Genomic DNA, 57,671 nt, shown 5'->3' with positions numbered 1-57,671 from the left:
AGCATGATTAGACGATCTAAACCGAAGGCAATACCACCATGTGGAGGTGTACCATATTCGAACGCATCCATCAGGTAACCGAACTTCTCGTAAGCAACCTCTTCTGTGAAGCCGAGAGCTTGGAACATTTTTTCCTGTACTTCACGTTTGTAAATCCGCATGGAGCCACCGCCTACTTCATAACCGTTCAGAACGATATCGTAGGCTTGTGCACGAATTGCACCTGGATCTGTGTCGAACAGATGCAGATCCTCTTCACGTGGACGAGTGAACGGATGGTGTTCTGCTACATAACGTTTCTGATCTTCATCATAACCAAGCAATGGGAAGTCAGTCACCCAAGCGAACTTGAACACGTTATCGTCGATCAGACCCAGCTGACGTCCGATTTTGACACGAAGGGCACCTAGAACGTCCGCTACAACCTTTTTGGTATCAGCGGAGAACAACAGTAGGTCGCCTTCTTCAGCGCCTGTACGCTCCTTCACAGCGGCAATTTCTTCTTCAGTGAAGAATTTGACAATCGGCCCTTTGAACTCGCCGTCTTTCACTTGAATCCAAGCCAAACCTTTCGCTCCATAACGCGCAGCATAAGGTCCGAGATCATCGATTTCTTTACGAGTCCAAGTCCCGCAGCCTTTAGCATTTAGACATTTCACTTCTCCGCCCTTTTCGATCACAGAAGCAAATACCTTTACGCCACTTGTTGCAACAATATCGTTCATTTCTACAAGCTCTAATCCAAAACGCAGGTCAGGTTTGTCTGAACCGTATTTGCCCATTGCCTCAGCATAAGTCAAACGTTGGAATGGAAGCTGAATATCCGCTCCTACAGTTTCTTTGAACAAACGCTGCATTAGGTTCTCCATCATGCCAAGCAACTCATCTTGAGACAGGAATGAAGTCTCGATGTCCACTTGTGTAAATTCCGGCTGGCGGTCAGCACGCAAATCTTCATCACGGAAACAACGAGCAATTTGATAATAGCGTTCAACGCCACCCACCATCAAAAGCTGCTTGTAGATTTGTGGAGATTGAGGCAATGCGAAAAACTCGCCTTCATGCACACGGCTTGGCACCAAATAATCACGCGCACCTTCCGGTGAGCTCTTAGTTAGGATTGGTGTCTCTACGTCAATAAATCCTTCACTGTCAAGGAAATCGCGGAAAATCTTAGAAGCTTTCGAGCGTAGCAACAGTGTTTTTTGCATTTCCGGACGACGCAGATCCAGGTAACGATATTTCAGACGAAGAGATTCGTCTACTTCCACTCCATCTTCGATGAAGAATGGAGGAGTCTTAGCAGCGTTCAGCACTTCGATATCTGTAATTTGAACTTCAATCTCACCTGTTGGCAGATTGCGGTTAATAGTTTCTTCATCACGTTTAACCACTTTTCCTTTGACAGCCAAAACATACTCACTGCGAACCTTATCCGCAATTTGCAGTGCTTCGCCGGAGTAGTCCGGGTTGAATACAACTTGCACAATACCGCTTCTGTCACGCAGGTCAATAAAAAGTACGCCCCCAAGGTCGCGGCGGGTCTGGACCCATCCGTTTAAGGTTACCGTTTGTCCAATATGTTCTGGTGTTAATTGCCCACAGTTATGACTTCTTTGCATAATTCACCATTCCCCTTTTTATTTAAAAATACATTTCTACTTAAAAAGTCTTCTTCTATACCAACGCCTGAGCCAGCTCTTCGAGCTTCACAGTCTGCTGTTCCCCTGTGCTCATCGACTTCAGCGCAATTACACCATTCTTCAGCTCGTCTTCGCCAAGAATCGCAGTATAACGTGCCGACATACGGTCAGCTGACTTCATCTGCGCCTTCATCTTCCGGCCGAGGTAGTCGCGTTCTGCCGAGAACCCTTGGCTACGCAGAAAGTATAGCTGCTTGGAGATTTCAATGTCAGCCTCTTCGCCAAGAGCTACAAAATACACATCCAGTGGCTTCGCAGTCTCCAGCTCTACCTTCTGATCCTCCAGAATAAGAAGAATACGCTCCAGCCCGATCCCAAAACCAATACCCGGTTGATCCGGTCCACCGATTTCTTCAACCAAACCGTTGTACCGGCCTCCGCCGCCTACGGTATCAATAGAGCCAATGCCAGCTGCTTTATATTCAAACGCAGTATGCGTGTAATAATCCAAACCACGTACAAGACGAGAATTAATCGTGAACTCTACACCCATAATGTCGAGATGCATCTTAACCTTCTCAAAATGAGTTATGCATTCATCATCCAAACTGTCCAAAATAGAAGGGGCATCTGTAAATTTATCCTGATCCACCTTGCAATCCAGCACACGAAGCGGATTACGCTCGATTCGACGCTGACAGTCACTACAGAGGTTATCCTTCATCGGTCTAAGGAATCCCAGCAGCTTCTCCCGGTAAGCCGCACGGCTTGGTGCATTACCCACGGAATTAAGCTCCACTCTTACATCCTTAAGACCTAGATCCTTATAGAACTGATAGCCCATAGAGATTACTTCTGCATCAATAGCCGGATCCACGGCCCCAAACGCCTCAATCCCAAACTGATGGAACTGGCGATATCTTCCGGCCTGCGGACGCTCATAACGGAACATAGGTCCGATATAATACAGCTTGCTTACATCAGGTTCACCGTATAGCTTGTTCTGAACGTAAGCCCGCACGACACCAGCCGTTCCTTCTGGACGAAGAGCCAAATCACGGTCGCCTTTGTCCTTGAACGTATACATTTCGCCTTCCACAATATCCGTTGTTTCGCCTACTCCACGTTCGAATAACCCTGTGTGCTCAAACATAGGTGTGCGAATTTCCCGGTAGTTAAAACGGCGGCATAAATCTCTGGCCTTCCCCTCAATATACTGCCATTTCTCCACAGCACCCGGAAGCACGTCCTGCGTTCCTGTTGGTTTCTCGAATCTTTCTTTAGCCACAGTCTATCCCTCCTAAAAAATAACCCCTCTAAAGCTGTTCTCTTCATCTGTTTCTATTGCAGAAAAAGCAAAAAATCCCTCGCCCTGTTTTATAAAAAAACAGGGACGAGGGATTATCATAACCAATAATACACCACGTGGTACCACCCACATTCCGGATCAGTAAAAATATACTGAAGCCGCTCAAAGCGGTTAACGCCCGCCTACGCGTAAACGGCTACTGATCGCGGCAATCAACACTGCCCACTTTCGCCGTACGTTCTCGGGGAGGTCATTCATTCGCTCATCAACAGAATCCTTGCAGCCAAGCGATACCGGTTCATCATCCACTTAAGTAGATGTCATCCGAATCGACAAGGGATTCTTCTCTGGAGTTGTGGGTTCTCGAATTACTTGGTCCCGTCATCAAAACCATATGATAAAATCGTATATTGTTAATATTCTACTGAACTACTGCATTAAAGTCAAGGTAGTAAAAAGGATGCCTAGTATAAATTTTGACAGCTTCCGAGTTTTTTATTCAGCAATTATATTGTAACAAAAAAATGACCTGCAGCCGAATGCTGCAGGTCCATCATCATATATTATTAAAAAGGGGGTCATGCCTTTATTATAAACACGCTATATTAAGGAATCATGTACGTAATATTACGATTATATTACATTCCATGAAAGCGGTTTATTTTTAATAGAATACTATTCGAATTGTTCAACATAAGCCCCTTTGCCCCGGAGGATTTCCACAACTTCATTATAATTCTCTTCTGCTATACTTAGCTCCATCACATAACGAAGTTCACTTAAATCCCCATCTTCGAGATCTCCTTCTGCCACGTTCGCACTAACCTGATCTTCATTCACACTATAATGCGTTTCAGGGTCAGCCCGAGTGTCGGAGGCGGCAATGCCAGGAACCAGCATAGCTCCAGCTGCAGGTGTGCTAGCCGTTCCAAGCGTTCCAGTTGTGCCTGCGACTACAGATGCACTATCCAGTGGAATGATTGGAAACAGAATATTACGATCATTGCCGATAGGGTCCGTGAGTGGCCAAACCTCCAAGCCATCCACCTTATAGCTAATCAATGCTGTTTTTGCGCCTTCTGCTTCATTTTCAGTTCTGAAATACGCTTGGATTTTTCTGCTCATTGCCATTACCTCCTTGGATTATAAGACTCTAATTTAAATATTGCTTATTTATTTCAGGACCTTCAATATTTCACGAACAAATGCAGGCTCATCTTTTGGTGTACGCGAAGTAATGTAATTGCGATCAACCACTACTTCCTCATCCTTAAACTCCGCGCCGGCATTCACAACATCATCCTTCAGCGGAGGATAAGAGGTAATGGTGCGTCCCTTAAGCAAGTCTGCACTGATCAGAATTTGCGGTCCGTGGCAAATAGAGGCGATAGGCTTGCCTGCTTCATTTGCTTCTTTTACAAACTTCAAAATATCGGCATTTTGCCGTAAATTCTCGGGGGAAGAACCACCCGGGATGACAATCGCGTCATAATCACTTGCTCGAACATCGGCGATCGCCTTGTCTGCTGCGTAGGAGACTTCTTTCTTTTTACCTAGCAAGGTCTCCCCTTTTTTCAAACCAATAATGTCAGCTTGATGTCCTGCCTTTATAATTTCATCATAAGGAACCTTCATTTCAGAATCTTCAAAATCATTAGCCAGTAAGAAAGCAACGTTACTCATGTAATAGTTTCTCCTCTCTGTCTTTAGCAATTAATGATGTTCTAATTATTCTTTCTTGTGGTCTATTACCCTTATGAGGATGCTTTCTAACCTTTAATCGGAAAAAAGGCTTCATTCACAACACCGAAAAAGCCGCCTTTTCCACCCGCTTCAGGTACGCGGCAAGAGATTGCGGCTTCTTCCTTTGATTACTAATGGTTCGGTCTCGCCTTCTAGCTTTTTGGCTAATGCACAGGCTTCCATAGGACTCCCAGCCGGTAGTGCCGGGATACTTCTCCATACCCATGCCTTCTGTGATTGTCTCATTCTTAAACTCCCTGCCTTATGCGTGATATCTGCCTGCATTTAGTTTATCCAGCCCGAAGAAGCTCTATCCGCATAAAAAAAAGATGTCGAAAGTTAGCTCCGGCCAGAAGCAATCTTCGACATCCTCTATTTCGTTAGCTGCGGCTATCCAGAATGAGAGTAACTGGGCCCCAATTGGTCAGCGACACATCCATCATCGCTCCAAATATGCCCGTCTCCACCTGAAGACCTCCAGCTCTAAGCTCTTGATTAAAATAATCATAAAGACGCTCGGCCTCCGCAGGAGCTGCAGCTCCCATGAAATTCGGCCGTCTTCCCTTACGGCAATCTCCGTATAAAGTAAACTGGGACACTGAAAGAATAGCTCCGTTAGTATCCGTGACACTATAATTCATTTTGCCAGCATCATCTTCAAAAATACGCAGTCCAGCTATTTTATCCGCCAAATATTTGGCATCCTTCTCCGTATCTTCATGGGTAACGCCGACAAGCAGCATCAGGCCATTGCCAATCGCTCCGGTCACTGTCTCATCCACGGTTACTTTGGCGTCCTTGCAACGCTGTACTACAACTCTCATCGCACTACTTCGCTCCTTGCCTTATTGCATGATCCGATTCACTGTATATACATCTTTGACTCGTTTCACTTTATCTACAACGGATTGCAGATGCTCCGTATTACGAATAAGGATGGTCATATGAATCATTGCCATCTTATTCTTGTCAGAGCGCCCAGTGACCGCTGAAATGTTCGTTTTGCTCTCGGACACTGCCTGCAGTACTTCATTGAGCAGTCCATTGCGATCATGGCCTGTAATCTCAATATCCACACTGTAGTTTGCTTCCATCGTGCCTTCCCATTCCACTTCAATCACTCTAGCTGCTTCTTCTCCGTCACCTTCACCCGGAATGTTAGGACAATCCTGGCGGTGTACAGATACGCCCCGGCCCCGTGTAACATAACCTACAATGTCGTCACCCGGAACCGGGTTGCAACATCGTGCAAAACGAACAAGTAAGTTTTCAATTCCTTTTACACTAACACCATTGGTAGGTTGATTACGTCTCTCGCCGGAAGACTTGATCTCCTTCATCTCTGAAGTAAGCTCCAAGTGATTAGCAGCTTCTTCCTGCTCCTTGCGCAGCTTCTCCGTCAAGCGGGAGGCAATTTGCGAAGCGGTAATCCCACCAAAACCAACGGCAGACAACATATCCTCTACATCATTAAAGGCAAATTTTTTCGCAGCTTCCAATAGTTTTTCATCAGAAATCCACTCGGAAACTTCGACATTCAGGCGCTTCAGCTCACGTTCAATCGCTTCGCGACCTTTTTCGACATTTTCCTCACGTTTTTCTTTTTTGAACCATTGCTTAATTTTGCTTCTTGCGTGAGAGGATTGTGCAATTTTGAGCCAGTCACGGCTAGGTCCGTAAGAATGCTTAGACGTCAAAATCTCAACAATATCGCCCGTCTTCAGCTTGTGATCAAGCGGCACGATCCGCCCGTTCACCTTGGAACCAATTGTACGATTGCCCACTTCTGTATGAATACGGAACGCGAAGTCAAGAGGCACAGAACCGGCAGGAAGCTCGATAACCTCACCTTTAGGAGTAAATACAAACACGAGGTCTGAGAAAAAATCCATTTTCAGTGATTTTACGAACTCTTCGGCATCCTTAGCTTCATGCTGCAGCTCCAATATTTCGCGAAAGAAAGGCATCCGATTCTCCGGATTAGCATTATTACTGCTGCCTTCTTTGTATGCCCAGTGTGCGGCTATCCCGTATTCTGCCGTGCGGTGCATTTCCCAGGTGCGAATTTGCACCTCAGTAGGCTCTCCGCCTGGTCCTACCACAGTAGTATGCAGAGATTGATACATATTGGCTTTTGGCATAGCTATATAATCTTTAAAACGCCCCGGCATTGGCTTCCATAAGGTATGAATAATTCCAAGGGTTGCATAACAGTCCTTGATATTATCCACAATGATACGAATGGCCAGCAGGTCATAAATTTCATTAAACTGCTTGTTTTTTGTGCTCATTTTGTTATAAACACTGTAAATATGCTTCGGGCGGCCGGAAAGATCACCTTCAATGCCCATTTCATCCAGCTTGGCACGAATACGGCCAATTACGCTGTCGATAAATTGCTCACGTTCAGCCCGCTTCTTATGCACCAGATTAGCAATCCGGTAATACTGCTGCGGGTTCAAGTAACGAAGCGCAATATCCTCCATCTCCCACTTAATCGCGGAAATCCCCAGCCGGTCAGCTACAGGACAGAAAATCTCCAACGTCTCATAAGAAATACGGCGCTGGCTCTCTTCAGATTGGTATTTTAACGTTCGCATATTATGCAGACGGTCCGCCAGTTTAATGACAATGACCCGGATATCCTGAGCCATAGCAATAAACATTTTGCGGTAATTCTCGTTCTGCTGCTCTTCCTTTGAGCGAAAGCGAATGCGTTCCAGCTTCGTTAAGCCGTCAACAAGCATTGCGCAGGTATCGCCAAATTTAGCGCGGATTTGTTCCAGTGAGACCGTCGTATCTTCCACCACATCATGCAAAAGCGCTGCAACAATAGATATAACATCCATTTGCATATTGACGACAATATCTGCCACCGCCAGCGGATGCAGAATGTATGGCTCCCCCGACTTGCGGATCTGCCCGTGATGAGCCTGATCGGCAAATTCATAAGCTTCCCGGATGCGGAGAAGATCTTTATCTTTTATATAGGCGCCAGCCTTATCAATTAATCGCTCAATGCCCATTCTCGTCGTATCCGATTCCTTTCTATAATAAAATGAACCCGCAACTGTTCAAAAATCTGCAGGTTCCAATCATTTCATTTGTCCAAGCTTACTTACGCCCTTATTCAAAGTTGTCTATAATTATGAGGCTTAAGGAGGATTACGTCAACACTTGCCATCTCATGGGATTCCAGAAGTAAAAGTAATTAAATTCGGACAAATTAATAACACTTGTGAAAATGTTGTTGTAAAAAAGCCAAGTTCTATTTAATCTAGTAAAGGCGGATTTTCGCCGGACAACATAATATCAGATAAGAAAGAGGAGTGAACTCCATTGCAACGCGAAATTCAAGTTAACGAAAAACTTCCATGGGGCCCAGGCTTTCTATTAAGTCTCCAGCATTTGTTTGCCATGTTTGGCAGTACAGTGCTAGTGCCTAACTTGTTCGGGGTCGACCCTGGAATGATTTTGCTTATGAATGGTATCGGTACATTGCTGTACATTTGGATCTGTCGCGGTAAAATCCCTGCGTACCTTGGTTCCAGCTTTGCCTTTATTGCACCGGTATTATCAGTACTCAGTCGTTACCCAAATGATCACATGAAAGGATACTCGCTTGCTTTGGGTGCTTTTATCGTCACTGGTATTATATTCGTGCTCGTGGCATTGATCATTCGTTATGCAGGAACCAAATGGATTGATGTTGTTTTCCCTCCAGCAGTAATGGGAGCTATCGTAGCTACGATCGGACTTGAACTTGTACCTGTTGCCGCACGAATGGCAGGACTTATTGCTCCTGAAGGCGTTGCAGTTGCAGACTGGACGCCAGATGGCAAAACAATCGCACTTTCTATGGTGACGCTTGGTGTAACTGTAATTGGAGCTGTACTCTTCCGCGGTTTTCCAAAAATCATTCACATCCTTATTGGTATCGTCACTGGTTATGGTTTAGCATATATTTTGAAAATGGTGGATACCGCTGCTATCTCTAATGCAAAATTTTTAGCGCATCCTTCCATTGTTACTCCTTCATTTGATTGGAATGTAATATTCACTATTATCCCGGTATCATTAGTTGTTATCGTTGAGCATATTGGACATTTACTTGTAACAAGCAATATTGTTGGCAGAGACTTGGCTAAAGATCCTGGACTTGACCGCTCCCTGATGGGGAACGGGATATCTACAATTATCTCCGGTTTTATCGGTTCTACTCCAAATACAACCTACGGTGAAAATATCGGGGTTATGGCGTTGACTAAAGTATATTCGGTATATGTAATCGGCGGCGCAGCGGTGATCGCTATTCTGCTTTCATTCTCTGGTACTTTCTCCTCTGTTATCGCTAATATTCCAACCCCTGTAATGGGCGGTGTATCCCTGCTGCTGTTCGGTGTAATTGCGGCTTCCGGATTACGTATTTTCGTTGAGCAAAAAGTTGATTTTTCCAAAGCTACTAACATGATCATGGCTACGTTGGTACTCGTTGTCGGAATCAGTGGTACAACCCTTACCATGGGCAACGTTAAACTAAGTGGTATGGCGCTGGCTACAATTGTTGGTATCGTTCTGGCTCTGTTCTTCAAACTCATTGAAGTGCTCGGATTGTCTAATGAAGGCGGAGAAAGTGATAAAACTGCCCATTAATCGGTTATAAAAAATAGAATTTTAAAAAAGCTGCTCCAACGTCCATTTATGGACTTGGGCAGCTTTTTTTATTGACTCAGATACAAAACAGCAACTCTCCGCCAAAAGGCAGACAGCTGCTGTTATTATCTTACATTTTCCAATTAATGTTTAACTTCCACACTTTGCGTCTTTGCACTTTTCAGCATAATTCGAGAGCCGAATCCCCGTTTATTTCCCGGGAAAAGACAAACTTTACAAGATTAATCCTCGTAATTCACCAAGGAAAGAACTTCAACTCCAGAAAGCTTATTACGTCCAGCAAGCTCAACCAGCTCAATCAGAAAAGCAGCGCCTACCACTTTACCGCCAAGCTGTTCTACAAGGTTAACCGAAGTAGCAATGGTTCCACCAGTAGCCAATAAATCATCAGCGATCAATACTTTTTGACCAGGCTTGATAGCATCCGTGTGAACAGCAAGTGTGTCCTTGCCATACTCAAGATCATAACCTACCTCTATAGTCTCATATGGAAGCTTGCCGCTTTTACGAATCGGCACAAAACCTACTCCCATCGCATAAGCAAGAGGTGCTCCAACTACGAAGCCACGTGCTTCTGGTCCAGCGATAACGTCGATTTCCAAGTGCGCTACGAGAGCTTTCAACGCGTCAATCGCTTGGCGGTAAGCCTCCCCGTCTTTAAGCAATGTGGTGATATCTTTAAAACTAATACCTTCTTTAGGGAAATCAGGAATCACACGAATACTATCTTTAAAATCCAAATTTATCATCTCCTATAAGTTTTGTTAGCATAGCTGCTTTGATTCAGATCGGCAAAACTTGCTTCGTAAGCATACGTTTTGTTATATTGAGCGTTGCATTTTTATACACCGTTGGGTACGCTCAGCAGCTCATATTTGCATGGATTATGATACGCCTAAACGACGCGATAACATCCAGTCCTGTAACTCTGACAGGCTGCCCTCCATGAAGTATTGCTCCATTTCCGCCATCTGTCCCAGTCGGACAAAATGACTCGATGCTGTCAGACTTTTAGCTACTGGCTGAGTAATAAACGCTACACTTCCCTGACTTCTTTTAATAAAATCAAGCTCCTCAAACACATCAAGCATGTTGTTAAGCATGCGGATACTTAACGAGGACTGGCGGCTTAACCGCAGCAAAACTTCGTTCTCAGGTGTTGCAACTGAGGTGATCGAAGCCAACAGTTTATATAGTATTTTGAAATGATCCCGTGTCGGAGTAATAAGTCGTTCTCGGCCATCCTTGATAGAATGCAATAACGCAATATTATCAGCATTAGGGAAGGTTTCGAGCAGCGCATCCAGTTGTTCAGGAGTCTCCGGCATATCCAGTAAGCATAACAGGGAGACATGCCCTGATTCCTGAAGGGGCTCATCCTTAACAGCAGCGCTAATGCCAGCTTCTTTATCATATACCCATAAAGACATTCCTATCAATTCACTTGCAGGCGTACTACGTCCGTTCTGAAACACTGCAGCAGCTCGATACGGACCCGCACCACTATAAGGAAGAAGTAGTTCTCTAATATGTGCGGCTTGCCGTACGGCGTCAGCAGCACCACGAAGATCGAATAACTGAGCATCCTGCACAGATAAATCCTGCAGCATCAGCTGTGATTTGCGTGAGCCATTCCATTCATTGATCGACAGCTCAGCTAACACGTTGATCGTAGTACCCGCCGGTAGCAGCCTGGATAAAGCGCCTTTACCAAACGCCAAGGCTTCAATGCTGTTTTTCCCCTGCTGCAAAACAATCTTCAGGTGTTTTCCATCTTGGCCCATTGTACGTGTCTCTTTCACGGTAGCCCCACGAATAATAAACTTCGGCAACGGATTAGACATTCCGAATGGTGCAAGCCTTTCCAATTCTAACGCGGTCTGCAGTGATAAATCTGAGATTGACACCTCTGCATCAGCGGAAGCAACAGGAACGAAATGCTCTGGCGTTAACACCCCGGACGCATATTCGTTTAATGCTGCAGCAAAGGCTTCTAATCCATCCCGATGCAGGCTCATTCCCGCAGCGGCTGGATGACCTCCAAAATGATCCATTAAATCAGAACAAGAAGAAAGTGCAGCGTAGATGTCAAGTCCAGGAATGGAGCGAGCAGAACCTTTGCACATTCCGGTCTCTGGATGTATATCCAGAATGATCACAGGCCGATAATAACGCTCCAGCAGTTTGGAAGCCACTATACCTACCACACCTACATTCCAGCCATGATCAGCAAGAACAATGATGTCTGGGATTTCGCCACCCTGTGTCATCTGCTCCAGCTTGGCAGTAGCCTCAACAACAATTCTTTCTACCACCAATTGGCGTTCTTTGTTAAGCAGGTCCAGCTCTCCAGCTAGCTGCTCTGCCTCAGCCGCATGCTCGGTAGTGAGGAGGGACACAGCCCGTCCAGCATGGTCCAGGCGACCACTGGCATTGATGCGCGGCGCCATGCCAAAAGCGATATTGACCGCACTCACAGTGCTCATGTTCACACCGCTGACAGCGAGTAAGGCACGAATCCCCGGGAAACTTGAATGCCGCATACTTTCCAAGCCATTTCTAACAATCTCACGGTTTTCGCCAAGCAGCGGCATTAAATCCGCAACCGTTCCTATCGCTGCAATCTCTGCCCATTCTGTGGGAGTTTCTTCCCCTAGAATAGCCTGAGCAAGCTTATAAGCCACACCTACACCCGCTAATCCTTTGAACGGATAAGGGCAGTCTGGCAGCTTGGGATTAATAAGCGTATAGGCCTCTGGCAAAAGCTCAGGGGGTTCATGGTGATCCGTAACGATCACATCGATCCCCAGTTCATTAGCGTAAGCAACCTGATGATAAGCGCTAATGCCAGTATCTACTGTAATGATTAAGGAGACACCTTGCTGTAAAGCCCAATCCAGGGCATGATTATGCAGCCCATAACCCTCATTAGAGCGGTGTGGGATATAAATATCAAAGGAAGCGCCTAAATAGCGCAGCAGATGAATCATAAGTGCTGTGCTGGACACCCCGTCGGCATCATAATCGCCATAAATAAGAATATGTTCTTCATCTTTTAAAGCCTTTCTAATTCTAGGAACCGCTTCAGCCATTCCTTTGAGTAGGAACGGATCATGCTGTTCTTCCTCACTGCCATCCATGAAGCTTAGAGCTTCATGAGGCGTGTTCATTCCTCTATTTACTAATAGTGAGGATAAGAGTGGAGAAATAGAAAGGCTCCGGGCCATATCCCTAACTGTGTCGGGATTGGCTGCCGGAGATTGCCATCTTGTTTTTGAATAAAGCAATAGAACTCACCTTTCTCTCACCTTGCAAACTACTGAAGCAACGTAGGAATATCATTATCCGGCAATTCATAATTGCTTTTGTACGGATAGCCGGGATCATAAGGAACAACGTCCATATGCACCTCACCGACATGAACAAACCGGTGCTGCAGCAGCTTCCTAGCGCATTCCGAAATATCCTGTGCTTCCATCACCGTAATCCGCGGATTCACACTGATCTTCACTTGAAGATTCACATAATTCCCTTGCTCAAGTGCCTTCAGATGTTCTACGCGAATGACGCCATGAACACGTTGCACCGTTTCAATAAAATTAGCGGCTTCCTCCGAAGGAAGCTCCTGCGCATTTTTAGTGTTAATAGAGCTAGCAATGAGTGAATAACCTTTACGAAGAATTAAAACTCCGGTTAAGAGTGCGGCAATAGGATCCATATAAGATAGAGGATGCCAATAGGTGCCACCCATGGATAACGAAATTCCGACTAATACTGTGATAGATGTATATAAGCTGAAACGATGACTATTAACATATGCAGCGTGACTGCCATCACCTATTTTTTTAAAGTAGCGATATTGATATTGAAATACAGCTTCTTTAAAAACAATAGATACTAAGACGGTTACAAACGCCAGCTGTCCGTGTGTAGATGATTTTCCATCCGTTAAGTCGCGGATTGCAGAGAATGCGATCTGCAGTCCCCCCATAAGAATAAATACCGAAAAAAGTATAGCCAACAGCGGCTCCTTAGTGCCCCGCCGTTCTTCGATCCGTTGCTTACTCTTTCTCCCTTGCTCAGAGCGCCACGGAAGAATATCCGCCAGTTTGGCTGCTGCGTCTGCTCCGGAATACAAAGCATCCCCCATTAATGCCTTGCTCCCTGAAATATAGCCAAAACTCCCCTTAGCTACTGCCAAAGTAACATCGCTAATGATCCCTGTCCAAGCAACCGTCTCGCTTTGCGGTGATCGTTCTTTATTCATACGAGGCCCTCCTTACCAATAGCAAGTAATCTCATGATGATTCAATACACATGACATGACCCTAAAGATTTCGAAAGCCGCGTCGCATTTGACGCGGCTTTCTTAAACGTATAAGAAAAGTAGAACTTCGATGCTAATTTCTTCTAACCTTTATTCGGGCTGCTCTTCACTTTAACCTTCTCACGCTTTTTAAGCACTAACCAGAGTGGACTGGCAATAAAGATGGAAGAGTAAGCTCCGAAGAGCAAGCCGATTACCATCGCAAGCGAGAACATCTTAATCGACTCGCCTCCGAATAATAACAGGAAGAACGCCGCAATAAATACGGTAAATGCGGTATAGAGAGAACGCATAAGCGTTTGAGCCACACTTTTATTCACAAGGTGTTTCAAGTCTTCATAAGTTTTCTGTTTACCAAAACGTAAATTCTCACGGATACGGTCAAAAATAACGATCGTATCATTAATGGAATAACCGATAATCGTAAGCACCGCTACAATGAAAGTCAAATCCACTTCCAAACGGAAGATAGAGAAGAGCGCGACTACGATAAAGGCATCATGGAGCAAGGCCACAATCGATGCCACGGCGAAACGCCATTCAAAACGAATACTTACATAAATAATAATCCCCAGACAAGAAATCAGAACTGCATAAATAGCATTACGTGCCAATTCTTTAGCCATTTCAGTGTCCACGGTGTTAATCTCAAACGATGCTTTGTCATCCAGCTTAAGGATTTCAGCTTTTAGAGCCTCATCTTGAGCCTCATCAAGAACTTCGTCATAGCGAATATTCACACGCTGATCACCAAACGAAATCGTTGGTTCATGATCGACATCGATTGCACTAGTTGCAGTCTTAACCTGATCCAAGTTCAAATTCTTGGATAGGGAGATGTCCACATTAGATCCAGCTTTGAAGTCAACGCTGTAATTCAGGCCAAATGTCGCCAGGAATATCAATCCTGCTACTGTCAATGCGATAGAGAAAATATAGAAATATTTACTCAAATGTACGAAATCAAGCTCTTTCTTAAAGCGCACGGATTTCACTCTCCTTAACACCGAAGCTCTTCGGTTTGTTCAGCTTACCCGCTTTGACAAGCTGGCTAAGCAACCAGTGGGAGAAATAAAGATTCGTGGCGATACTCAGCACGATTTCTACAATCAGCACCAATGCAAAGCCTTTGACCGCACCTGTACCGAAGGCAAACATAACTGCTGCCACAATAATAGTAGTCACATTGGAGTCCATTACTGTCCGGAAAGAGGATTTATTCCCTGCTTTAACGGAGGACAGTATACTTTTTCCACTGCGCATTTCTTCCCGTATCCGTTCGTTGGTAATGATATTGGCATCGACCGCCATACCTATACCCAGAATAAATGCGGCTATACCAGGCAGTGTCAAGGTAAAGTCTGCGAAGACGAAGACCGCAATTAGCGCCCATGTATGCAAGAGCAATGCAAAACTAGCCAAAAGACCTGGCAAACGATACATTCCGATCATAAAAATAAGGATAATCACAGAAGCCAGCAGACCTGCTCGAATCGTTTGATCAAGCGATTGCTTACCCAGGGTAGCACCCACACTTTGGGAATATTTCTCCGTCAGCTTCAGTGGCAATGCACCTAGGTTAATAGTGTCTGCAAGTTCACGTGCTTCCTTAATTGTATAGTTACCCGAAATAGAAGCACTGCCATCGGTAAGTACTGCTTGTACCGTAGGGTCAGATAGTTTGTTCTCATCCAAGTAAATCGCGAGATTCTTTCCTAAGAGACGTTTAGTAATCTCTGCAAATTTGTCCTTGTCCTTAATCTTGATGCTGATGATTGGCTGATTCAGGTTATCCCGTCCAACTTCTGCAGCACCTTCAACAAAATCACTACCTACCAGTTCGATTTTGCTGTAAGTTCCCTCAGCGTCACCTTCAGCAGCACTACGGAAAGTCAGAACTGCAGGTTCCTTCATTTTTTTACGAACCTCGGCTTCATCCGTTACGCCCGCAATTTTCAAACGGATACGGTCCGTACCTTCAGTAGTTACCTCTGGTTCACTTGTTCCGAGCGCATTCGCCCGTTTTTCTAAGCTTTCCGCTGTCTTCAGCAGAGAAGCTCGGGACAATGCTGCTCCCGCTTCCATAGGCTCAGCATGATACAAAATCTCAAATCCGCCTTTCAGGTCAAGACCAAGTCTAACCTTGTCCAGCAGTCCAGGAGTAGTAAATGCCATTACGCCTGTCAAAACGAGCACGGTAATAAAAAAGCCCATTAGTCTCTTCATGCTCTAGCTAGTTCCCCTTTCATTAACTCAATATTCCTATTATAGCTACACGCGAAATGACCGTCAATTCACAGCATTGATAGAGCTATACTCACACAAAGAAACGGCCGCCCCTGCATAAATCAGCAAGACATCCGTTTTAATAGGAGATGTGGAGTTATTATTCTCTTACTTTACTGCTTTATCAGGCAGTTCGCAAAAAGAAATATGTGGTTTATTGTTCAGTTCAACCCCCGATAGGCCGCAATAGTCAAATAATTCATGTAACTATTGGCTTTCAAGGAATAAATGTCGTTTACCAGCTTATGTAGGGGAGGCAAGCCTTCCTTATCATAATTACGGCTGATGCAATCCCAGATATCCTTGCTGGTTACATACTCATAGCCGAGGAGCCGGAATTCTTCAGCTTTGCTGCGGCACATGGCTTCGATTTCTTCACTATGTTGATCATGATTCCACTGTTCCGATTCCACGTGTTGACACCTCCAAAGATCGCTCATGTTCGTATGCTCACCATAGATATTCGACTCTTGTTCTTCGCTTTCCTTCTTCCGTCACAAAAAGTTAAAGCTACTAAAACAAGGCATGCCGAGATAGGGGTATAGCATATCCATAAGAATAGACAAGTTCGCCAGCGTTTTATTTCATTTTGGGAAGAAGGCGTGACCTTTGAAGAAACAGAGCTTTATACAAGGAACTTTAATCTTGCTAGCCGCCGGCATCATTAATCGGATGCTTGGATTTATTCCCCGGATTGCTTTACCACGTATTATCGGAGCAGAAGGTGTGGGACTGTATCAGCTCGCATATCCTTTTTTTCTCGTGCTGGTTACTGTGATAACAGGCGGGATTCCACTGGCGATAGCCAAGATGGTAGCGGAAGCAGAAGGAGAGAATCGGCCAGAAAAATCACGGCTGATTTTACGTACTGGACTTGCCCTTAGTGTTGGACTTGCAATCTTCTTTACATTGGTTGCTATGATAAGCGCCTCATGGGTCTCTAATGTTATCTTAACAGACCATAGAGTTTATTATACGTTTATTGCCATGATCCCAATGATTGGGATCGTCGCCGTATCTGCAATCTACCGTGGTTATTTCCAAGGAAAGCAAAACATGATTCCATCGGCGCTCTCCTCCATCTTCGAATCTTTAGTTCGAATATTCTTTATGCTCTGGTTCTCCTGGTTGTTGCTTCCCAAGGGTATTGCTATGGCGGCGGCTGGAGCGATGTTAGGTGTGACGGTAGGAGAAATTGGCGGAATGTTAGCGATTCTGTGGCAATATTATGTCATTACTAAAAAAGATAAAAAGCAGACAAATCCGACTCCAGAGCAACCCGTTCTTGAGTCAGAGGTTATCCCTTCTGATCCAGATGGTGTGAAAGCCAACATCCCCATATTACGGCGCTTATTAGGCATATCCATTCCCGTTACAGCAAGTCGGCTTGTGGGCTCTTTTTCATATCTGCTGGAATCTATTATTACAGTGCGCAGTCTCGCCTTGGCAGGTATAGCCACTGCTGCCGCTACAGCCCAGTACGGGTCTTTACAAGGGATGGTTATTCCCTTATTGCTGCTGCCCGGGGCACTGACCTCGTCACTTGCTGTATCTCTGGTTCCTTCCATATCAGAAGCTGCCGCAAGAAAGGACTTGCCTACCATTCACAAGCGTATGCATCAAGCGTTGCGGCTTGCGCTGGTAACAGGTGCCCCATTTGCTGTTCTTATGTATATCCTGGCGGTCCCGCTTTGCAATTTGTTATATGGCAACGCGGATACAGCCCCTATGCTGAAGCTTATGGCTCCGTTCGCCTTGTTCATCTATGTTCAAGCTCCCTTACAAGCTGCGCTGCAAGCTATGGATCGACCGGGCAGGGCCCTCATCAACACCTTGATTGGAGCAGTAGTCAAAATCATTCTGATTGTAATACTGGCATCCCAACCTGAATATGGAATTTACGGCGCTATCATAGCCATTATTGTGAACAGCATTTTGGTTACGTTACTACACGGATACAGTGTAGTCAGTCTCATATCATTATCTTTAAGAGTAACCGAAACCATAAAAACCTTATGTGCAATGCTCATTATGGGAGCGGGCGTGCATTATATATACACTTCCATTCCCATTGCAGATGTACAATGGATTCAATTTTTATTTGCCTCTGCGATAGGAATGGTCCTGTATTTTGGAATCAGTCTGTTAGCTGGCCTTATCTCACTGCGTGATTTGGACCGTCTGCCGTTTATCAAACGCAGGCTCTAAAAGGTTATCTGTTGTCCAAACGGTCGACATAAATTCTGCCCTTATGATCTATGGAGCATAGAAATACATCTTTGAAATCAGATACTCCCTTTTGGCGAATTTGAGTTCTTAGCCAAAATCTGGTTTTTCCAATCATCTCTAAATTCTGATCCTGCACCTTTCCATCCATAATCAGAGGGATTGGAAGTCCTTCATACCTGATCTTATTCTTCGGCAGTTCTATCTTACGGTTCTTGTTCCCTTTATTATCGTCACTCTTTTTATGCTCAGCAGCTGCACTGCTATTGCCTGATTGGTTAGAGGATGAACTCCCCTTCTCTTTCTCGAATACGGTTAGCTGTCCACTAGGCTCCAGGATCGCAAATTCCACGTCAGCAGGACTGGCGATGTTCTGTCCACGCAATTGCTGCAGAAGATCATCAATATTATATCTCTGCCTACGCATTTCGCCCCGGTGCAGCTTGCCTCCAGAAATGAGTATGCTCGGTTTGCCGTCCATTAAAAGTCTGAGCTTTCTGCTCTTAAGACTGAGTTGAGCCACAATTACCTGTATCAACACCAATGTTGCCATCGGAACGACTCCTTCATAGATCGGCCGATTGATATCCTCAAGCACAAATACAGCAATCTCGGCAATCATGATGGAGATCGTTAAATCAAATACAGACAGCTTACCTATTTCCCTCTTCCCCATGATGCGCATACACAGGAATATGAAGAAATACATCAGCACGGTCAAGAAAATATGGGTAGAGATATGCTGGAACATATAGCTTCGCTCCCCTCCATTCTCACCCGCAGACTTGTTTCCTCGGGTGGATTAATGTAACCCTATTCTGACCGCTCTGTGCAGGGAACATTCGGAAGCCGGCATATTAATTAATGGTAAAAAGGCTGCAATGCCCTTTCTTGTACTATTGGGGCAAGCCATCCCATACAATGAATAATAACTATGTTGATTCTTTTTTCTCAAAAAAACTTTAGGAGGTTGTACCATGTATTTAATCCGGCGCATGTTCTCGTGGAGAATAGCCAATCCTGTGTTATCTGGCCTATGTCGATCATTCCTTTGGATGCTGATGGGTGCGTTTGTCCTCTCTCTTTTGTTATGGGGCAGCAGTCTGAAGGAGCAGGATCTCTCAATGTACACATACATTGTACACGGCATAGCTGCAGCATTCGGAGGACTAACCGCCGGTCGCAGAGCCACGAGCAAAGGCTGGTATCAAGGAAGTCTTACAGGAGCATTTTATGGGATTATCGTTCTGTTAATCGGTTTTTTGGCACTGGATAGCGCACCATCTGGCGTAGATCTGCTATGGGTTCTCGCAGCTGCAGCAATTGGCGCTCTCGGCGGAATGTTTGGCGTTAATTTACAAAAAAGCTAAAATTATAATTCCATTAAATTCGAAACATTCCTTGAAAATATGTTAAACTGTGATCATCTGACTTCATTAAGAGATCAAGGAGGCTTCGATTGCTTTGTTTTACCAATCAATGAACCATATTGTTTTGTACACAGTTGCATTAGTAGTGATATTAGTATGGATTGGCTCTAAACGTAATCCAATCATGGCATTGGTTGAAATTGGGAAAGAGATGCTGCGATCTTATAAGTTTTTGTTGCTGATTGCAGGAATGTTTGGCGTATTAGCCATAAATAAATATGAACTGCAAATTGAACAAAAAATGCATCTTACCTCTGATTATACGCCGTTTATATTTGGCCTAGAGGGTCATTTTGTCCAAGCCGTTCAGGATATATTCTACAGTCCATGGTTAACACCGATCATCGTCTTTTTCTACATTTTCATGCTTCAATCCGTTCTAGCAGCTTCATTAGGGGTATATCTGTTAGATAAAAACCGGGTGATGTTATACGCAACCTGTTATGCTATTATTATCAACTATGCCTTGGCGATTCCATTCTATCTTTACTTCCCGGTAAACGAGGTTTGGTCCTATCTGCCGGCAGGCGTCAAATTTACTATGCTGGATGTATTTCCGAAATTTGAACAGGAATATAGACCGCTATCCGGTCTAAATAACTGCTTCCCGAGTCTACATACGTCCATATCTGTTACAATGGCACTTCTGGCCTTCCGTTCAGGGAACCGGCGCTGGATGGTCATCACTAGTATTTCCGCAGTTGTAATCGTCTTTGGAATCTTCTATCTGGGCATTCATTGGCTTACAGATATGATTGGTGGAACCTTGCTAGCTGTACTAGCCTCTACAGTTGGCGTTCAACTCGCCAAATTAACTTTGCGGGGACGTGAAGAATCGCTTACCGTTCCGAGCCGCGTAACAAATGTACGTTAAAGTTAAAGCTGCTAAATCTCAATAACCTTGAAGATCAAAAAAGCGGTGTCCTCTCCAATGAGAAGACACCGCTTTTTATGTACTTAAATAACAAGTCTATACTTTCTCTTCGACATCCGTAGCCACAGCGTGGCTGATGGAACCGCGATCAAAAGTCAGCTTAGTTACATCGTTGACCCGCAGAACCACGATATCATCGGAAATCTCCATGATCGTACCGTGAAGTCCTCCAATAGTAACGATTTTATCGCCCTTTTTCAGAGCTTTCAACATTGCGTTACGAGTTTTGGTCTTCTTTTGTTGCGGACGAATCAGCAAGAAGTAGAATACTACAAACATAAGGACAAAGGGACCTACCAGGCCTAGTATGCTACCTCCACCACCTGCGCCAGTTGCATATTGAAACGATTGAATCATATTTCTCCCCCCTTTCAAAGTACATTAAAGCATGACTCATAAATCAAACCCTAAAAGCCTTTAAGATTATCATATAATCCGTATTTGGCAAAAAACTCATCGCGAAAATCAAGCAGCCGATCTTCCTTGATGGCTTCACGCACTTTACGCATTAAATCCAACAAGAAGTGCAAATTGTGGTATGTCGTCAATCTAAGTCCGAAGGTTTCATCGGCTTTGATTAGATGGCGCAAATAAGCGCGGGAATAATTCCGGCATGTATAGCAATTGCACTCCGGATCAAGCGGCCCAAAATCACGGGCATACTTAGCGTTGCGTACAACGAGTCTTCCCTGACTGGTCATCGTTGTTCCATTACGGGCAATACGAGTAGGCAAGACACAGTCGAACATGTCCACTCCTCGGATTGATCCTTCCAGCAGCGCATCCGGTGAACCCACGCCCATCAAATAGCGAGGTTTGCCTTGTGGCAGCAGGGGAACTGTATAATCCAGCACTTCATACATTAGCTGCTTGGACTCTCCGACGCTGAGCCCCCCAATAGCATACCCCGGGAAATCCATGGAAGTCAAATCAGCCGCGCTCTGACGGCGCAGATCTTCATACATGCCCCCTTGCACAATAGCAAAAAGACCCTGATCGTTAGGACGAGCATGACTTTTCAGGCAACGTTCTGCCCAGCGCGTGGTGCGCTCCAGTGATTTTTTCACATAATCATACTCAGCCGGGAATGGAGGACATTCATCAAATGCCATCATTATATCTGAACCCAGGGAGTTCTGAACCTCCATCGCTACTTCCGGAGACAGGAATTTCTTATCCCCATTTAGATGGGAACGGAAATGAACTCCTTCTTCCGTAATCTTGCGCATGTCGCTTAACGAGAATACTTGAAACCCGCCGCTGTCTGTCAGAATCGGACGATCCCAGTTCATGAACTTGTGCAGTCCACCAGCTTCACGAACAATATCATGGCCTGGTCTTAGAAACAGATGGTAAGTATTGCTCAAAATAATATGGGCATCCATCTCTTTCAGCTCTTCAGGACTCATAGTCTTGACTGTAGCTTGTGTGCCGACTGGCATAAATGCTGGTGTCTCAATCACACCATGTGGAGTGTGGACTCTTCCAAGTCTGGCTCCGGATTGTTTGCACGTTTTGATGTGCTCATAAGTAATTGCTGCCATAAGTTAACCCATCCTCTTACCTTAATAAATAAACATTGCATCTCCAAAGCTAAAGAATCGGTACTTCTGCTCTATCGCTTCTTCATAAGCAGCTAGAATATGTTCCCGACCTGCCAAAGCGCTAACCAACATAACCAAAGTAGACTTTGGCAGGTGGAAATTGGTAATTAGCGCATTTACTACACTGAACTTATACCCTGGATAGATAAAAATATCCGTCCAGCCACTGCATTCCACAAGCGGACCACCTTCACATTGTCTTCCGACCGTTTCAAGTGTCCGACAAGACGTTGTGCCAACTGCAATAATACGGCCGCCTCGTGCCTTAGTAGCATTTATGGTATCTGCCGTCTCTTGAGACATTACGAAGTACTCAGAATGCATAACATGCTCTTCAACCTTCTCTACAGACATCGGACGAAAAGTACCGAGACCTACATGAAGGGTGATATAAGCGATATTTACACCCTTAGCCTCAATCTGTTCCAGCAATTCTCGGGTAAAATGAAGCCCTGCGGTAGGCGCAGCGGCCGATCCCTCATGCCGAGCATACACAGTCTGATATCGTTCACGATCATCCAGTGTTTCCTTAATATAAGGTGGCAACGGCATCGTTCCCAGCCTGTCCAGAATCTCCTGAAAAATACCCTGATATATGAAACGAAGCGTACGGCCGCCCATATCAGCTTCGTCCTCGATAACGGCACGAAGCTCATCGCTAAAGATGATCACCGCGCCTGTCTTGAGCTTTTTCCCTGGCTTTACAAGTGCTTCCCAGCGATCATCCCCAAGATTCTTCAGGAGGAGCACTTCCGCCTTAGCACCAGTATCTTCTTTCACTCCAAACAATCTCGCTGGAATGACTCTCGTATCATTTAGAACAAGCGTGTCTCCGGGATTAAAATAATCAATAATATCGGTAAAATGCCGGTGAGCCAGCTCTCCATCCTCCTTATTCACTAAAAGCAGTCTAGAAGCACTGCGATCAGCGAGAGGTGTCTGGGCAATCAATTCTTCCGGCAAATGAAAATCATAAGCATCTACATTCATGGTCTGTCTTCATTCCTTAACTATAGTAACGTTCTTATAATAGTGTTGCAATATTTGCTTGTAATCATACCCGCTGTCCGCCATGCCTTTCACGCCCCACTGCGACATGCCTAGACCATGGCCGTTGCCTTGTCCAATGAACAGAAAGCCCGAGCTGTTAGTGATCACTCTGGCTGCAGAATCTCCACCCATCACTACAGTTCCACTGCCATTTACATTAACCTTCCCCGATGCGGAAAGCACACCAGCACTCTGCGAGCTGCTAATTGTGGCGGTAGCGCCGTCAGCGCCTAATACAGTATAACTTCCGGGTGCCACAATATCAAACAAAGTACTAGGTAATCCATTAAACGCGGAGCGGAACATATCAGGATATTTCACATTCAGAGCCTGACCATTAGCTTTCACCTGAATCGCTCTTCCAGAAGGACCGCGCTGAGTAACTTGCAGGTTAGAGATGCTGGAAGGGAGCGTGCTTGTTGTTTTACCCTGCAAGCTTTTTAGAAGTTCAGCAGAGGTATACGGCCCTTTGATCCAGCTATAGCTGCCGGACTCATATACTTTATCCAGAGCCACAGCGTTCTCACCCGGATTCAGCTTTCCGACCGCACTAACACTGCTCTCAATAACTGGCAGAGGACGTATATTCACATCTTTGGTTGTAGCCGTAACTATATCGAGTCCGGCAGCAGTTTTGCTGCCCGTTAATTTAATATTATCTTCACGTGCATAACCAGAGGTACCATTCGCAAGCAGAACATAATACCACTTCTTAGCAGCAGCAGCAGCCGAAACATCTTCAACGCTTGGAACACTAGCAAATACATCGCCACCATTCGCCCAAACCTCTGAAGGGTCAGCTGTCACACCACCACTATTGGAAGAAAATACAGCCTCAACAACTTTACCACCGCTCATCACCACTTCACCAGCAGTAGTATCTACAGCTTTGATAATGGAGGGAGCTTCAGACCCGATTCCGTTATATACCTGACTAAGAGTAGTATCTACTACATTCGCTACATCAAAACGGTTGCCTTGCGACAGCGCATAGCTGCGGGCGGCGACAGCCTGAGCTTTTAGCGCTTCTTCCGGCCAGCTGGAGGAAACCTCTCCTCCCACTACGGCATACAAGTATTGCTCCAGCGGCACTACATTAATTACAGCCAGCGATCCGCTCAAATTGCTCAGTTCCAAATTTCCGCGATATGTACGCTTGGATCTTTCCACTAACTGAATCCCAGCCTCGCTGCCTGCCGCAAGAAATTTAGCATTGCTTCCAGAAACCAGATAATGATCGGCTTGAGTTTCACTGCTAAAATCCAGCCCGGCATCCTTACGCAGTATTAATCCGGGCGAGGTGGCCACAGAAACCGTAAATTGTGGTGCCGCCGTAGACACAGCGGCCTGAACAGCTGTTAAATCACTATCGTTGGCAGCTTCGCCTACCCATACCTCTACTTGTGCACTGCCGTCGTTTCCTGCCAGAAACACCTTCCAAGCATCTAAACCAGCTGCAGTGAGGCTATTAAGCGCCACATCTGCTTCCTGCTCCGAAGAATAGCGGCCAGCTGATAAATGTTTATTGCCTTTCACCGCTGGGGTTTGGTCAGCAGGAATGCTCAGCCCTGCTTTGACTACACGGGTAAGCCCATCCTTGGCAGCTGCTTCACTAGCATAGACGCCCGTGTACAACTGATACACAGTCGCTCCATTTCTGGAGATTGCAAAAATCTGCGGTTTATCGGAGGTGGATTGGAGCTTTTTAGCTGCATCCGCTGCTGTCTGCCAGCTTGAAGCCTCCATCACCTTAACTCTATATCCGTCCAGACTTATACGAATTTGCTTCTGTCCTGGGACAGATACCAAAGGAGCACTTCCTGCTTGATCCGACAGCAAAGTAAAGCTTTGCGTTGATTGCAGTGTTACTGCTGGCACAGTGGATTTATATTTACTTCCAATATCAGCATAAAGAGCAACTCGTATCGTGCTATTAGAATCGGCATGACTGGCACCCGCAGGGATCAGGAAACTTCCTACAGCAAGCGCAGCCGCAAGCAATCCTTTGCTTAGCGGGGCGACCCCTCTCCATTTCCTCTTCGTATGCTTCATCCAGCATCCTCCTTTATAATTGTAGTGACGAACTAGTGCTGCTCCGGAGGGAGCGGAAGCCCTAAATGATGATAAGCGGCCGGGGTTACAATTCTTCCACGCGGACTCCGCTGCAAGAAACCTATCTGCAGCAGGTACGGCTCATATACGTCCTCAATCGTCTGACTTTCCTCACCAATCGTAGCTGCAATCGTATCCAGTCCTACAGGACCGCCGCGAAAGCTTGAAATCATAGCACTTAACATCTTGTGGTCAATACTGTCCAGCCCACGCGGGTCCACCTGAAGCATCTTCAATGCTTCCCCAGAAATTTCAGGAGTTATAATTCCATCTCCGCGCACTTGAGCAAAATCACGGACCCGCTTCAATAAGCGGTTGGCAATCCGCGGCGTTCCCCGCGAACGAAGTGCAATCTCTTCTGCTGCATCGCCAACAATCTCAATGCCTAGAAGATCCGCATTTCGAGATACAATGTAACTCAGCTCATCTATGTTATAGAATTCCAGGCGACTGACCACTCCGAAACGATCACGCAATGGCGCAGACAATAGTCCTGCCCGGGTTGTGGCACCTATCAGTGTGAACGGCGGCAAATCCAATCGTACCGAACGGGCACTTGGTCCTTTGCCGATCATGATATCCAGCGCGAAATCCTCCATCGCAGGATACATAACCTCCTCGACCGTGCGGTGCAAACGGTGAATCTCATCGATGAAAAGCACGTCTCCTTCCTGCAGATTCGTCAGCAGAGCGGCAAGGTCGCCTGGACGCTCTATCGCAGGGCCGGAAGTTGTTCGCAGGTTCACACCCAGCTCATTGGCGATAATATTAGCGAGCGTTGTTTTGCCGAGACCCGGAGGTCCGTACAGCAGCACATGATCCAGCGCTTCGCTTCTCATTTTGGCCGCTTCTATATATACTTTCAGGTTTTCTTTCACCTGAGTCTGGCCGATATATTCTCCCAGATAACGAGGGCGCAAGCTTAGTTCTACCGCCTGCTCGTCCATCATCAAATTCGCGGATATAATCCGGTCATCCATTTCCTATCGCTCCCTTTCTTTAGGATGTGTACGGCTTTACTTAGCTATATATAGCAGCCCTAGTGCTTTCTTCATCAGCACATCTACAGTTCCTGTTTCTGCTCCCTCTTTCTTCAAAGCGAGCCACACGCGGTCCAATTCGCTTTCGGTATAACCCAGCCCCTTAAGCGCATCCCGCGCCTCTTGCCAGGCCAATCCGTCCGTTGCCTCTTCCGTTGGCACTGCAAACAATCCCGTTTGCATTGAAGCCATACTGAGTCCGTCCAGCTTGTCCTTCAAATCAAGGATCATACGCTGTGCTGTCTTTTTGCCAATGCCCGGCAATTTCGTTAAGAACGTTATATTCTCTTGATAAATCGCTGAAATTAACTGATCCGGTGTTCCACCTGTCAGGATTCCAAGCGCAACCCTAGGACCGATGCCTGATACCTCTATCAGCTTGCGGAACAATTTTTGTTCCTCACGAGTCGGGAACCCAAATAATAGCGTAGCGTCCTCACGTGTTTGGTAATGAATATAGATCGTTACAGGTCCTTCTACTTTGGCAAAAGCATAAGGATTCGGGCAGAACACCCGGTATCCTACTCCCTGCACATCCAGCACCACATATTCCGACTCCAAATGAACAACGGGTCCTCTTAAGAAATCTATCATTTTCGCAATACCTCATTTAATTTAGAATTAAGACTGCTCGAATGGGCATGGCATACCGCTACCGCCAGCGCATCCGCCACATCATCGGGTTTCGGAATCGCCGATAGCTTCAGCAACAGCTTCACCATTTCCTGGACCTGCCGTTTCTCAGCCTTACCATAACCCACAACAGCCTGCTTTACCATCATAGGTGTATATTCCGAGACGGGGAGACCCCGCTGTACTGCAGCTAATATAGTCACACCGCGGGCCTGCGCCACTGGCAATGCTGTAGTAACGTTGCGAGCGAAAAACAGCTTTTCTATCGCCACAGCATCGGGTTTATATTTATCAATGAGCTGACCCATGCCTTCATAGACATGCAGCAGTCGTTCTTCTTCAGGCGTATGAGCCTCAGTCTGAATACAACCATATTGGACGGGGGTCAGTTTATGTCCTTCCTTATCTACAAAGCCAAAGCCGACGATCGCCAGCCCCGGATCAATTCCCAAAATACGCAAACATGATCTCTCCTCTATAACAGGCAGATTATTCCACCGTTTTCATCCATTCCTCCGCCATGAAGCGAACATATGTATTCCTTCTAACCATTATAGCAAAAATCCCCCTTGCGGGAGAAAAAAAGTTTACCGTTTGCAGCGAAATGGCAACTTTAGGCCTACAGCTTAGACTCTTCCCCGTTTCATTTCACACAAAAAAGCTGCCCTCAGCCATTAATAATGACATTAGGACAGCTTTATCAAATCTATTGCTTGTTCTGCATGACATGCTCAGCAGCTTCGCGGGCATAATCACTGAAGGTAGACAGCACACTGTTGTACTCTTCAATATCCTGAACACGAATCCCCTCGTGAAGCTCTTTCCAAATATTTTCCGGCAATGAGGATTTCAGGGAACCCATATCCATTTGAAAAAAAGTCTTCAGTACCTTTTCCTGAACTGGCGGACCTTTAAACAAGGTCAAATTCCCAAACGCATCTACACCAATATAAGCTTCATTTTTTATCATTGTCGATAAATCATTCACTTTTTGTTCCAGCCACAAATCCCCTTCTGAACTAATCCAACCGCTCCATTCAGGGTGTTCATTGATTATAGTCTTCAGCTGAAGCGGGTTCTTTACGCCTGGCAACGTCTGAATCTCTTCTCCGGACACATAGGTTGTTTTTAAATGAACGGTTCTGCTGAGCCCACTTTGGGAGATGGTTTGCAGCAGTTGTTCGTTATTTAAAGTGCCCTTCTCTTTTGCCTCATCACTGTCCTCGCCTACTTTAAAGACAGCTGCGGCTAACTCACTATCGGCACTATCCGCCCAGCTAGAATTCGTCAGCAGTCCACTGATTTCCTCAGGTACCTGCATACTGCGCCAAGCCAGTACAGTAAAAGCTATACAAGCAGCTCCTACCCAAAGCGCCTTTTTCCAACGTCTCCATCGCCGCCAAAGTTGTTTTTTTAAGCGAAACGCGTTCACGTTAATCCCTTCATTCTGGTTTTTCCCTATTGTGACCTAAGAAGGGAGCATTTATGCGCTTTTCTGTGAATAATCGACATTTCTCCAAAAATACAAGGTTAACCTTGCAGTATGGTTCAAGGTTTATGGTGTAAGTCTGGAAGGGCGATTCTGGGGAGAGGTTTCACATACCGGCCTTAGGTGATACCTATTTCATTACGATCGACCATTTTTTCCACCAAAACTTTTGCTTTGCCAATAGACTATTTAGTTCTTAGTGTGCTATGCCATTGAATTGGGCGTTTGGGATGGTAGCGATGTAGGCGTTCTGCGTTTGCGTGATGGGGGGATGCGTTCTACGTTTGCGCGTTGTGCGGAGTGGATCTAAAACTAATTAGGGAAAAACTCCCTGAAAATAGCATATATTCGCTCTAAATGAACGAAATCAGGGAATTACTCCCTAATAAATAAGCTGTTTTCCTTAATTCCCGGGAATCAGACATATATTAGGGAGTTTTTCCCCCATTATATGTCTGACGACCAGAATCCTAAGAATTTCAGGGAGAAATTCCCTAATCGCTCTATAAGTGTTTTACTTTTCGCTTCAATTGAAGCATAAGTTCATTCTTCACTTTTTTTTACCTAGACCTCAATCGGTGCTCACTCGGTAAGCCACTTGAAGCATCATTGGTCATCAAATGCTGCCTCAGCTTCAAGTGGTAATTTCTTTTACCTTTGTTCAGCATCTTCTTCGTATTAAAGTCATATTTAAGCGTTAGGAACCACCGGCAGCTTCACATGGCTCGGATACTCACGATTATGGTAGACGGTCTGCAGCACAGTAATCGCTTCTGAATCTTCATATGGATTATTACCTGTATTTGTATTAGGGAAAGCAACGAATTTGCTGGACGAAGTAACCGAGAACCGAATTCGGTGTCCAACAGCAAATCTATGGGCTATATTCGGCATGAAAATATCATATTTCTCCACCTGCCCAGGAATCAGCAGCTCAGGTGCTTCCAATCCATGACGGTATTTAGCTCTGACAATATAATTGGATAACCGGATGGAGTCCCCTTGTTCATTCACATCACTAAGCGTAACTACCCAATCCGTATCCTTGCCAGTGCTGGCAGCGTAGATAACCGCAGACAGTTCTCCGGCCACAGTCAGCTCTTCCGTCAGAATATCACTAGTGTAGACAAGGATATCATTGCGCAGCTCGTATTTCCGCAAATTTTCAGGCTCTCGTTCACCGCTATCATTCATAGGATCATGAGGATTATAGACATAAGTATCTTCAGGAGAATGTTCCTCAGGCGCTGCGAGCAGTTGCCCATCCCCATGTCCTGAATTCGCTCGCCCACCGCTGGAAAGGTAGAAGGAAGAAACTGTGGCTTCGGCAGGTGTCCAATCCGCGGACGTTCTCCACTGATTTTCACCAACAACATAATAAGAGGCTCTAGGCTCCTGATCTATTCCATTTGGAATGCCTTTGAGGAAGCGGTCGAACCAGCGCAGCACAGAAACATCGTAATCATAGACTACGGCATCATTGCCGAAGCTCACACCTTCATAGTCTCTGGCTCTGTTCGGCCCGTGCTCCCAAGCGCCCAGACGGATTTTGCGATTAGGCACATCATGTTCTGTCAGCATTCTCCATGTTTCCGATACGCCGGCGCTGTCGCCGTCATACCAGCCTGAGATGACATACATAGGCACCTGCACCTGATCTCCGCGCTCAGTAAAAGTACAGTTTTTCCAGAAATCATCATACTCGGGATGCTGGCTCCACAAATCCCAAGGACCTGATGTTTTGCCAATCATTTGCTGAGGGATCTCTCTAATCGGTCTTGCATCAACGGCTGCTTCCGGATTCACCGTAATGCCTCCAAAGATATCAAAATCCGTCCGAGTACCCACAGATTGAGCAAGAGTCCAAGAGAGCAACGGCCAAGAACAAAGAGTTCCCCCTTTGCGAACGGTATCAACAAACGGAGAGCCTACATTCACTTCATCCACAACCGCCTTCAGATTCGGGTGCCCACTGGTGGCCGCCGCCACAACAACAAAACCTAGATAGGATGCGCCCCACATGCCGACGTTGCCATCCGACCATTCCTGAGCAATAATCCAATCAATCGTATCATAGCCGTCATCCCGTTCATTATAAAAAGGAATCAGTTCTCCTTCCGAATCCGCCCGCCCCCTAACATCCTGCGATACTACTGCATAACCTTTATTGGCCCATCTCATAAAAATCTCTTTTTTTCCGTTGCGGTCATAACATGTTCTTACGAGAATAGTCGGCAACTTAGTTCCCGGCTTAATACCCTCTGGTAAAAAAACATCTGTGGCCAGCTTCACCCCATCGCGCATCGGAATCAGATCAGTGCCCAGATCGTTTACACCATATTCTGCCTTAGATAGAAGAGGATCATCGTAGACCACTAACGGAGTCAGCTTCTCATAACCCGCTTTAACCATAAGCTCAATACCATACCGATTCGGTGTAAGAAAAGCGATAATCTCCCCATCCAAAGTCACAATGTCCAGAGCCGTCTCTTTGCGCAGCGCCCATACTTGTGAGGTCAGTTCGCGGCCTTCAATCTGCGCCTGATACTGGATATGCTTTTGATAGATATCGCCATTACTCAGCACAACCTCATAATCTACCCACTCCCCTTTAGCATAAGCGTCTAAATGTTTGTGGATTTTTTGAAGTGGAAGCACAGTTTTGAACTGTCCATCCAGCACATTGTCTTGCATTTGCGTTCTTCTGCGCGGATCGACCTTAGCGAGCATGATCTGTTGCTCTGTAAAATGAATTTTGCCTGTATAAACACCAGAAAAGTAGACGTTAAATGTAGTTGTGTGTAAGTAGGTTGTCATCTGTTTATCCCCTATCCGCAAATTTCTTCAAATACGCGCAGCCAGTTGCCGCCCATGATCTTAGCAATATCTGCATCCGCATAACCGCGGGCAACCAAACCTCTAGTAAAGTTAATAAAATAACTATATTTCTCAAGTCCAGCAACGGTTTCTGTAGAAGGTCCGTCTCCTTTGGCGAATCCAAGCTTGGGTGCGATATGTTCTTTAAAATAAACCAATGACCAGAGCACATCGCTCATCGGCCAATCCGTTCCAATTCCGACATGATCCACGCCTACAAGCCGGATTACATATTCGATATGATCCAGCACTTGGTCAATAGTTGTATGTTTAGGGTCTTCATGAACAAACCAAGGCATAGCAAAAATACCAATGACTCCACCCGTCTTGGCTATCGCGATAATCTCCTCATCACTTTTACAGCGCATATGCGGATAGATCGCCTCTACACCCGTATGTGAAGCAATCACCGGAGTTGTGGAATAAGCGCAGGCATCTAACGTAGTCTGTTTCCCGCAATGCCCCGTATCTACAATGATCCCCAGCTTGTTCAAGCGCGCAATGAATCTTTTTCCAAAATTAGTGACACCGGCGTTCGATTGTTCTGCGCAGCCCGCCCCAATCTGGTTCTGATTGTTGTAGGTCAATTGTAGAATTCTTAAACCGAAGTTATAAAGTACATCTACTTGATCGAGATTCGTGCCCAGACCATCCGTTTCTTGTGCTGTGATAATGCCCGCTTTATGACCATTACGCTTGGCAGCACGTATGTCTTCGGCAGTTAAGGCTTTGATTAACCAATCTGCGGAATCGAACTGCAGTTGCACCTCTGCCATGCTTGTAATGATGCTGTCTAAGGATTCTAAATGAAGTTCGCGGTTCCCTGCTGTAATTCCGGACTTGTACCACTCTTCCTTATACTCGGGAATCTCTCCGCTCGCAGATAGCTTTGTGATGATTTTTGCAGGCATACTGCTGTATACCATTGGCTCATCTTTATAAGGCTCACATAATTCTTTGATTCTGTCAGAGATAGAGTCTCGAATCGCGCTTGGAGATAAGGGGCCTTGAAACAGCAAATCGATAATAATGTTCTGCTCATGCAAGCGTTTAGCCCGCTCCTCCTCTTGCTCCGTCAACTTGAAATCATACAGACCTTCATAAGTGCTCATCGTGTAGTCGCTCCTTAGAATGCAATTTCAGTGCCTTTATGTAATCTAACAGCTTCATTATATATAAAATTAGCTGCTGCTAAATCCTCTATGGCCAGCCCTAATCCTTTAAAAAGAGTAATTTCAGCCGCGGACCTTCTACCCTCGATAGTGCCGCTGATCAGCTCACCAATCTCCCCGACAATATGATCTGCTGTGATTTTGCCTTCGTTCAGAGGAATTAAATAATCCCCAGATTCATTCTGAGCGGATTCCAGCCGATCCACATATAACTTAGCTAATTGGACGGTCTCCGAATCCAGCTCACGGTCATTGGGTCTACATGCGCCGACTGCATTGATATGTACACCCGGTTTCAGCCATTCTCCCTTGAGCACAGGTTCGGTGGATGCTGTCACGGTACAAATGATATCCGCTGCGCTGACTGCCGCTTGAACTGTCTCAGCAACAATGATCTGTACATTATATTTTTGGCTCATCTCCGTTTGGAAATCCTGCGCCTTTGCGAGTGTTCTGCTCCATACTTTTACCTCACGGATGGGTCGAACCCGCAACATCGCTTCCAGATGACTTTTTGCTTGTTCCCCAGTTCCAAGAAGAGCAAGGATTTCGGCATCCTCTCTGGCCAGATATCGGGTTGCTGCTGCACTGACTGCCGCCGTACGAATGGCTGTAATCTTTTGTCCATCCACTATAGCTTTCAGAACACCCGTAGATGAATCGAATAGAGTAACAAGACCTTGATGAGAAGGCAGGCCTGAACCATGATTGCTGGGAAATACACTGATGATTTTGGCACCAGCTACCTCTTCATGCTGCAAATATCCCGGCATTAAGCCGAGCAGATTGCTCTTTTGTAAAGGAAGCACTTGTCTTAAGCTTTGCACGGCTTGTCCAGCAGACAGATCCTTCAAAACAGACTCCATAACAGAGATGCAAGATTCCATAGCTAATAGTTCAGCCACTTCATTTTGATTAATGACTAGCATAAGACGGACCTCCTTCTCCTCATCATGATTGCACGAACGCGAATATAAAATTTTCTTACTATCATAACTTATCCGGTTTAAATATTCATGTATAAAGCTGGAAGGCGAAAATTTGTCCTGACCTCAGTTATTCTCTATACTTAATATAGTACGTATTATATTTTAAGGAGCTGACTATTGATTATGGCTAATAAAATAACTTTAGGAAAAACCAATCTGCAGGTTCTCCCACTGGGTCTGGGTGCCAATGCTGTTGGCGGGCATAATTTATTTCCGGGTTTAAATGATGAAACCGGCAGAAATATCGTGCGCAGCGCTCTGGATCATGGGATTAATTTTATTGATTCCGCCTTTATTTATGGACCTGGAAGATCCGAGGAACTGATTGGCGAAGTGCTGAAGGAAAGAGGCGGCCGCGACAATGTGGTCATTGCTACTAAAGGCGCTCACGTGATTACCGGTGACAAGATTACACTGGACAACTCTCCAGCTTTTCTAAGACAGTCTGTGGAAGACAGCTTGAAACGCCTCCAGACCGATTATATTGATCTTTACTATATTCATTTCCCTGATGAAAACACACCTAAGGACGAAGCTGTAGGTGAACTTAAGAAGCTGAAGGATGAAGGGAAGATTAGAGCCATCGGGGTGTCTAACTTCTCCATTGATCAGCTGAAAGAAGCCAACAAAGACGGTCATGTGGATGTTCTTCAATCCCACTACAATCTGCTGCATCGTGATGCGGAACAAGATTTGCTGCCTTATACGCAGGAGCATGGCATTTCTTTCGTGCCCTATTTCCCACTTGCGTCGGGCCTGCTGGGCGGCAAATATAAGCAAGGCGATACATTCAGCGACATTAGAAAAAATGACCCGCTATTTCAAGGGGAGACCTTTGCCAAGAATCTGGAGAAGGTGGACAAGGTCCGCCAGATTGCCAATGCTAAAGGTGTCGAAGTCGCACATGTCGTACTTGCCTGGTATTTGACCGTACCTTCCATCGATGTGCTTATTCCGGGCGCCAAACGTCCTGAGCAGATCGTTTCCAACTTAGAGACGCTGAAGGTGCAGCTGACCCCAGAAGAGATCAAAACTATAGATTCTATATTTAAGGCGTAATCTAGCCTCATTAGATTAAGGGGTTGTCCCATGGCCACGAAATGGCTGCTGGGGCAGCCCCTTTTGTGCTTTGGTTCATCCGATGATTCAGGTTAGATAGTTCGATTGCCATGATTCGTAAGATTCGTCATTCGTTCGTTTTATTTCCTTCGTACGTTCGTTCGATCGACCTATCACAGTTCCCCGCACAATGCCCTATCGGACACAGTTGACCCGTAACGCAGCATTATTGCACCTTTGGAATTCCATCGGACCTCATAGCCGCTATTGGCACAAAATACACCTAATATGAACCTTTTTCTAAGCAATAACGTCTCTGGGGTCCGAAACCCTGCTGAAAAGGCGATAAATTTGCATATAACGTCATCTGGGTCCGTAAGCGGCAGCGGATGGCAGTCGATCGTAGTGGAGAGCAGTCATTCTTCTCCAATATCCTAAATTCTTTGTATTAGTAAATATTGTTTGCTATACTTTCTCTGAAGTAACATTGGACTTTAATTATTATAAAAAGGGGAATTCCTTGATGATTATTCAACCTAAAACTCGCGGATTTATATGTACAACAGCCCATCCAGAGGGATGCGCCAAACAAATACAACAACAAATTGAATATGTAAAAGCACAAAAGAAAATTGAGGGACCCGCTAATGTACTAGTCATTGGTGCTTCTACCGGATACGGACTAGCTTCCAGAATTTCAGCCGCTTTTGGTGCTGGAGCCAACACTATTGGTGTTTTCTTTGATAAAGCTGCTGAAGGTCAACGTACAGCTTCTGCTGGCTGGTACAACTCCGCAGCTTTTGAACAACAAGCAGCGCAGCTTGGACTTAAATCTCACAGCATAGTTGGCGATGCCTTCTCCGATGCTATCAAAGAGAAGACCATTGAATTGATTAAAGCTGAATATGGCACAGTTGATTTAGTTGTCTACAGTGTCGCTTCACCACGCCGCACTCATCCGGTAACAGGAGAAACCTTCTCCTCCGTCATTAAACCGGTGGGAACCGCTTATTCGAACAAAACCTTGAACTTCCACACAGGTGAAGTTTCCATGACCACTATTGAGCCTGCCTCAGAAGAGGAAGTACGTCAGACCATCGCAGTTATGGGCGGCGAAGACTGGAGAATGTGGATCGATCAGCTTCAAGCAGCTGGCGTGCTTGCCGATGGAGCTACAACCGTTGCTTACTCCTACATCGGGCCTGAAATCACTCACCCTATCTATCGCGACGGAACGATTGGTCAAGCCAAACATGATCTGGAACAAACAGCGATCCAATTGAATGATCGCCTGTCCACTCAAGGTGGACGTGCTTTTGTTTCCGTGAACAAAGCTCTGGTAACCCAATCCAGCTCCGCAATTCCTGTAGTCCCGCTTTATATCTCTGCATTGTATGAAGTAATGAAGGAAAAAGGGCTGCACGAGAACTGTATTGAACAAATGTACCGTTTATTCTCTGAGCATCTTTACAGTGGGGGCGAAGCTACTGCTGACGGGGGCTGCTTGATCCGAATTGATGACTGGGAAATGCGTGAGGATGTTCAGACTGAGGTTATGAAACGTTGGGACGAGCTGACAACCGACAATGCAGGTGAGCTTGCTGATCTTGAAGGCTACCGCCAAGATTTCTTTAACCTGTTTGGTTTTAGAACAGAGGGTGTAGACTACGAAGCTGACATTGATCCTAATGTCGACATTCCAAATATGTATTAATAACTGACCTATAGACAAATGAGGTTGTCTCTGAAGTAGTGAATTCTACTGATGAGATAACCTCTTTCTCTTTTAGACAGACATTGGCTTACCTCCCCTCTTTATGATATGGTTTGATTGAATACTGCATGTTCTACTAACATTCAAAGGAGTGAGTCACTTTTGGTTAAAAAAAATAGTGTAGCAAACGGCGCACTTGAGGTGTCACAAATTTCGCTTGGCTGTATGCGGATTGCTGATCTATCTGCAAAAGAAGCAGATACACATGTACATAGTGCCCTAGAGCTCGGAATAGACTTTTTTGACCACGCTGACATCTACGCAGCTGGCAAAGCCGAAGAAGTATTCGCAGGCGTACTGGAGAACAATCCGGGTATGCGTGATAAAATGATGATCCAAACCAAATGCGGAATCCGCAACGGTTTTTTTGATTTCTCCAAGGAACATATCCTGCAATCCGTTGAAGGCAGCCTTAAGCGCTTGAAAACAGACTATATCGACGTCCTACTGCTTCACCGGCCTGATACGCTGTTCGAGCCAGAAGAAGTCGCTGAGGCTTTTGATATTCTGGAAAGCAAAGGTATGGTCAAACACTTTGGTGTCAGCAACCAGAACCCGTTGCAAATCGAGCTGCTGAAGAAAAATGTAAAGCAACCGCTGCTGTTCAACCAGCTGCAATTGAGCATTATGGTCACTGGCATGATTGATACAGGTTTCAATGTGAATATGACTAACTCCGGTTCAGTTGTTCATGATGGCGGGATTTTGGAGTACAGTCGCCTGCATGACATGACCATTCAGCCTTGGTCGCCTTTCCAATATGGCTTCTTTGAAGGCGTATTCTTAGATAACGATAAGTTCCCTGAATTGAACGAGGTCATTAACCGCTTAGCAGCTGAAAAAGACGTAACCAATACAGCTATTGCCATCGCATGGATTCTCAGACATCCGGCAAATATGCAGCCTGTCGTTGGCACAACTAATACACAGCGCTTGCGTGATATTGCCAAAGCTTCCGATATTACTCTCACTCGGCAAGAATGGTATGAAATCTACCGTGCTGCCGGCAATGTCCTTCCATAAACACCTAAAGCCACGGGGTACGTTGATAACGTACCCCGTGGCTTTTTTACCAGAGAGATTCAATCCTCACGTTCTAGTTAAACTAGATAGACAGCGTCAAGATATTCGTATACTCACAAAAAGAACACAAAAAATTATAACTACTACCGAAATACTTAAGATCACAGTTGTTCTTTTGTTATGCTTTTTCATAATCCATCCTTCCTCTCTATAGATGCACATCTCTCTTTTCAAAAGAAATTAAAGCAACGCTCAAGCAAACCCCTATGATTACAACAGGAATTAGGATCATACGAATACCCTCGTTTAGGGTATATATCTCATGTGAATTTACAGCAGAGAATTTAAAAATTTGCGTCGTTAGCGTATTTTCAGAAATCACTCGCAGATATACATACGAAGAGTCTTTAAGATAACCACTGAGCAGAAAATCGCCAAATACAAAAACAAAAGTGGCAATTACAGCGGTAGCCGATTTTTTCATCAATACTCCTAACAACAGTACGACAGCGGAATAAGCTGCGAGATACAAAATATTGAATCCAATAGCCCCCATAGCAACGATAAACTTCCCCTCTAAGCTTTCATTTCCGATATGGGAACCCGTAACAAACGCTGCCAGCATGTACAATACATAAAAAAGACCAAAAAATTGAATTACCCACCATACTACAACTTTTAATTCGGTTAGATATTTTCCCAGCAAATATAATGACCTGCGCTGACCCGAAGCGATAATAGTTTGGACCGACCCATACTCAAATCCCTCGGTAGCAAAAAAACAAACGTAAATCGGAATGATGAAATACAGAAAAAAAGATAACTGAATGCTAGTGATTAAAGGCTCTAAAGGACCATCTATATCAAATCCTACTTGTACCCCCATCCAAACCAGTAATAAGGCACTTCCAAACAGCAAAAGAAGACTTATCCCCTTGAACATAGGATCTTTGGTTACATAATAAGCTTCAGCCTTAAGAAAATTCCTCATTCGTTACCTCCAGCAATTAGATCCATATAATAGTTCTCAAGATTTGGAGCCGACAGGTTAATCCCTTCAATATGGATGCCCTGCGTCAGAAAAAGAGACATCAGCTCTTCCAGATTTGTACTCTCTTTAGGAATTTGAATTTCTCCAGCTTCGGTGATCGTAATGGTTTCTAGTTGGAGTTCACTTTTTAAAATCTGAAGTGTCGCTGCGGGATCAGCCGTTCGAATACAGATCTTTGTTTCCGCCGTATGTAAGAGTTCCTCCGCAGAAGCTTCTTTGATTAACCTTCCTTTATGAATAAAACCGTATTGGGTCGCTAGTAGCTGCAACTCACTTAAAATATGACTGGAGATCAGTATAGTCACTCCTTGTTCTTTGGAAAGCTTCTCCAGGATCTTTCGCACTTCTACAATGCCTGACGGATCAAGACCATTAATAGGCTCGTCCAATACCAGAAATTTGGGATCGTTAAGTAGAGCAATAGCCAGACCTAAACGTTGTTTCATCCCAAGGGAGTATTCTGAGGTTAGCTTAGAACCGGCATCTGCCAGAGAAACTGCCTGCAATACTTCCGCAATTCTGCTCTTATCCTTAATCCCAAACGCACGACAATAAAACGTAAGATTTTGCTTGGCATTTAGATTAGGATAAAGCGCTGGCCTTTCAATTAGAAATCCAACCTTTCGCCTCGCCTCGTGAACAGCTTTTTTGTCCTTTTTTTCAAAAAGAGAGATTTCACCATGTGTCGGATGTACCAATCCGCCTATAATTTTCATTAATGTAGTTTTACCTGCCCCATTTTCGCCAACAAACCCATAAATATCTCCTACCCCAATTGTCATATAGACATCCTGAAGCGCAAGAGACTCTCCGTATTGTTTGCTTAAACCTCTGGCCTCAAAGATCGTTTGCGTCAAATCAAACACTCCTCTTTTCACTTTTCCACATCCTAACATGTTGCCATGGACACTACATTCAAACTGTAACAATCAAGTTAGTTAATGTAATTATTAAGAAGGATTTGTATAATGTGACTTATATGGTCGACAAATTCCCGGATATTTTGGACAATTCTTGTCGAAAGGAATGATAAAGTGATACGTATTGCTGTCTGTGATGATGACTTTCCCACTACTGAATTAATAGAGAGACTTATTCTGGAGACTCAACCTAATTTCACAAGGAAAATAGAGGTCTCGATCTTTTATTCCGGCGAAAGCTTCACTAAGGCCATTCAAGAGGCCTGCGCGTTTGATATTATTTTTATGGACATTGAAATGGCGGATATGGATGGAATAAAAGCTGGGTATGTACTGCGGGGAAATGATGAAAATGATCTAGTGCAGCTTATCTATGTCTCTAGTCATGATGAATATCATCTGCAACTCTTCGATGTTCAGCCCTCGGGATTTATCAAGAAACCTATCGATTCAGAGATATTTAAGCACAAACTGATTTCTACGATTGAAAAAGTAATTCGCAAGCTCCAGCAAGGCAAAAAAAACTTCTTATCACTACAGCAAAAAGGAAAAGAAATTCTAATCCCCTATCGAAATATCATCTATCTGGAAAGCAACCGGCGGAGAATTATTCTTTATTCCTGCAACGATCAACATGACTACTACAGTACACTAAACGAGGAAGAGCAGAAGCTTCCTGTGAGCGATTTTGTCCGAATCCATCAATCCTACATCGTTAACTTTTACTTTATTAAAGAAATCAGTAACCAGGGAGTAATTCTCCTAAATGGCGAAGCCTTACCCATTAGTGCAAAATACAGTGCCGATTTTAAGAAAAAATATCTGAAATTCAGGGGGAGTCTTGTTGGATAATATCTTTCTGGAGGAGTTATTTTATCTAGTAACGCTTCCACTTTTACCTATCATTATTCATTACTTCTACAGGCATTGTTTCGTTAGCCGACTTACCACCAAAGCCAATCTTGTTATCGTGTACTCCCTATATTTCCTCTGTATTGTCTTTCTGCACTATAGCTCACTGCCAGGCTCAATCCTACTCACACTCAATATTGGCCTGATTGCTCTCTTATCTTTTTTTTACAATGGAAATATCAAATGGCGGATCGTTGCCGCTCTTTTTCTGGTTGCGCTTATTACGCTTAGTGAGTTATCATTACCCCTATTTTACTCGACAAAGGGATATATTCTGAACCAGTTTCTTTCCAAGCTGCTGATGTTTATATTAGCTTTTGTATCCGTGCGCGTAGCTAAAGCCTTTGGAAATGGCGGGTTATCTAAATGGTATTGGGTTCTATTATTTATTTGCCCTTCTATAAGCACACTAGGGATCTACAGCTTCGCATCCAGCCTTTATATGCAGTCCTTCCCTACCCTTGTTCCAATCCTGTCCACAGGGCTACTCATTATAAATTTATTGATATTTATCTTATGCGACCGTATGTTAGTTATCCAATCTGCGCAGAACCAAAGTTATTTACTTGAGCAACAAAATGCTTACTATGTAAATCAATATCTTTTGACAAAAGAAATACAGGAAGAATCTTTTAAGTTCCAGCATGATATTAAAAATATTCTCATAGGTTTACGCGCAAAGGTACAATCCGGTGAAGCTGCCAATCTGAATGAGTTGGACAACTTACTGGGGCAAATAGACAACCCAATAGGCGTTAGCAATAGCGGGAATACGATTATTGATTCCATTATCAACTACAAGCAGCAGGTCGCTGAAAAGCATCAGATCCCCTTCAAGTTAGACTTGAACATCCCTGCACAGCTGACGCTCGACACCACAGTTATCAGTGTGATTTTAGGAAATGCACTGGACAATGCCATTGAAGCTTGTTGCGATAAAAGAAATGAAGAGTGCTATATAACCATACATATGCATTATCTTAATGAAAGCTTGTTCATCCGGATTCAGAATCCTTATGTGAATGAAATTCATACGAATCGTTTTGGCGACATCTGCTCCACAAAAACTAATAAATCCGGTCATGGTATAGGCTTAAAAAGTATCCAGAAGGTCGTAGAGGATAGTAATGGCTTAGTAGATATTTCATATAACAATAATCTATTTCAAGTCGAAATTGTTCTTTTTATGGTCGCCTGTAAAAAAAGGAACAGCCTATCGTAAGTACAATAGGTTGTTCTTTTTTAGTTAACAGTGAGATGAATCGAACCTCCACAGTTGGACATTAGAAAGAGAACGAAATGCACTAGGAGAAAACCAACTCTCCCCTAACAAACTTAAGCGAAATTTAATAAAAATCTCAATAAAAATGCAGATCTGTTCTTCTTTTTCTAAATTAGATTTATAAATATGCTAGTTACTCCTCAAACAATGAATCTAGCACGGTTGTACCTCATATCCAACTAAAGTCAATTGCCTCTTTTATATCTACTAATTTATTCCCCCAAGAACTTGTGAACTATTTCTCATATACTATTTTAGGTTGGCGCCAATCTTTCTCATAGAGGTCTTATGAATGCAGTTTAAAGAAATCTATCTAATAATTTGAAAGAAGGAAACCACATTGGTACTGGGTTGTGATACTGCAACAAACGTTACTTCAGCAAGATTGATGACACTTCAAAATAATAACTTTACATTTGTTGGACGATACCTGAACCGTGTAGAAGGTTCTCATGACGGACTTACAGATGCTGAGATTACACGAATTTCTAATGCTGGGCTGTTCATAGTATCCCTTTATGAAAACAAAGGTGGAACAACTGTCAGTTACTTTACGAATGCACAGGGTGTTAGTGATGCGAAAGATGCTGTGGAATTGGCAAATGACTTCGGACAAACGAATGCCACTCCGATTTATTTCGCCGTGGATCGCGATATGACCACTACTCAAATTACTGGAAATGTTGTGCCTTATTTCCAAGGGATAATGTCAGTTCTAAACAGCAGCACTCAAAATCCTAACGGTTATAAAGTGGGAATCTACGGTTCAAGAGCTGTTTGTGCCTACATCCGCGGCTCCTTCTCAGCTACGACACGTTATACTTTTATCGTCGATAATAGCTGGGCAGGGACTTTCAATGATTGGAACTTACGTCAATATAATTTTAACACCACGCTTGGCTCAGGCAACGGTCAGATTAAGATTGATTACGTAGAGTCATCTTCTCATGGAGGAGGGGGTTGGAAATAGTAACCTATTTTATTCAAATTGAGAAACAAATAGAAGGGATCCTTTAGCCTCCGAATTTTCTCACTGCTGCATGTACCGCTTGATACCCTATAATATCCTATAAGAAGTTGCATCTGTAATACAACATATTAATTCATTGGATTCATGTTATTTTTTAATCAATGAACGTTGCAAAATTGGATCCCTTACAATTCGCTAATACTCTTTTCGAATATTTCTCTCATAGGCTTCTATCCTTAGGCATACTTTAGGATAGAAGCCTTTTTGACTTTAGTTCGGGAATTAGTATTCATCGTATCTATTTTTCCATTATCTGAGATCCCATTGGACAATCAAAAAGCGGCCATTCCAATGGCCGCTTTTTTTAAGGATTTAGAAGCTTATCATAAGCTTCATCATAAACCCAAGTGATTCCTTCATCTTTACTGGTAAGATATATAGTTCCTGCCACACCGGTATCTTGATCAATTAACGAGATAGGGAACAGTCCTTCCTTTCTATTAAAGATAGGAGAAAGGGGATTTTTTTTATATTTATCAAACTTTTCTGGAAGCGATACAGCAAGCCTTTCCCAAGTTTGCCCCTGATCTTTGGTCCAATAAATTACAGGACCCTCATCCATATAATATCTGTACCCTAAAAACCCGATATCCGAACTAGAAAATCCCACGCCGGTCAAATGTTCCGAATAAATATCATTTGGATTGCCTATCTCTTTCCACGTCTTACCTCCGTCAGAGGTTTGATATACATAATTCAGCGCACTCCCAACTCCTTGTGAAGCACCACTGACCAGCCAACCATCATTTTTATTCGTGAAACCGATAAATTTTGTTTCATATCCCATTGCTCCAGGAATAGGATAGTCATTCCATGTCTGTCCCTTATCATTACTGATTAAAACATGCAGCGGCAATGATTTTCCATCTGCAAAACCATAAACAATAGCTGTTTTATCCTCGGATATAAAATAACCGGTGTTCTCTTGCCCCATTCCCAGAACCCCTCCGGTCGTATCCAATTTTAATGGCACATTTGCTTTAACATCTCCATTCCGATATGAAACAGAAACATTCCCCTCTGCATCTATGGAGTACGAATTGCCAGCATCATTAACAACAACTTGCTCCCCATCAAAGCCAATGGAATAGATCGTGCCGGGTTTGATGAATTCGGTGCCTTTTATATTAGTGCACGACGCCAACACGCTGATTACCCCGATCAAAAGCAGGACGGTATAAAATAGAGTGATGCCGTTTCGTTTTTTCTTCGTATTAAGAATAGATATAAATCGCTCTTTCATAGAAATTTCCCCTCCTGAAAAGTTAGTTGATAAAGCCAAAAAGCGGGGATCCGAATTCTGTATGACAGATAAGATAGCCTCACAATATTTTTTACGGTAAGATAAGCTTCGTGTACCCACTACCGTCTCATCACAGTAAATTTCAATTTCACGTCCTGCTTGGCGTACCATGAACCACACGAAAGGATTAAACCAATGAATTGCATGTACAATTAAGAGGAGTATCTTATATATAATGTCATGTCTCTTATAATGAACTAACTCATGCTTGAAGATAAATTCAAGCTCTTCATCGTTATATTGATCATGCGGCAAGAAGAGAATCGGCTTGTAAAAACCAACTAACATTGGATTTGGAACCTTTTCACTAATTAAAACGGTGATGGATAATTTTATTTTCATTTCTTTATAAACTTGGTTTATTTTCAATACCATCTGGTCACTTAAAAGAGAATTACTCCAACGAAGAGACTGTTTTCTGAAAAAGTAGTAACTGGTAAAATGATAAAGCAAAAAAAGTACGAACCCGGAAAACCAGAGCCAAGTTAAGATGTCCATAAGAGATGGTATATGATTTAACGATGCGGCCTGCTGAACAGGATGAGAAATCCCTGACACATCAATTTGTATGCTGTTGGAGGGAATGTCTTGAAACACTGTACTTATCTTTGAGCTATCAGGAAGCGGAATCCGTACGACATTATTGGCAAACGAAATGTTAAATGGAAGTAGCAAGCGTATAGTCAAAATCATCCATATCCAATATTTCCATTTTGCCGATTTTCCCTTCACATTCCTTATAATCCGTTTCTGAGATGGCTGCACGATAACTATTGCTCCGTCCCTCCTTTTCACAATACAGAAATCCTTTATCAACGAGTCGCGAAAGTACCGTCATTAAAGTAGCCAAAGCCCAATTTCGTTTATTACGTAATTGATTCGATATGTAGGAAGAACTCACTGGATTCCCAGTTTTCCAAATGACAAGCATAATTTCTAACTCTGCATCAGGTAGCTTCTTAATTTCATTAATCATGAATCAACCTCCATATTATACAGTTGTATAACTGCTTCTATTATACAACTGTATAAATAAAATGCAAGTCATCTTTTCTTTTGTTTCTATAAATTAGAGACGTTGAAAAGTAGGAAAAGGTTTGCACTTTATAGTATCAATGCTAAATCATCGAATGCGAAGCTAACGGTATACACTAGAACTTTGGAAATAGGGTAATTCAGAAGTAGTAGTAGAGGAAAACCTAATGCTCCTATTAGAAATTCAATAAGCTCTGAAAATGAAAAAGGTCTATAAAATCGCTTATTAAGCAATTTTATAGACCTTTTTAGTATACCGGTGAGAGGAATGGAACCTATCGATATTTATTTTGAACGCATCAATAGATATAGGAAGTAAGGCACACTCAGCATTGTTACAATAATTCCTGCGGGAATATCTGACTTAAAGCTGACCGTTCGAGCAATCGTATCCGCTACAAGCAGCAATAGCGCACCAATAAGCGCTGAAGTAGGTAGAAGAACTTTGTAGTCGTGACCTACCAGCTTGCGAGCCACATGCGGACTAATCAATCCAATAAAGAAGATCGAGCCCCCGAGCGCTACACAGCCAGAAGCTATGCCTACAGCCGCAATTGCCAAGCGCAAAAATTTCTTCTTTACAGCGACTCCTAATCCTATCGAAATTTCGTTGCCTAGCACCAAGACGTTCAATGTCCTGAAATTAGAAAGAATATATGCGAATAGCAGCAATACCCAAGGTGCCAACAAGCTGATATAAGACCACTTGTCCCCCCATAAATATCCTGCTTGCCAACGCTGCGCAAACTCATACTTCTGGTCATCAAGCTTTAAAGTCAGGAATAGCGACAGCGCACTAAACCCCATATTGATTGCAACACCAGTCAAGACAAGTCGTGTAGAAGAAATCATACGACGTTTTCTATAGGCTAGAACATAGATCAGAGCTGCTGCCAGCAGACCGCCTAAGAATGCCATAGACGGCAGTAATAATGTTATAGCGGCGCCTTGAATGCTTACCGTTGAGATAATCAGCAACACCATAAGACCTGAACCTGAGCTAATACCAAGCATGCCGGGATCAGCCAGATCATTGCGCAGCAAAGCCTGCATAACTGCACCTGCCAGTGCCATCCCAAATCCAACAAGTATCGCTAATACGATCCGAGGAAGACGAAACTTATAAACAACGAGATTATGCTCCTCTGGACCTTGTCCAAGCAATACTTGAAATACTTCAAGTGGATTGAGGGACACCTTTCCCATATTAAGACTAAGAATAGCTCCTGCAATAAGCAGTATTAAAAGAGATAGAATCCATATTGTAGCCTTATGCGATTTAACAACATTCATTTGAAGGCTCTCCTCTCTTTGCTCGCAATTAGCAAGAAGAAAGGAACACCAATCATTGCAAAAATAATGCCCAGTGCTGTCTCTGCCGGACGATTAATCAGCCTTCCAGCGATATCCGCTACAACCATAAGTGCGCCGCCGTAAATGGCTGATGCCGGAATAATATAACGATAATCTACACCTACAAAAAAACGCATAATATGCGGAATAATTAACCCTACAAAGCCGATTGGCCCTACAAGTGCAACAGCTACACCCGCTAGTAAAAGGACCGCAAGCGTAGCTATCATCTTAACGAGAACGATCCGTTGCCCGAAGCCTTTCGCGATCTCTTCCCCCAAGTTTAAAATAGTGATAGAGCGTGCAATGAATAGTGACAAAGCCAGTCCACCTAAGAACCAAGGTATAACTAGCCTAATTTCCACCCATGTTGCTCCAGCCACACTACCCGAAGTCCAATAAGCAAGGGCACGACCAATTCCATAGTTTAATGAGATAAATGACCCCACAGCTCCAAATAGCATTGTAATTGATATTCCAGCTAGCACCAGTCGTTGAGGTGTCATTCCTGAACGATTCAATGAAGCGGCAAGATACGTTAATCCTGCTCCAAGTCCTGCGCCAATAAAGCTAACCAGCAGGGTTGTTGTCTGCAGTTGCCCTGGAAGAAAAACCAGTGTAACGGCCATTGCAAGAGCTGCTCCTGCATTCACTCCCATTAATCCGGAATCTGCTAAGGGATTTCGCGTATAGCCCTGCATAACCGCTCCTGCTACCGCGAGACACATCCCCGCAATAATATCAGCTGCTGTACGCGGAATACGAAGGGCATGAATAATCTGATGCTCGGTCAGTTCAGGATCAAAATTAAAAATCGCTGTCCATGCCATCTTCAGGCTCATGGAAGCAGAGCCAAATGAGATAGAAGCTGCTACTGAAAGCAGCAGCAGCAGTATCCCTAGGAGTAGAAACAGACCGAAATACGATTTCCCTCTTAAATCAGGGATAACGGTTGTTCTATCATCTAGCCTTCTATTTTTTTTCATACGCTGACACTAGCTTCTCTACTACAAAATCTAGTTGCTTATCAAGAGAGTAGATATCGGAATAATATGAAAAATCAAACCCAATTTCGATCAATCTACCTTCTTTAATTGCTGGAATGCTGTTCCAAATTGGATTGTCCGACAAATCATCAGCACCATCCCATACAGAGCGGAACACGAAGTCTCCTATATACTCTGGTAACACCTCTAAGGAAACAAACCCTCCAGTAGCCTTCTCTCTGCCATCAATCTTTTTCTGAAGAATCTCTGGTGCTTTTAGCCCTAAATATTCATAAATGATCTGAGAGCCCCTTCCATAAAGCTTGCTATCGATCACCGCCATCTCTTTTTTTCCGCCTTCGATAATGGTTACTGTCTTATCCAAAATTCCAAGTTCATCAAGCTGCTGCTTGCTCTTCTCCAACTTCTCGTGGAAATTATCTAATAGAGCTTGTGCCTCCTGCTCCTTGCCAAATACCTCGCCAATCTTCATTACACGTTCATCCGTCGCCATTTTTTCATAGGGAATTGGAACGGTCGGTGCAATATCCTTAAGGATTTCGTAAGTTTCTTCAGAAGCAGCTATGATCAAGTCCGGCTTTACTGCCATAATAGCCTCTGGATTAGGCTCATACCATGAACCTAGATCTTCAATCCCCCCCAGCTCTTCTGCAAAGGCCGCTCCTTCAAAAACACTCGAAGTACCTACTGGCTTAATGCCGAGGGCCACAAGATCCCCTTGAAGGTATAACACGACAACCCTCTTTGGATTAGCTGGAACAACAATATCTCCCTTTATTGTAGAGATAGTTCTTGTCTGAGCCTCCTTATTGACATTGTCAGCTGCAATTGAATTATTTGCTGGTGATGATGTAACTTCAGAAGCTTTGGATCCATTAGAATTTGTGGCATTAGAACCAACGCTTGCAGATCCACATGCACTTAAAAGCAAGGTAAAGCTAAGCAGCATCGCTACAATAAAACTTGACGTCTTTGTTAATCTCATAGGTGAAGACCCTCCGGTTATTTCATTTTGGTAATAGTAATGATAATGATTATCATACTCAATAACATTATATCGGGAGGATATGTGCTCGCCAATGGAGAATTTGGCGGTGGTAAATGGACGATTGTCCGATGAACTCACCTGCCTGCTTTCCTTGCGGAACCGGATGGGAGATTGACCATTGTATTTACTGAACATACGACTGAAGTAATATACATCGCTATATCCAACTTCTTCTGCAATATCGCGAAGTGGAGCATCGGTACATCGTAATAGCTCTTCTGCATGTTTAAGCCGGAATCGTATCAAATATTCAATCAAGCTAAACCCCGTCTCCCCTTTAAAGCGGGTTGATAAATGACGAGGGCTGTAATTAAATTGCTCCGCTATAGATTCTAGTGATAAATTATGACGATAATGCTCCTCAATATAACGGACAACCTGCCCAATGACATCCGGTTGCCTGAGGTTAATTCCATCCTTTGTGAACTGCTTTAATAATTCATGTATAAACTGATAGAACAAGCCTTTAACTTGAATTCTTTCCAATTGGCTTCCTTGTGCCCAAAGTTGTTCCATTGCCATTAGTTGATAGTGCAGTGGTAATGGCTCCAAAGACTCGAAGCTATACTGCATCCGAAATGGATTGCTGCGTTCTAAAAGTCTTGCTAAATCCTTTCTTCCTGGCAAGGAGGCTCTATAGAATAATAAATAGTATTCAAACAACTTCCCTGTCTCTATACTTAGTCTCATGCCCTTGCCACCATGCACAATAAAGTGACGGTCTGCGTCGTAATCTATGCCGTTGAGATTCAAGCTGGCCGTACCCCGCACACAGTAGATAAATCCGCATGCTGGTAATATATAGCCTTGCAGATTGTCCCCAGGCTCCATCACAGCATGTCGAATATCAAGTACTTTAACAGCAGCATAATTCCATGCGAAAATATGATCTTCCAGCTTCATCTTTGCCATACACTCCGATCTGCTCCACAATCTATTTGAATTAATTATATTCCACAACAATGATAATGATTATCAATTAGTATTAAGTAGTTCCTCTATTTTGTCAATCGCTGTTTAGTATCATGCTTGCTTATAGCTTCGAAGTGGAGCTTCCTCAGGAATGCCTCTATCTCATTCACATATCCTCTTACATTAATCATTCTCGGTACAACTAAGTCCAATTTCTTATTCACAACTGAAGGATGTATCAAAAGTTTTCCGGCACAGGCATGAACGGAATTGTAAAAAAACAAACAAAAAAGTTCATCAGATATAGTATCTAATGAACTTTGAGTTGATTTAGTTGGTACCGGTGAGAGGACTCGAACCTCCACGGTTTCCCTCTCGATTTTGAGTCGCTCATGCTATCGGGAAGATAGCAGAAACTAAGTCAAAGAAAAGGAATCTAAAGCCCGCGAAAATCCTTGTAAGATCAAGTTTTTTTGCGGGTTCTTTCGTTAGATTTAAACGCCGCAAGGCTTCCGGGAATCTTCTCAAATAGTAGTCGCTTTTGCACAAATGAGAGAACTCGGAGAGAACTATAACAGATCAGCCCGCTCCCTATCATTGACAGATAATATCGAAGCTTTGGCTTCAGGGAGGGGAATTGATATGAGAAAAACAACAGTAAACACTATCGCTAATCAAAAAGGCAGTACAGGCAAAACCACCACCGCTTATAACCTAGCTTACGCCTTATATAATGAAGGAAAAAAGATATTACTGATTGATTTGGATCCTCAAGGGAATCTAACGATGTACTTTGGTATCGAACAACCTGATAAACTCCCTTACTCTATGTTCAACATCAAGAACGCGATGATGACGGACGAACTGCTTCCATCGCCCGAAGAGTGCATTCATTCTCAAGGTAACATTGACCTGATTCCTAGCAACATTGAACTGTCTGTTGCCGAAATTAACCTACGGGATGAAAATGGCGGTGAAAAGACATTGACCCCTTTACTGGAACCGATGAAAGCCAACTATGACTACATCATTATAGACACGACTCCATTCACTTGGCTTACTCAATATCAATGCTTTGGTAGCACTCAACTGCTCAGATCATTGTGAAGGTAAAGAAGCGAATCAATCCACATATTCGCATTGAGGGCGACTTGATGACCAGGGGCGACACCCGTACCAATTTATATAATGAAACCATTCGTCTAGTGAAAGTGTGGTGTATCATAGAAGTCAGTGGTCCGGCAAGTTTATTTTGATCAATGAAAATGGACTCTAGACTCCAAAGCGAGGAAAACTGTCGACCTGTCTTTTACGTTATTCAAAAATAATTAAGTCATCTATCTCCCCTAACACAAAATACAAGAATCCCTTGAATTTATCAATCGTAACATTCCGTAAAATATCAGCAAAATCTTCATAATCTTTTATTACTTGAAAATTATTAAAGTAAACTTTATTCAATATCTCTGATTCGCATTCACTTCGACTTATTGGACTAAATCTATTACTGTATACATTTATCCTTAACTCCTCTTTTAACTCGTGGAAATTTACACTTTCAAGCATAAAATTTATTATCTGTTCCACATCTACCGTTATCTTATTTGGAGTCTCGTAAATATCATTGCTGCTCGTTAATTCAAATATATAGTAAATTCTAGTAGAGTCCTCATTACTAAAAAATATAATTTCAAATTTACAGTTATTTTTGACACCATAAGCTTTATCTAATAATTTGCAAATACTTATCAAGTACAATTCATTAAGAATCGTTTGTTCTTTGTTAAAAATCTTAGAAAAATAAGTACTAGAAAGTGCAACTTTTTTATCACTATTACAAAATAATTTAAATATTTGTACATCTATATTTAAATTAGATGCTATCCGTTCCAGTTCTTTGTCATGGAATTCTTGCTTTTCCACACAACCTTTTCGCTTTGTTTTTTGAGGCAAGTCAGAAATAACAAACTCATTTTTTTCATGATTAAAAATGAAATATCTTAAATTTCCTGCTACATAAATACTACTTAAAGTCTCAAATAATTGGTCAACGTTCAAACTTTTTACGTCCTCAAGTAGGCCTATTGGTCGAGAAACAATATCTTTATTTAAATAATGAATCATTACATTGATCTTTGCCACCTCATTGTGTTTCGATAGTATTTCTTCCTCGACCTCTCTAATGGCCATTAACATTAAGTCATAATATTCATTTTTATTATTTAATATCCTCCTCATATAGTTTTCAAATTCAAAGATAAGGTTTAAACCTACTTGGTACTTCGCATTGCTCCAACTATATAAGCAATAGCAGTAACTTGTTTGTCCTCTCAAATTACTTTCTTTCTCTGTGAAAAAATCTTTGAGCATCGCCAGTATAACAAAGTGCTCTAGAACGTGAGCTAAACCGTTGTTGCTAATACCATCTTTTTCTGATCCAGCTTCGCATAAAATAAAAAATGAATACATCATCTACCTTCTTTCCGAACTTCACTTCATTTTTTTATCCTTGATGTGTTTTAACTTTATGCGTAATGCTCAATCTAAGAAGTAAACCTCATTTTATTAATCCATCTTGGCAAAAATAGTAGGAGTATAAATAAAACTGCAACAGTAATGGAAGGAACGGCAATAATTCTAGAAATACCTCCATAGGGTTCAAAACTTGTGTAATAGCTGTTGAACTTGGCTATCTGCATGGGCAGAAAATTGCCCACATAATGTTTCAGAAAGAATACCTCACTCATCTGAATGGCGTAAGATATGGCTATGGTGAATAGTAACAGGGCGTAGCCAGTATAAATCTGTGTGACTAATACGCTGATCAATAAAGTAATCCCTGTCATCAGTGAGATTGCCACATATCCAATAACCAGGTTGATTAAAAACTGCTCGAAATAATTCACCGCAACCATTGATAAAAAAAATTGTGGACTACTTTGTATAGGCAAATCCGCTCCTTGTAAACCGTACATAAAGAATATAGGCGTAATGTAAATCGCCACCGCCGCCAGATAAAGCAATAAAGAGAGCTGGAAGGCGTTGATAATCCGTATCCTACTCAGCTTACGTTTTCCAAACCTCGTGGATTTGACCAGTCCGTCCACGCCCAAGGTCTCGTCTTCATTAAAAATTGGGACCAGTAGAATGGAAATGAGAACCAGGACAATAAAAACACACTGGCTCATCCCTGAGTTAACGTTCTTCCATCCCTCGGCATAACCCATCCGGATAGGTTCGGAGAGAGAAGCCGCTGCATAATTCCCGTTGCTGATTCCTTCCCTAGAACTCCCCGCTTCCTTCTGTGCACTTTTGATGATGTCTGCCCTGTCCTGATAAAATTGTTCTGCTGAGACATCTCGTATTCCAGTCCAGTTCCAGCCATACACTTGGATAATCATATCCAAGGCTGGCAAATCTGCAACATCCGCTTTATTCCTGTCTTCTGGTAGGCTAAGTTCTCTGTATTTTTCCAAAATTTTATTAATCTCAACTTCATCCAATACCTCCGGTTGATAGAAATACCGGTATTCCGTCCCATCTGTTACCTCATATCTTGCCTGATTTAAATAACCTGTTTTGATGGTGTCTAAGTTGTAAAAGGTAAGTATCAGAAACAATGCCAACAAAAAACCGAATATGTTTATGTTTAGGATTTTACTTCTGTTTACTTTTGATAAATAGCTCATGATTTCACCTACCTTCCTCTACTGTAAATAATATCTTCTCATCCATATAGAGATACCGATTCGAGATAAGAGAATGTACACAGTACCCAGAAACAGGGCGACAAAAACATAAGGAAATACAGTATTACCCACAAAATATAATTTCTCTATGCCTATAAGATTATTGATAAAGTTCTGGGGCATGAAGACCATCACTTTTTCAATCAGCGCCCCCCTCCCCATCTGATAAGTATTTACGAGATAAAAATAAATCAGTGAAAGTGCTAATACCAGTTTCCCTCTTTTAAAAACCACTGACAAAAACAGGATAAGATGCGTCACGACAAGTGTGGAAAAGTATCCCATGGAAATATAGAGTAACCCCTCTTGAAGCTGATTCATAGAATAAAATGTAATTGTTCCGATTTGAACCGAAGAGTCCCAGCCGTGCAGCGTATACACTGCGGTAATAAACAGCAGTATGATCGCAATATACACAAAATAGGCTATCGTAGAAAACACACAAGCGGCACCAAGCTTGTAGCTGAGCAGCCTCCTCCTGCTCTCCTTGGTGGATAAGGTCACCTTGTCAATTCCTTTGCTGCTGTTTTTGGAGAATCCCTCGCATAGGATAAAGGCCAAGAACATGAAGAAAAGGTAGATCGTATTTAATAAACCTATTTTCAGGTACTCCCAGCCACTATCGTATTTGAATAAAAATGGGGTGGGTACTTTTTGCATTTTCTGGGATATGATTTCGATTTGTTTCTCTGTATAAGGAAATAGATTTTGTTCAGTGGATAAATATTCGGTAAAACTGCCCTTCCAATCTACATAAAAATTGGCGAGCTGCTCATCCGTTAAATTTAAGCTGTTATCGAGAACACGGTACTTTATATATGGAAAGTTCAGTTCCCAGTTCAGCGCATCGTGAGGAAAAGTTAATCTTTTTCCCAACTTGCGATCTGTATCCACTTCGCCTTCAATATAAGGTTTGTCCACGCTGTTTTCGTAGTTTTGTTTCATTTGTAATAAATAATCCGTCGTCATCGTGCCCTCAACCGTGCGCTCCCTTAAAATTTTCCAGCCTCCAAGACCGCTATGTATGGTTCCCTCATCATCCAAGACATCTATACTCTTGGCGGTTTGAATCCAGGGGATCAGAATAATAGTGAGAAAGAGTAGGCTGATAATTACTGTATTTTTATTTAATATTTTTTTCAGTTCTAATGGAATGAAATTACGCATGGCTCCCACTCCCTAAGTAGATGTAGTAATCTTCCAGCGTGGGCTCGCATACGATTGCGCCTGATTCCTTTTCTCCCAAGTAACGGACATTAACAACGTTTTCTTCCTGCCGGATCCGTACGATCAGGTGCTTCTTTTTAAAGGAGGCCAGTCGCTCTCTGTCCATCTCCTCAGTAAATACTTTTCCTTTAATCCCGGATAACATCTTTTGCACATTACCTTGCTCTTTAATTTTCCCCTGATCTAGGATGATCACATTGGTGGTAATTGCTTCGATATCCGAAATAATGTGGGTAGAAAACAAGATGATCTTGTCCTGTCCCATTTCGCTTATGATGTTTGAAAAACGGATTCGCTCATGGGGGTCAAGCCCAGCGGTGGGCTCGTCAAAAATTAATATCTTCGGATCGTTAATAATGGCTTGGGCAATGCCCACCCGCCTTTTCATCCCTCCGGAAAAGGTTTTGACCTTTTTATTAGCAACATTCTCCAGGTTGACAAACTGTAATACCTCTGGAACTTTGTGCTTCAGTTCTTTTTTTGACAACCCCTTCAGTGCTCCCATATATTCCAGATATTCTGTTGCTGTAAACGCGGAATAAACCTCGAAATCCTGGGGAATATATCCCACAAGATTCCGGTAGTCGTCGTTCATATGGAAGATATCCTTGCCGTTAAAGGTAACCTTACCACTAGTTTGATGGTCAATTGCCACAAGAATTCTCATCAAGGTGCTTTTCCCTGCCCCATTATCTCCCAAAAGCCCATACACACCTTCAGGCAATGTAAAATTTAGTTCACTGATTGCCCGTTTCATTCCAAATGTTCTTGTTAAATTCTCCGCTTTAATTTCCATCGCTAATTTCCTCTCTCAATTGATATACGTCTCCTTCCGAGAGAACTTGCCATTCTTCTCCCGTAGACTTTCTACCTAACAGGAGGTTGGTATATTCTCCGTCCAGCTTTTTCACTTCCCATGCGAACAGATTTTCATTTTCGAATCCTGCTATGATACCTGTTTTTTCTTCCTTGTATAGAATATTTTGGATTCTCGGATCATCAGTGTTTCCCCTAGTGCCATTGTCCGCTGGTTCGGGAAACCGATCTGAATTTTCTCTCATGTATGCATCAACTGTTTTGTAGATGCCTGTTATATCCTCGATAGAAAGAGATGGAACTTCTATTGTTGGCCTAATTGATGACTCTTTTCTTCCTTGCTCCCGATAAGTTCTTTCATTTTTTTTCCTCCCTTCATCAAGACGTTTGTCCAAGGCAATATCCTCAAAAGTCCTTTTATCATCTAACGTTGCATCCTTTGGAGTTTCCTCATTGCCCGGACTCTTATTCTCTGACTTTACATCCTTCGGATTATTATCTAAGATAATTAAATCCTCTGAGATGGTTTTATCATCCTGTATGCTTGCATATTCTGAGTAGCTGCTTCGATTTTGGAAGTAGAGGCTTCCTCCAATCAAAATGGTTATAGTTAATACAAACATTAAGATTTTTTTCACTAAGACACCTCCATTTTTAATATGTAATTCTACATTTTATCGTTTATTTCAACTGACTTAATTTTCCGTATAAATTTAATTTATCACCAATTTTCTCAACTTCCATTTTATACCTATTCTTCTTGGTACAAATTATAGATTGAACACCTTAAAAATCTAGGTGTGTAGATCTTAAATTTTTATTAACAAATGGTTGTCAATGGTATTATGAGTAAAATCTCCTGAATGATAGATCTTGGGATCAGTCTGTAGCCGAATTTTTTGTATGACCATTTCGCATCACTATAAAAAATTGAACAGCTTCATCCGAAAAAATCGGTAATTGAAAAGATAAAGAGAACAATAACAAATAAAACTTCCGTTTTATTGAACAGTGGTATTATCCCCTTCAAGTAGACACTCGAAAAAAAATACATGTTATCATGGAGATTCGAGTAACACTTGGAGGGGATATTTTTATGGCGAAAAAAGGACAAACATTTCAGATGTATACAGAAGCATTTAAATTAAAGGCGGTTAGAACCTACTTAGATGGATCATCTAGCTATACGATCATAGCTGAACAACAAGGTATCCGTAGTTGCACGCAATTGAAGGTTTGGGTGAGAAAATGGAAAAACGGAGATTCTTTCGATGAACGTAAAAATGAGGAAAAAGAGATGAATCCTGGGAAAGGTCGCTCTCGCACGTCCTTTGGTAGTGTCGAAGAAGAAAGTGACTACCTGAAAGCGCAGGTGGATATTTAAAAAAGCGGTATCCAAATCTAATAAAGGAGAAGCTCCCAGGCAGCGAGAGAACTACGCTACCCGCATCATATTACAGACCTCTTAGCGATTGCAGGGATATCACGGACCAGTTACTACAAATGGCTAGCTACATAGCCTAAGCGTCAGAGCCAGGAATGATAAAAATCAAGAGATCAAGGAACACATGATGGCCATTCATTTTTCGCATCCAGATTTAGGCTATCCTCGCATTTCGACTGCCTTGTAGGAGGCAGGCTTCAACGTGAATCACAAGAAAGTATGGCGAATCATGAAAGAACTATCGATCAAATCTATCATTCGAAAGAATCGAAGACAGTCTAGTTATACCCTTTCTATCGTTTTCCCGAATCGCTTAAAACGTAAATTTCATGCCACAGCACCACAGCACCACAGCAAAAAATGGTAACGGATATTACCTATATTTCGGACGGAACTAACTTTCATTACTTATCCGTCATACAAGATCTATTCAACAACGAGCTTGTCACTTTGCAATTGTCAGAACGTAACGATGTTCAACTCGTGTTGGATACGGTCACGAAGTGGACAAGAAAAAGAGACGTACATTGGAAGCCGTGCTCCATTCGGTTCAGGGCTTCCAATACACGTCTCAGGCATACAATACAGGATTAGAGGTATTCGGCATTAAAGGCAGCACTCTCGCAAAGCTACCTCCCTAGATAATGCATGTTTCGAATCCTTCTTTTCGCATCTCAAAACAGAGAAGTTGTACCTCAAACAGTATAATTCAAGAGCGGAAATATCACCGCTTTCAAGCAAAACTATCGGTGCGCGCTGGCAGCATAGCTTTTTTCATTTGTCTACTTGACAGGGGTATGACCAATACTCAGAAAATAAAAAAACTTGTAAAATTGCTGGAAGCAATCTTACAAGTTTTTTTCGATATACCGGTGAGAGGACTCGAACCTCCACGGTTTCCCTCTCGATTTTGAGTCGAGCGCGTCTGCCATTCCGCCACACCGGCAAAGTATTAAGTTAAAATATGGCGCGCCCTGAGAGATTCGAACTCCCGGCCTTTTGATTCGTAGTCAAACGCTCTATCCAGCTGAGCTAAGGGCGCAAAATTTATATGGAGCGGACGACGGGAATCGAACCCGCGACCCTCGCCTTGGCAAGGCGATGCTCTACCGCTGAGCCACGTCCGCACACGGTATGTATTGATGTCCGACTCACTAAAGAAGTGAGCCATGAAGGACTCGAACCTTC

General features: G+C 43.4%; 51 protein-coding genes and 4 tRNA genes (2 of these 55 only partly in view). 13 read left to right on the top strand and 42 right to left on the bottom strand.

Annotated features, from left to right (window positions below):
• The 8 genes from aspS to MKY63_RS16995 all read right to left on the bottom strand — a co-directional run.
• On the bottom strand, positions 1–1,622 hold the 5' portion of the coding sequence (gene aspS / locus MKY63_RS17030; RefSeq protein ID WP_038572979.1) for an aspartate--tRNA ligase. 163 nt of this gene lie to the left of the window's left edge; 1,622 of the gene's 1,785 nt are visible here — the first part of the coding sequence; the start codon lies at positions 1,620–1,622; the stop codon falls past the left edge of the window.
• A gap of 55 nt (positions 1,623–1,677) precedes the next feature.
• Positions 1,678–2,931 (bottom strand): histidine--tRNA ligase, encoded by a 1,254-nt coding sequence (gene hisS, locus MKY63_RS17025; protein ID WP_038572981.1) that lies wholly within the window; start codon positions 2,929–2,931, stop codon positions 1,678–1,680.
• A gap of 192 nt (positions 2,932–3,123) precedes the next feature.
• The gene (locus tag MKY63_RS17020; protein ID WP_155288182.1) at positions 3,124–3,261 is read right to left on the bottom strand and encodes a hypothetical protein; all 138 of its coding nucleotides are present in this window, start codon (positions 3,259–3,261) and stop codon (positions 3,124–3,126) included.
• Positions 3,262–3,627: 366 nt separating this feature from the next.
• The gene (locus MKY63_RS17015) at positions 3,628–4,077 is read right to left on the bottom strand and encodes a hypothetical protein (protein ID WP_036677637.1); all 450 of its coding nucleotides are present in this window, start codon (positions 4,075–4,077) and stop codon (positions 3,628–3,630) included.
• A gap of 48 nt (positions 4,078–4,125) precedes the next feature.
• Entirely contained in the window at positions 4,126–4,635 is a 510-nt protein-coding gene (locus MKY63_RS17010; protein ID WP_036677639.1) for a type 1 glutamine amidotransferase domain-containing protein, read from the bottom strand.
• Between the two features lie 150 nt (positions 4,636–4,785).
• Positions 4,786–4,941 carry a hypothetical protein gene (locus tag MKY63_RS17005; protein ID WP_155288183.1) on the bottom strand — a complete coding sequence of 52 codons (156 nt, stop codon included), beginning with the start codon at positions 4,939–4,941 and terminating at the stop codon, positions 4,786–4,788.
• Between the two features lie 134 nt (positions 4,942–5,075).
• Positions 5,076–5,519, bottom strand: a complete 444-nt coding sequence (gene dtd / locus MKY63_RS17000; RefSeq protein ID WP_036677641.1) for a D-aminoacyl-tRNA deacylase — start codon at positions 5,517–5,519, stop codon at positions 5,076–5,078.
• A gap of 21 nt (positions 5,520–5,540) precedes the next feature.
• Positions 5,541–7,721: a bifunctional (p)ppGpp synthetase/guanosine-3',5'-bis(diphosphate) 3'-pyrophosphohydrolase gene (locus tag MKY63_RS16995; RefSeq protein ID WP_036677643.1), complete on the bottom strand. Its 2,181-nt coding sequence runs from the start codon at positions 7,719–7,721 to the stop codon at positions 5,541–5,543.
• Positions 7,722–8,034: 313 nt separating this feature from the next.
• Between MKY63_RS16995 and uraA the strand changes: the two genes are divergently transcribed.
• Positions 8,035–9,348 (top strand): uracil permease, encoded by a 1,314-nt coding sequence (gene uraA / locus MKY63_RS16990; protein ID WP_036677645.1) that lies wholly within the window; start codon positions 8,035–8,037, stop codon positions 9,346–9,348.
• Positions 9,349–9,590: 242 nt separating this feature from the next.
• Here the strand turns inward: uraA and MKY63_RS16985 are convergent, their stop codons facing one another.
• The 6 genes from MKY63_RS16985 to MKY63_RS16960 all read right to left on the bottom strand — a co-directional run bounded on the left by MKY63_RS16985 (position 9,591) and on the right by MKY63_RS16960 (position 16,344).
• Positions 9,591–10,109, bottom strand: a complete 519-nt coding sequence (locus tag MKY63_RS16985; RefSeq protein WP_036677647.1) for an adenine phosphoribosyltransferase — start codon at positions 10,107–10,109, stop codon at positions 9,591–9,593.
• A gap of 144 nt (positions 10,110–10,253) precedes the next feature.
• Positions 10,254–12,656, bottom strand: coding sequence for a single-stranded-DNA-specific exonuclease RecJ (recJ, locus tag MKY63_RS16980; RefSeq protein WP_038572989.1), 2,403 nt, complete (start codon positions 12,654–12,656; stop codon positions 10,254–10,256).
• Positions 12,657–12,685: 29 nt separating this feature from the next.
• Positions 12,686–13,636, bottom strand: coding sequence for a cation diffusion facilitator family transporter (locus tag MKY63_RS16975; protein ID WP_036677651.1), 951 nt, complete (start codon positions 13,634–13,636; stop codon positions 12,686–12,688).
• 143 nt (positions 13,637–13,779) lie between these two features.
• A complete protein-coding gene (gene secF / locus MKY63_RS16970; protein ID WP_052097271.1) occupies positions 13,780–14,682 on the bottom strand; it encodes a protein translocase subunit SecF in 903 nt (300 codons plus the stop codon).
• Positions 14,672–15,922 carry a protein translocase subunit SecD gene (secD, locus tag MKY63_RS16965; RefSeq protein WP_036677653.1) on the bottom strand — a complete coding sequence of 417 codons (1,251 nt, stop codon included), beginning with the start codon at positions 15,920–15,922 and terminating at the stop codon, positions 14,672–14,674. Before secD ends, secF begins: the two co-directional genes overlap by 11 nt.
• A gap of 221 nt (positions 15,923–16,143) precedes the next feature.
• On the bottom strand, positions 16,144–16,344 hold the full coding sequence (locus MKY63_RS16960; protein ID WP_232061546.1) for a post-transcriptional regulator: 201 nt from the start codon (positions 16,342–16,344) through the stop codon (positions 16,144–16,146).
• Positions 16,345–16,591: 247 nt separating this feature from the next.
• On the opposite strand from MKY63_RS16960, the gene spoVB reads away from it, so the two are divergent.
• Positions 16,592–18,190, top strand: coding sequence for a stage V sporulation protein B (gene spoVB, locus MKY63_RS16955; RefSeq protein WP_076272392.1), 1,599 nt, complete (start codon positions 16,592–16,594; stop codon positions 18,188–18,190).
• 4 nt (positions 18,191–18,194) lie between these two features.
• On the opposite strand, the gene MKY63_RS16950 is transcribed toward spoVB, so the two are convergent.
• Entirely contained in the window at positions 18,195–18,959 is a 765-nt protein-coding gene (locus MKY63_RS16950; RefSeq protein ID WP_036677658.1) for a DUF421 domain-containing protein, read from the bottom strand.
• A gap of 226 nt (positions 18,960–19,185) precedes the next feature.
• On the opposite strand from MKY63_RS16950, the gene MKY63_RS16945 reads away from it, so the two are divergent.
• Positions 19,186–19,578, top strand: coding sequence for a TIGR04086 family membrane protein (locus tag MKY63_RS16945; RefSeq protein ID WP_036677660.1), 393 nt, complete (start codon positions 19,186–19,188; stop codon positions 19,576–19,578).
• A 94-nt stretch (positions 19,579–19,672) separates the two neighbouring features.
• Positions 19,673–20,512 (top strand): phosphatase PAP2 family protein, encoded by an 840-nt coding sequence (locus MKY63_RS16940; RefSeq protein WP_254924631.1) that lies wholly within the window; start codon positions 19,673–19,675, stop codon positions 20,510–20,512.
• A 96-nt stretch (positions 20,513–20,608) separates the two neighbouring features.
• Here the strand turns inward: MKY63_RS16940 and yajC are convergent, their stop codons facing one another.
• The 11 genes from yajC to MKY63_RS16885 all read right to left on the bottom strand — a co-directional run bounded on the left by yajC (position 20,609) and on the right by MKY63_RS16885 (position 33,478).
• Complete coding sequence (gene yajC / locus MKY63_RS16935; RefSeq protein ID WP_036677664.1) at positions 20,609–20,929, bottom strand: preprotein translocase subunit YajC; 321 nt, start codon at positions 20,927–20,929, stop codon at positions 20,609–20,611.
• Between the two features lie 50 nt (positions 20,930–20,979).
• Positions 20,980–22,116 (bottom strand): tRNA guanosine(34) transglycosylase Tgt, encoded by a 1,137-nt coding sequence (tgt, locus tag MKY63_RS16930; protein WP_036677666.1) that lies wholly within the window; start codon positions 22,114–22,116, stop codon positions 20,980–20,982.
• Between the two features lie 21 nt (positions 22,117–22,137).
• On the bottom strand, positions 22,138–23,166 hold the full coding sequence (gene queA, locus MKY63_RS16925) for a tRNA preQ1(34) S-adenosylmethionine ribosyltransferase-isomerase QueA (RefSeq protein ID WP_094903196.1): 1,029 nt from the start codon (positions 23,164–23,166) through the stop codon (positions 22,138–22,140).
• Positions 23,167–23,175: 9 nt separating this feature from the next.
• Entirely contained in the window at positions 23,176–25,278 is a 2,103-nt protein-coding gene (locus tag MKY63_RS16920; protein ID WP_339809375.1) for a SpoIID/LytB domain-containing protein, read from the bottom strand.
• A gap of 32 nt (positions 25,279–25,310) precedes the next feature.
• Positions 25,311–26,318, bottom strand: a complete 1,008-nt coding sequence (ruvB, locus tag MKY63_RS16915; protein WP_036677672.1) for a Holliday junction branch migration DNA helicase RuvB — start codon at positions 26,316–26,318, stop codon at positions 25,311–25,313.
• A gap of 36 nt (positions 26,319–26,354) precedes the next feature.
• On the bottom strand, positions 26,355–26,972 hold the full coding sequence (gene ruvA, locus MKY63_RS16910) for a Holliday junction branch migration protein RuvA (RefSeq protein WP_036677675.1): 618 nt from the start codon (positions 26,970–26,972) through the stop codon (positions 26,355–26,357).
• Positions 26,969–27,472, bottom strand: coding sequence for a crossover junction endodeoxyribonuclease RuvC (gene ruvC / locus MKY63_RS16905; RefSeq protein WP_036677679.1), 504 nt, complete (start codon positions 27,470–27,472; stop codon positions 26,969–26,971). The genes ruvA and ruvC overlap by 4 nt, the downstream gene beginning before the upstream one ends.
• Positions 27,473–27,717: 245 nt before the next feature.
• Complete coding sequence (locus tag MKY63_RS16900; RefSeq protein WP_076193205.1) at positions 27,718–28,443, bottom strand: BofC C-terminal domain-containing protein; 726 nt, start codon at positions 28,441–28,443, stop codon at positions 27,718–27,720.
• Positions 28,444–29,190: 747 nt separating this feature from the next.
• A complete protein-coding gene (locus tag MKY63_RS16895; protein ID WP_339809373.1) occupies positions 29,191–31,317 on the bottom strand; it encodes a CocE/NonD family hydrolase in 2,127 nt (708 codons plus the stop codon).
• 11 nt (positions 31,318–31,328) lie between these two features.
• Positions 31,329–32,489, bottom strand: a complete 1,161-nt coding sequence (locus MKY63_RS16890; RefSeq protein ID WP_339809371.1) for a membrane dipeptidase — start codon at positions 32,487–32,489, stop codon at positions 31,329–31,331.
• A 14-nt stretch (positions 32,490–32,503) separates the two neighbouring features.
• Positions 32,504–33,478: an ornithine cyclodeaminase family protein gene (locus MKY63_RS16885; protein WP_036687499.1), complete on the bottom strand. Its 975-nt coding sequence runs from the start codon at positions 33,476–33,478 to the stop codon at positions 32,504–32,506.
• Positions 33,479–33,661: 183 nt separating this feature from the next.
• On the opposite strand from MKY63_RS16885, the gene MKY63_RS16880 reads away from it, so the two are divergent.
• From MKY63_RS16880 to MKY63_RS16870, 3 genes are all read left to right on the top strand, one after another.
• Positions 33,662–34,597 carry an aldo/keto reductase gene (locus tag MKY63_RS16880; RefSeq protein WP_339809369.1) on the top strand — a complete coding sequence of 312 codons (936 nt, stop codon included), beginning with the start codon at positions 33,662–33,664 and terminating at the stop codon, positions 34,595–34,597.
• A 523-nt stretch (positions 34,598–35,120) separates the two neighbouring features.
• On the top strand, positions 35,121–36,311 hold the full coding sequence (fabV, locus tag MKY63_RS16875) for an enoyl-ACP reductase FabV (protein ID WP_036687496.1): 1,191 nt from the start codon (positions 35,121–35,123) through the stop codon (positions 36,309–36,311).
• A 225-nt stretch (positions 36,312–36,536) separates the two neighbouring features.
• Positions 36,537–37,394, top strand: coding sequence for an aldo/keto reductase (locus MKY63_RS16870; RefSeq protein WP_052097531.1), 858 nt, complete (start codon positions 36,537–36,539; stop codon positions 37,392–37,394).
• A gap of 208 nt (positions 37,395–37,602) precedes the next feature.
• Here the strand turns inward: MKY63_RS16870 and MKY63_RS16865 are convergent, their stop codons facing one another.
• On the bottom strand, positions 37,603–38,385 hold the full coding sequence (locus tag MKY63_RS16865; protein ID WP_076225225.1) for a hypothetical protein: 783 nt from the start codon (positions 38,383–38,385) through the stop codon (positions 37,603–37,605).
• On the bottom strand, positions 38,382–39,323 hold the full coding sequence (locus MKY63_RS16860; RefSeq protein WP_339279429.1) for an ABC transporter ATP-binding protein: 942 nt from the start codon (positions 39,321–39,323) through the stop codon (positions 38,382–38,384). Before MKY63_RS16860 ends, MKY63_RS16865 begins: the two co-directional genes overlap by 4 nt.
• Before the next feature lie 156 nt (positions 39,324–39,479).
• On the opposite strand from MKY63_RS16860, the gene MKY63_RS16855 reads away from it, so the two are divergent.
• From MKY63_RS16855 to MKY63_RS16845, 3 genes are all read left to right on the top strand, one after another.
• On the top strand, positions 39,480–40,217 hold the full coding sequence (locus tag MKY63_RS16855) for a LytTR family DNA-binding domain-containing protein (protein WP_076142382.1): 738 nt from the start codon (positions 39,480–39,482) through the stop codon (positions 40,215–40,217).
• The gene (locus tag MKY63_RS16850; RefSeq protein WP_076148069.1) at positions 40,210–41,499 is read left to right on the top strand and encodes a sensor histidine kinase; all 1,290 of its coding nucleotides are present in this window, start codon (positions 40,210–40,212) and stop codon (positions 41,497–41,499) included. The genes MKY63_RS16855 and MKY63_RS16850 overlap by 8 nt, the downstream gene beginning before the upstream one ends.
• A gap of 400 nt (positions 41,500–41,899) precedes the next feature.
• Positions 41,900–42,529, top strand: a complete 630-nt coding sequence (locus tag MKY63_RS16845; RefSeq protein WP_076098986.1) for a glycoside hydrolase domain-containing protein — start codon at positions 41,900–41,902, stop codon at positions 42,527–42,529.
• 364 nt (positions 42,530–42,893) lie between these two features.
• Here MKY63_RS16845 and MKY63_RS16840 read toward each other — a convergent pair whose 3' ends face one another.
• The 5 genes from MKY63_RS16840 to MKY63_RS16820 form a co-directional block, all read right to left on the bottom strand.
• Positions 42,894–44,585 carry a M56 family metallopeptidase gene (locus tag MKY63_RS16840; protein WP_256717826.1) on the bottom strand — a complete coding sequence of 564 codons (1,692 nt, stop codon included), beginning with the start codon at positions 44,583–44,585 and terminating at the stop codon, positions 42,894–42,896.
• Complete coding sequence (locus MKY63_RS16835; RefSeq protein WP_076148066.1) at positions 44,551–44,868, bottom strand: BlaI/MecI/CopY family transcriptional regulator; 318 nt, start codon at positions 44,866–44,868, stop codon at positions 44,551–44,553. Before MKY63_RS16835 ends, MKY63_RS16840 begins: the two co-directional genes overlap by 35 nt.
• A 344-nt stretch (positions 44,869–45,212) precedes the next feature.
• Positions 45,213–46,220, bottom strand: a complete 1,008-nt coding sequence (locus MKY63_RS16830) for an iron ABC transporter permease (protein ID WP_076098983.1) — start codon at positions 46,218–46,220, stop codon at positions 45,213–45,215.
• Complete coding sequence (locus tag MKY63_RS16825; RefSeq protein WP_081382417.1) at positions 46,217–47,266, bottom strand: iron ABC transporter permease; 1,050 nt, start codon at positions 47,264–47,266, stop codon at positions 46,217–46,219. Before MKY63_RS16825 ends, MKY63_RS16830 begins: the two co-directional genes overlap by 4 nt.
• Complete coding sequence (locus MKY63_RS16820; RefSeq protein WP_256717658.1) at positions 47,253–49,247, bottom strand: AraC family transcriptional regulator; 1,995 nt, start codon at positions 49,245–49,247, stop codon at positions 47,253–47,255. The genes MKY63_RS16825 and MKY63_RS16820 overlap by 14 nt, the downstream gene beginning before the upstream one ends.
• Positions 49,248–49,889: 642 nt before the next feature.
• Here MKY63_RS16820 and MKY63_RS16815 point away from each other — a divergent pair.
• Complete coding sequence (locus MKY63_RS16815; RefSeq protein ID WP_076215921.1) at positions 49,890–50,354, top strand: AAA family ATPase; 465 nt, start codon at positions 49,890–49,892, stop codon at positions 50,352–50,354.
• Between the two features lie 207 nt (positions 50,355–50,561).
• Here the strand turns inward: MKY63_RS16815 and MKY63_RS16810 are convergent, their stop codons facing one another.
• From MKY63_RS16810 to MKY63_RS16790, 5 genes are all read right to left on the bottom strand, one after another.
• Complete coding sequence (locus tag MKY63_RS16810) at positions 50,562–51,719, bottom strand: hypothetical protein (RefSeq protein WP_143763182.1); 1,158 nt, start codon at positions 51,717–51,719, stop codon at positions 50,562–50,564.
• Positions 51,720–51,790: 71 nt separating this feature from the next.
• Positions 51,791–52,936: a hypothetical protein gene (locus MKY63_RS16805; RefSeq protein WP_076215913.1), complete on the bottom strand. Its 1,146-nt coding sequence runs from the start codon at positions 52,934–52,936 to the stop codon at positions 51,791–51,793.
• 18 nt (positions 52,937–52,954) lie between these two features.
• Positions 52,955–54,163 (bottom strand): hypothetical protein, encoded by a 1,209-nt coding sequence (locus MKY63_RS16800; RefSeq protein WP_076148063.1) that lies wholly within the window; start codon positions 54,161–54,163, stop codon positions 52,955–52,957.
• Positions 54,156–55,019 carry an ABC transporter ATP-binding protein gene (locus MKY63_RS16795; RefSeq protein WP_076142375.1) on the bottom strand — a complete coding sequence of 288 codons (864 nt, stop codon included), beginning with the start codon at positions 55,017–55,019 and terminating at the stop codon, positions 54,156–54,158. Before MKY63_RS16795 ends, MKY63_RS16800 begins: the two co-directional genes overlap by 8 nt.
• Positions 55,009–55,677 carry a hypothetical protein gene (locus tag MKY63_RS16790; protein ID WP_076142374.1) on the bottom strand — a complete coding sequence of 223 codons (669 nt, stop codon included), beginning with the start codon at positions 55,675–55,677 and terminating at the stop codon, positions 55,009–55,011. Before MKY63_RS16790 ends, MKY63_RS16795 begins: the two co-directional genes overlap by 11 nt.
• Positions 55,678–56,135: 458 nt before the next feature.
• Between MKY63_RS16790 and MKY63_RS16785 the strand changes: the two genes are divergently transcribed.
• Both MKY63_RS16785 and MKY63_RS16780 read left to right on the top strand, forming a co-directional pair.
• Entirely contained in the window at positions 56,136–56,423 is a 288-nt protein-coding gene (locus MKY63_RS16785; RefSeq protein ID WP_339279432.1) for a transposase, read from the top strand.
• 262 nt (positions 56,424–56,685) lie between these two features.
• Positions 56,686–56,850 carry a hypothetical protein gene (locus MKY63_RS16780; protein WP_139331146.1) on the top strand — a complete coding sequence of 55 codons (165 nt, stop codon included), beginning with the start codon at positions 56,686–56,688 and terminating at the stop codon, positions 56,848–56,850.
• A 500-nt stretch (positions 56,851–57,350) separates the two neighbouring features.
• Here MKY63_RS16780 and MKY63_RS16775 read toward each other — a convergent pair.
• From MKY63_RS16775 to MKY63_RS16760, 4 genes are all read right to left on the bottom strand, one after another.
• A tRNA-Leu gene (locus MKY63_RS16775) sits at positions 57,351–57,429 on the bottom strand.
• A 19-nt stretch (positions 57,430–57,448) separates the two neighbouring features.
• A tRNA-Arg gene (locus MKY63_RS16770) sits at positions 57,449–57,525 on the bottom strand.
• A 10-nt stretch (positions 57,526–57,535) separates the two neighbouring features.
• Positions 57,536–57,610: transfer RNA gene (locus tag MKY63_RS16765), tRNA-Gly, on the bottom strand.
• Positions 57,611–57,646: 36 nt separating this feature from the next.
• A tRNA-Lys gene (locus MKY63_RS16760) sits at positions 57,647–57,671 on the bottom strand (it continues 48 nt past the right edge of the window).

The organism is Paenibacillus sp. FSL R7-0189 (assembly GCF_037969925.1).
Lineage (GTDB): Bacteria > Bacillota > Bacilli > Paenibacillales > Paenibacillaceae > Paenibacillus_AQ > Paenibacillus_AQ odorifer.
This window is presented reverse-complemented; position numbering and strand designations above follow the sequence as displayed.

Bases quoted from the DNA above. Each gene is read 5' to 3' on its own strand.
- MKY63_RS16945 (WP_036677660.1), top strand. From the start codon at position 19,186: ATGTATTTAATCCGGCGCATGTTCTCGTGGAGAATAGCCAATCCTGTG.
- MKY63_RS16920 (WP_339809375.1), bottom strand. From the start codon at position 25,278: ATGAAGCATACGAAGAGGAAATGGAGAGGGGTCGCCCCGCTAAGCAAA.
- MKY63_RS16895 (WP_339809373.1), bottom strand. From the start codon at position 31,317: ATGACAACCTACTTACACACAACTACATTTAACGTCTACTTTTCTGGT.
- MKY63_RS16820 (WP_256717658.1), bottom strand. From the start codon at position 49,247: ATGGCAAAGATGAAGCTGGAAGATCATATTTTCGCATGGAATTATGCT.
- MKY63_RS16950 (WP_036677658.1), bottom strand. From the start codon at position 18,959: ATGTTCCAGCATATCTCTACCCATATTTTCTTGACCGTGCTGATGTAT.
- tgt (WP_036677666.1), bottom strand. From the start codon at position 22,116: ATGGCAGCAATTACTTATGAGCACATCAAAACGTGCAAACAATCCGGA.
- MKY63_RS17010 (WP_036677639.1), bottom strand. From the start codon at position 4,635: ATGAGTAACGTTGCTTTCTTACTGGCTAATGATTTTGAAGATTCTGAA.
- ruvA (WP_036677675.1), bottom strand. From the start codon at position 26,972: ATGATAGATTTCTTAAGAGGACCCGTTGTTCATTTGGAGTCGGAATAT.
- MKY63_RS16890 (WP_339809371.1), bottom strand. From the start codon at position 32,489: ATGAGCACTTATGAAGGTCTGTATGATTTCAAGTTGACGGAGCAAGAG.
- MKY63_RS16960 (WP_232061546.1), bottom strand. From the start codon at position 16,344: ATGTGCCGCAGCAAAGCTGAAGAATTCCGGCTCCTCGGCTATGAGTAT.
- MKY63_RS16840 (WP_256717826.1), bottom strand. From the start codon at position 44,585: ATGATTTTGACTATACGCTTGCTACTTCCATTTAACATTTCGTTTGCC.
- yajC (WP_036677664.1), bottom strand. From the start codon at position 20,929: ATGATTCAATCGTTTCAATATGCAACTGGCGCAGGTGGTGGAGGTAGC.
- MKY63_RS16885 (WP_036687499.1), bottom strand. From the start codon at position 33,478: ATGCTAGTCATTAATCAAAATGAAGTGGCTGAACTATTAGCTATGGAA.
- fabV (WP_036687496.1), top strand. From the start codon at position 35,121: ATGATTATTCAACCTAAAACTCGCGGATTTATATGTACAACAGCCCAT.
- MKY63_RS16795 (WP_076142375.1), bottom strand. From the start codon at position 55,019: ATGGAAATTAAAGCGGAGAATTTAACAAGAACATTTGGAATGAAACGG.
- MKY63_RS16835 (WP_076148066.1), bottom strand. From the start codon at position 44,868: ATGATTAATGAAATTAAGAAGCTACCTGATGCAGAGTTAGAAATTATG.
- MKY63_RS16825 (WP_081382417.1), bottom strand. From the start codon at position 47,266: ATGAAAAAAAATAGAAGGCTAGATGATAGAACAACCGTTATCCCTGAT.
- MKY63_RS16810 (WP_143763182.1), bottom strand. From the start codon at position 51,719: ATGATGTATTCATTTTTTATTTTATGCGAAGCTGGATCAGAAAAAGAT.
- MKY63_RS16785 (WP_339279432.1), top strand. From the start codon at position 56,136: ATGGCGAAAAAAGGACAAACATTTCAGATGTATACAGAAGCATTTAAA.
- MKY63_RS16975 (WP_036677651.1), bottom strand. From the start codon at position 13,636: ATGAATAAAGAACGATCACCGCAAAGCGAGACGGTTGCTTGGACAGGG.
- MKY63_RS16800 (WP_076148063.1), bottom strand. From the start codon at position 54,163: ATGCGTAATTTCATTCCATTAGAACTGAAAAAAATATTAAATAAAAAT.
- MKY63_RS16880 (WP_339809369.1), top strand. From the start codon at position 33,662: ATGGCTAATAAAATAACTTTAGGAAAAACCAATCTGCAGGTTCTCCCA.
- MKY63_RS16805 (WP_076215913.1), bottom strand. From the start codon at position 52,936: ATGAGCTATTTATCAAAAGTAAACAGAAGTAAAATCCTAAACATAAAC.
- ruvB (WP_036677672.1), bottom strand. From the start codon at position 26,318: ATGGATGACCGGATTATATCCGCGAATTTGATGATGGACGAGCAGGCG.
- MKY63_RS16870 (WP_052097531.1), top strand. From the start codon at position 36,537: ATGCGGATTGCTGATCTATCTGCAAAAGAAGCAGATACACATGTACAT.
- dtd (WP_036677641.1), bottom strand. From the start codon at position 5,519: ATGAGAGTTGTAGTACAGCGTTGCAAGGACGCCAAAGTAACCGTGGAT.
- secD (WP_036677653.1), bottom strand. From the start codon at position 15,922: ATGAAGAGACTAATGGGCTTTTTTATTACCGTGCTCGTTTTGACAGGC.
- queA (WP_094903196.1), bottom strand. From the start codon at position 23,166: ATGAATGTAGATGCTTATGATTTTCATTTGCCGGAAGAATTGATTGCC.
- MKY63_RS16815 (WP_076215921.1), top strand. From the start codon at position 49,890: ATGAGAAAAACAACAGTAAACACTATCGCTAATCAAAAAGGCAGTACA.
- MKY63_RS16830 (WP_076098983.1), bottom strand. From the start codon at position 46,220: ATGAATGTTGTTAAATCGCATAAGGCTACAATATGGATTCTATCTCTT.
- MKY63_RS17005 (WP_155288183.1), bottom strand. From the start codon at position 4,941: ATGAGACAATCACAGAAGGCATGGGTATGGAGAAGTATCCCGGCACTA.
- MKY63_RS17015 (WP_036677637.1), bottom strand. From the start codon at position 4,077: ATGAGCAGAAAAATCCAAGCGTATTTCAGAACTGAAAATGAAGCAGAA.
- MKY63_RS16865 (WP_076225225.1), bottom strand. From the start codon at position 38,385: ATGAGGAATTTTCTTAAGGCTGAAGCTTATTATGTAACCAAAGATCCT.
- MKY63_RS16995 (WP_036677643.1), bottom strand. From the start codon at position 7,721: ATGGGCATTGAGCGATTAATTGATAAGGCTGGCGCCTATATAAAAGAT.